We start from the raw sequence: 57,671 nt of genomic DNA, 5'->3' as shown, positions 1-57,671 counted from the left end.
GCGCGCAGTACCTCGACCGGATGGACATCGAGCGCGAGCGCGGCATCACGATCAAGGCGCAGAACGTCCGGCTGCCATGGAAATTGGGGGACCAGGAATACGTCCTGCATCTCATCGACACCCCCGGGCACGTCGACTTCACCTACGAGGTGTCGCGCGCGCTGGAGGCGTGCGAAGGTGCGGTGCTGCTCGTCGACGCCGCCCAGGGCATCGAGGCCCAGACGCTGGCGAACCTCTACCTGGCCCTGGATCGCGACCTGCACATCATCCCGGTGCTCAACAAGATCGACCTGCCTGCGGCCGACCCCGACCGGTACGCCGCCGAACTTGCCCACATCATCGGCTGCGAACCCGAGGACGTGCTGCGGGTCTCCGGGAAGACCGGCGCGGGCGTGGCCGACCTCCTCGACCACGTCGTGCGCGAGGTGCCGCCGCCCGTCGGCGACGCCGACGCACCCGCGCGGGCGATGATCTTCGACTCGGTCTATGACACCTACCGCGGCGTGGTGACCTACGTCCGCGTCGTCGACGGCAAGATCGTTCCGCGCGAACGCATCAAGATGATGTCCACCGGCGCGCATCACGAACTGCTGGAAGTGGGCATCGTCTCGCCCGAGCCCAAGGCCTCCGCGGGTCTCGGCGTCGGCGAGGTCGGATACCTGATCACCGGCGTGAAAGACGTGCGCCAGTCCAAGGTCGGCGACACCGTGACGACCGCCCGCCACGGTGCGGCCGAGCCGCTCACCGGATACCGGGAGCCGCGACCGATGGTGTACTCGGGGCTGTATCCCGTTGACGGGTCGGACTATCCGGTCCTGCGCGACGCGCTGGATAAGCTGCAACTCAACGATGCGGCGCTGACGTATGAACCGGAGACCTCGGTGGCGCTCGGATTCGGTTTCCGCAGCGGCTTTCTGGGCCTTCTGCACATGGAGATCACCCGCGAGCGTCTTGAGCGCGAGTTCAACCTCGACCTGATCTCGACGTCGCCGAACGTCGTGTATCGCGTTGTGCAGGAGGATGGTTCAGAAATCACGGTGACCAATCCGTCGGACTGGCCGGACGGTAAGATCCGCACGGTTTACGAGCCGATCGTCAAGACCACGATCATCGCGCCGAGCGAGTTCATCGGAACCATCATGGAGCTGTGCCAGTCGCGGCGCGGCGAACTCGGCGGCATGGACTACCTGTCCCCGGAGCGGGTGGAGCTGCGCTACACGATGCCGCTGGGCGAGATCATCTTCGACTTCTTCGACGCGCTCAAATCGCGCACCCGCGGATACGCCAGTCTGGACTACGAGGAGGCCGGTGAGCAGGAAGCCGACCTGGTCAAGGTCGACATCCTGCTGCAGGGCGAGCCGGTCGACGCGTTCAGCGCGATCGTGCACAAGGAGTCGGCGTACGCCTACGGCAACAAGATGACCACCAAGCTCAAGGAGCTGATTCCGCGCCAGCAGTTCGAGGTTCCGGTGCAGGCGGCGATCGGTTCGAAGATCATAGCTCGCGAAAACATCCGCGCGATCCGCAAAGACGTGCTATCGAAGTGCTATGGCGGGGACATCACCCGCAAGCGCAAGCTGCTCGAGAAGCAGAAGGAAGGCAAGAAGCGGATGAAGACCATCGGCCGGGTCGAGGTGCCCCAGGAGGCGTTCGTCGCCGCCCTGTCCACCGACTCGTCGGCCGCCGACAAGGCCAAGAAGTAGGACGGCGTGCGCTCGGCGGCGATGACGGCGGCGGCCGTGGGCGCATGCGCGATCCTCGCCGGCTGTTCGGCGCCCGCCGGTGATGCCCCGGCCCCGCAGATCGCCGAGGTGGCCAAACCGTCGCCGAACCGGATGCTGGATCAGGCTTTGCCCACGGCTGAGGAGCTGACCACGATGTTCGGGGCCAGCGGCTTCATGGGTCAGGTCGTCGAAGGTGGCGCCGACATGCTGCTGCAGGGCGTCCGGGGGGCCGAGGCGAGCCCGCCCGACTGTGTGAGCACCGGTTACCGGCTGGAGAAGGTGGTGTATCAAGCCAGCCCGGTGCGGTCGGTGGTCAGCCAGTCGTGGGCCGGAGGTGACGCCAACGGCCCCACCGTCACCGGGTTCTTCGGGGTGGTCGAGTTCATCGACGCCGATGCCGCGCAGGAGTTCTTCGCCTCATCGGCCGACAAGTGGCACCGATGCAACGGCCAGACGCTGGTGTTGAGCCAACCCGACCGCGGCGCACAGGGATCCAGCCGGATCACCGAGGTCGGCGTCGACGACGAGATCGTCTCGGCGGTGGTGATGCAGGACGCCGGATCGACGGTTCAGCGGGCCCTCGGTGTGGCAGGCGATTGCATCGTGGAGGTGGAGATCACCGACGTCGCCGGCCCCAGCCCGACCGGCGCCCGGCACGCGACCGCGGTCGCCGACCTGATGATGGACAAGATCGGCCAGTCCTGAGCATTCGGTCGAGATTGTCGGCTAGGCCGCGAATGTGCCTAAAGTCGGTCACAATAACGCGGTGACCCGAATCGGCACGCCGTCGCGGCTGTACGCCGCGGGTGCCGTCCTGGTGACGTCGGCCGTGCTGGCGGGCTGTGTGAGCACCGTGGCGGGCGTAGCGATACGCGGCGGGGCGGTCGACGTGCCGGAGTTGACCGCGGCGACGCTCGACGACGTGTTGCTCACCATCGGCGAACTGAACGGCATCATGGGCTCGACGACGATGAAAGTCACAAGCGAACTCGAGGAGATGACCGATCATTCCGACGACGTGTCGGATCCCGAGTGCCTCGGCGCCATGTACGGCGCCGAGGGTCCGGTGTACGCGGGCAGCGGGTGGACCGACGTGCGCGACCAGGTGGCGCGCGAACCAGACGACGACAACAACCACTGGGTCGAGCAGACCGCGGTGCTGTACACCTCGGCCGATGAGGCGCAGCGGTTCTTCGACAAGTCCAGGTCGGCGTGGGAGAAGTGCGCCAATTCCACGGTGGTCGTGGGTAATTCGGGAGATGTGTTCCTGTGGGAACTCGGTGAGGTCCGCGCCGACGGCAAGATGATCACTCAGGTCACGACGCAGCAGGATGCCGACGGCTGGGCCTGCCAACATGCGCTCTCGACCGCATCGAACCTGACCGTCGAGGCGTGGGCGTGCAGTTACTCGATCGGCGACGAGGGGGCCACCATCGCACAGGACATGCTCGCCAACGCGGCCAAGTAACGCCGGCCGAGAACGGTGCTTCTGACGAGAATCGGCCGAGATCCGTCACAAACAACAGTCTCGCCGAAAAGGCGACCTACATCGGGGCGTTGGCCGGGACGAAGACTCCGGAGCTGTCGGCTTCCTCCTCGGCCCGGATCACGTGCACGACCGCGTTGATCAACGCCAGGTGGGTGAACGCCTGCGGGAAGTTGCCGAGATGGCGGCCGGTGCGCGGCTCGATCTCCTCGGCATACAGGTGCAGCGGGCTGGCGAACGACAGCAGCCGTTCACACAGGTGTTTGGCGCGGCTGATCTCGCCGATCTCGACCAGCGCCGACACCAGCCAGAACGAGCAGATCGTAAAGGTGCCTTCCTCGCCGGACAGCCCGTCGTCGGTCTCGTCGACCCGGTAGCGCAGCACCAGGCCTTCCTCGGTGAGCTCGTCGGCGATCGCCAGCACGGTCGCACGCACCCGCGGATCGTCGGGCGGCAGGAACCGCGTCAGCACGGCAAGCAGCAGCGACGCGTCGAGCGCGTCGTCGCCGTACCGCTGCGTCAGCACACCGCGGGAGTCGACGCCGTGTTTGAGCACGTCGGCCTTGATCTCCTCGGCGGTCGCGCGCCACTGCTGGGCGTAGGACTTCTCGCCCTGGAACTCGGCGAGTTTCGAGCCGCGGTCCAGCGCGACCCAGCACATGATCTTGCTGCTGGTGAAGTGTTGCGGGTCGCCGCGCACCTCCCAGATCCCGCGGTCGGGCTCTTTCCAGTGCTTGATCGCCTCTTCGACCTGCTGCTTGAGCACCGGCCACAGCGTGTCGGAGATCTGCTCGCGCGACTTGGCGTGCAGATACACCGAATCAAGCATGGTGCCCCAGATGTCGTGCTGCATCTGGTTGTACGCGCCGTTGCCGATGCGCACCGGCCGCGCCCCGTCGTATCCGGACAGGTGGCGCAGTTCCTCCTCGACCAGCGTGCGCTCGCCGCCGACGGCGTACATCACCTGAAGTGGGTGTCGCTCACCGTTGTTGGCGCCGGACACATCGGCGATGAAGGCGAAGAAGTCGTCGGCCTCGCGGTCCAGGCCCAGTGTGTAAAGACCCCACAGCGCGAACGTCGAATCGCGCACCCACGCATAGCGGTAGTCCCAGTTACGTTCGCCCTGAGGCGTTTCCGGTAGCGACGTGGTGGGCGCGGCCAACAACGCACCGGTCGGGGAGTAGGTCAGCCCCTTGAGCGTCAGCGCGCTGCGCTGGAGGTAAGCCCGCCACGGGTGGTCGGGGAAGTCGCCGATGTTGATCCACTGGCGCCAGGCCTCGCTGGTCTGCCACATCTTGTCGGCGGCCTCTTCGTAGGTCTGTGGCGCCGGATGCTTGGACCACGACAGCGCGACGAACGCCTGGTCGCCTTCCTTCATCCGGGTCCGGGCCCGAGCCTCGTGGCCCTCCAGACCGAGCCGCAGGTTCGTGGTGAGCCGAAGTGTGGGGTGCGCGTCGGCGTCGCGGCTGGCGCGAGCGATCGCCTCGCCGTACGCCTGCGCGGAGTACTCCCACGTCGCGGGGATCCGGTGGTAGTCGAACGCCGGCTCGCAGTTCATTACCAGTTCGACGGTGCCGCTCACACATCGCACGGTGCGCAGCAGGATGTGCTCGGCATCCCAGTCCATCGGTGTGCGGCGATGGGTGCGCGAACGGGTCTCGAGGTCATGCCAGGGACCCATCACCAACGCCTCGCGCACGATCAGCCACCCAGTGTGGGTCTGCCACGTCGTCTCCAGGATCAGGCTGCCGGGCAGGTAGCGCCGGGCCGAGGGCACCGTCACCCCGTAGGGCCCCAACCGGAAATGGCCGGCGCCGCGATCGAGGATGGCGCCGAACACACTCGGCGAGTCGGGCCGCGGCACGCACATCCACTCGACCGATCCGGCCGATGAGATCAGGCACGTGTTCTCGCAGTCGGACAGGAAGCCGTAGTCGGCGATGGGCGGAAACGGGTTTCGCAACGCTCCGGTGGGCGCGTACGGCGTCGGTGCGGTCACGGTCAGCGGGGTGTTGTCCGTGACGGCCTGAGCCGGCTTCGCCCCGTTCTCGGTCTCCGTTGACCCGTCCGACGGCCCGGTTTGTTGCAGAACCATGCCGCCATCATCGACTGCCGACGCGCTCGCCGTCTACTTGTTGGCCGTTAACGGCGCGTCAGCGGCGGGCGAAGGCCGGAATGCGTTCCGGTAGGGGACCGATCGCCACACCGTAGGCCGCCACACGGCGCAGCAGCGGCAGCCCGGCGGCCACCCGCACGAACCGGGGCGCTTCGGCCTGGCCGGTCGACGCGACGGCGACCGCGATGACACGGCGGTGGATCAGCCTTTGCACCGACTGGATCAGCGCGGCGGGCAGCCAGCGCCGCGCCTGGACGCGGGCCAGATGCCTGGCCGACAGGCTGCCCGAGCGCAACGGACCCGCCAGGATCCGGCCCGCGGCGACGGCGTCGGCCACCGCGAGGTTGATCCCCACCCCGCCGACCGGCGACATCGCGTGGGCGGCGTCGCCGATGAGCAGCAGGCCGTCGCCGTACCAGCGCCTGAGCCGGTTCAACTGCACGTCGAGCAGCTTCACGTCGTCGAACGACGTCACCGCCCCGATGCGGTCGGCCAGCCACGGCACCAGCGCCACCACACCGCGATGCAGCGACCCGATTCCCTGCGCCCGCAACTCCTGGTCGCGGCCCTTGGGGATGACGTAGGCGCACTGGTAGTAGTCGCCGCGGTCGATGACGATCTGCGCGTGCCCGGCCCCGAGGACACCGGCGAGCCCGTGCGGGTCGTCGGGATCGCGGGGCAGCCGGAACCACCAGACGTCCATCGGCACACCGAAGTCCTTCGGCTTGAGCCCCATCTTGGTACGCAGCGTCGATGACCGCCCATCGCAGGCGACGGTCAACGTCGCGCGCATCTCGCGCTCCTCACCGTCGGCGCCGCGGTAGCGGACACCGACCACCCTGTCACCGTGACGGATCGGGCCGAGCACCTCGGTGCTGCGCAGCAAGGTGAACGACGGCTCTCGTTGAGCGGCAGTGGCCAGCAGCTCCAGGAAGTCCCACTGCGGAACCAGCGCAATGTGTTTGTGCGGACCGGGAATTCGCCGCAGATCCATGGTGACCGGCGTGTCCTGCACCGTCAAAGACAGCGTGTCGATCTCTCGGTGCGGAATCGCCGCGAATTCGTCGGACAGCCCCAACTCGTCGAGCAGCCGCAGCGTGCTGGCATGCACGGTGTCACCGCGGAAATCGCGGAGGAAGTCGGCGTGCTTCTCCATCACCGTGACGTCGACCCCGGCGCGGGCCAGCACCAACGCGAGCATCATGCCCGCCGGACCGCCGCCGGCCACGATGCAGGTGGTGTTCTCGGCACGCAGGGCGGGGTGGGAGTCGGCGGCCACGCGCCCATCTTCGCATCGCCTAGGCTGGCCGCGTGGGTGGCTTTCTGAGTTGGTGGGACGGTGTCGAGCTCTGGCTCACCGGCCTGCCGTTCGTCGCCCAGACCGCGGTCGTGATGCCGGTGGTGCTCGCGTTGGCGTACGGCACCGCGGTTGTGCTCGACGGCGCCCTCGGCAACGGGATCAGGTTGTGGCGCCACGTTCGCCATGACGAGCGGGATGCCGACCGATGAGCGGCGGGATGCCGCGGTCGCGGGTGACGTTGGTGCTCGTCCTCCTGGTGATCCTGGTGATCGTCATGTGGCTGTTCACTCGTTGAGGCCGCCGAATCCCTCACCGAGCGGGTTGCGCGAACTCTGTTAGGCTTCGCGCCATGCAAACAGCGTCCGGCAACAAGAGCGGCCATGTTCTGGCCCTCATTGCCGTGAGTTTCAGCGCTGTTGCCGATGTCTGTTGTTGTTGCTGACTCCTCCGCCCGTCCGCGGTCCGGTGCCGGTAACGGCTGTCAGATGACGCCTCGCGCTGATCCATCGCCTTCCCGTCGGGTCGGGTTCCACCGAAGTCCCCCAACGAAAGGTCCCCGATGGTCAACATCCGCAGAACCTGGCGCACCGCGGCGGCGCTGGCCACCACCGCCACCGTGCTCGCCGCATGCGCAGGCGGCTCGAGCGATGTGGTCGGAGAGGGCGGCGGGAACGGCGCCGACACGACGCTGACGCTGGTCGCCTACGCCGTGCCCGAACCCGGCTGGAGCAAGGTCATTCCCGCGTTCGCCGCGACACCGGAAGGTAAAGGCGTCGGCGTCACGACGTCGTACGGCGCCTCGGGCGACCAGTCGCGCGCCGTCGTCGACGGTAAGCCCGCCGACATCGTGAACTTCTCCGTCGAGCCGGACATCACCCGACTCGTCAAGGCCGACAAGGTTACCGAGGACTGGAACGCCGACGCCACCAAGGGCATCCCGTTCGGATCCGTGGTGACCTTCGCGGTGCGGCCCGGCAACCCCAAGAACATCAGGGACTGGCCCGATCTGCTCAAGCCCGGCGTCGAGGTCATCACGCCGAGCCCGCTGAGCTCCGGGTCGGCCAAGTGGAACCTGTTGGCGCCGTACGCATGGGCCAGCAAGGGCGGTCAGGATTCGCAGGCCGGTCTCGACTACGTCACCGAGTTGGTGACCCAGCACGTCAAGCTGCGCCCGAGTTCGGGTCGGGAGGCCACCGACGTGTTCCGGCAGGGCAGCGGCGACGTGCTGCTCGCCTACGAGAACGAGGCGCTGCACTTCGGGCTGGAGTACGTGAACCCGCCGGAAACCTTCAAGATCGAGAACCCGGTCGCCGTGGTGTCGTCGAGCACGCACCTGGACAAGGCGAACGCGCTGAAGAACTTCATCTACACCCCCGAGGCGCAGAAGCTGTGGGCCGAGGCCGGTTTCCGTCCCGTCGATCCCGCGGTGCTCGAGGAGTTCCGGGAAAAGTTCCCCGCGCCCGCCAAGCTGTGGACCGTTGACGACCTCGGAAGCTGGGCGACACTGGATCCCGAGCTGTTCGACAAGGACAACGGCACTATCACCAAGATCTACACCCAGGCGACCGGATGACCTCTTCCGTGGTGTCCCGGCCCGAGCTCACCGGTAGTGAGCCGGGCCGGGCATCTCGACTCCTCGAGCGTCGTCACGGGACGACGTCGTTGCGGGTGGGAGCCGCGTCGATCTGGCTGAGCATCATCGTGCTGCTGCCCCTGGCCGCGATCCTGTGGCAGTCGGCCGGCGGCGGATGGCAGGCGTTCTGGTTCGCGGTCACCTCGAATGCGGCCGTCGCGTCGTTCAAGGTGACGCTGACCGTGTCGTTCGGAGTGACGGCGGTCAACCTGGTGTTCGGTCTGCTGGTGGCGTGGGTGCTGACCCGCGACGAGTTCGTCGGCAAGCGGCTGGTTGACTCGGTGATCGACCTGCCGTTCGCGTTGCCGACGATCGTCGCCAGCCTGGTCATGCTGGCGCTCTACGGCCCCGCCAGCCCGGTCGGGCTGCATCTGCAGCACACCAAGTGGGGCATCGGGGTGGCGTTGCTGTTCGTCACGCTGCCGTTCGTCGTGCGCTCGGTACAGCCGGTGTTGCTGGAGCTGGACCGCGAAATCGAGGAAGCCGCGGCCTCGTTGGGCGCCAACAACTGGATCATCTTCACCCGCGTGATGTTGCCCGCACTTCTGCCGTCGCTGCTGTCGGGCGCCGGTCTGGCGTTCTCTCGCGCAATCGGCGAGTTCGGTTCGGTGGTGCTGATCGGTGGCGCGGTGCCCGGTGAGACCGAAGTGTCCTCGCAGTGGATCCGCACCCTGATCGAGAACGACGACCGTACCGGCGCCGCGGCGATCTCGATCGTGCTGCTGGCCATCTCGTTCGTCGTTTTGTTTATCCTGCGCGCGATCGGCTCGCGCGCCGCCCGACGGGACGCGTTGGCGCCATGATTCTTTCGCCCCCGGTCAAACACCTGCTGCGCTACCTTGCGCTGGCCTACATCACCATCCTGATCGTCGTGCCGGTGGGGCTGATCCTGTGGCGCACCTTCTCGCCGGGGGTCGGGGCCTTCATCGGGTCGATCAGCACCCCAGCGGCGATCTCGGCGCTGAACCTGTCGCTGCTGGTGGTCGCGATCGTGGTGCCGCTCAACGTGTTGTTCGGGCTGCCGACGGCACTGGTGCTGGCGCGCAACAAGTTTCGGGGAAAAAGTGTCCTGCAGGCCGTCATCGATCTGCCGTTCGCGGTGTCGCCGGTGGTGGTCGGCGTCGCGCTGATCCTGCTGTGGGGATCGGCGGGCTTGTTCGGCTTCGTGGAGAACAACCTCGGATTCAAGATCATCTTCGGGATTCCCGGCATCGTGCTGGCCAGCATCTTCGTCACCGTGCCGTTCGTGATTCGTGAGGTCGAGCCGGTGCTGCACGAGATCGGCACCGATCAGGAAGAGGCCGCAGCAACGCTGGGTTCGCAGTGGTGGCAGACGTTCTGGAGGGTCACGCTGCCGTCGATCCGGTGGGGTCTGACCTACGGCATCGTGCTGACGATCGCGCGCACCCTCGGCGAGTACGGCGCGGTGTTGATGGTGTCGTCCAACCTGCCGGGAAGCTCGCAGACGCTCACACTGTTGGTGTCGGACCGCTACACGCGCGGTGCCGAGTACGGCGCCTATGCGGTGTCGACGCTGCTGATGGCGGTGGCGGTGGTGGTGTTGGTCGCGCAGGTGGTCCTCGACGCGCGGCGGGTCCGGGCGGGCAAGTAGGCGTAGGGAGAAGAGATGACGAACGCGATCGTCGTGCGCGGCGCGAACAAGCATTACGGCGACTTCGCCGCGCTGGACAACGTCGACTTCGAGGTGCCGTCCGGTTCGCTGACCGCACTGCTCGGTCCCAGCGGGTCGGGCAAGTCGACGCTGCTGCGGGCCATCGCCGGGCTGGATCAGCCCGATTCCGGGACCGTGACGATCAACGGCCGCGACGTCACGGACGTGCCGCCGCAGCGCCGCGGCATCGGGTTCGTGTTCCAGCACTATGCCGCGTTCAAGCACCTGACGGTGCGCGACAACGTCGCGTTCGGGCTGAAGATCCGCAAGCGGCCCAAGGCCGAAATCAAGCAGAAGGTCGACAATCTCCTCGAAGTGGTGGGGCTGGCCGGTTTCCAAACCCGCTACCCCAACCAGCTCTCCGGCGGCCAGCGTCAGCGCATGGCGCTGGCCCGCGCGCTCGCGGTCGACCCGCAGGTGCTGTTGCTCGACGAACCGTTCGGGGCGCTGGACGCCAAAGTGCGCGAGGACCTTCGGGCCTGGCTGCGTCGGCTGCATGAGGAGGTGCACGTCACCACGGTGCTGGTGACGCACGACCAGTCCGAGGCGCTCGACGTCGCCGACCGGATCGCAGTGCTGAACAAGGGGCGTATCGAGCAGGTCGGCTCTCCTGCAGAGGTTTACGATTCGCCCGCCAATGCGTTCGTGATGTCGTTCCTCGGTGCGGTGTCCTCGCTGAACGGTTCGCTTGTCCGGCCGCACGACATCCGCGTCGGCCGCAACCCGGACATGGCGATCGCTTCCAGCGACGACTCGGTGCAGTCCACCGGAGTGCTGCGCGCGACGATCGACCGAATCGTCATGCTGGGCTTCGAAGTTCGTGTCGAGTTGCACAGCGCGAGCGATCAGACGCCGTTCACCGCGCAGATCACCCGAGGCGACGCCGAGGCGCTCGGCCTGAAGGAGGGGGACACCGTCTACGTCCGCGCGACCCGGGTGCCACCGTTGCCGGGCGGCACCCACGTCCCGCCGAGCGACAAGGCCGACGACGACGAGGCGTTGACAAAGGCCTGAGTCGGTTGGGCCGAAAATGGGGCAATTGCCCCATTACGCGGGCCTGATTCCCTGGTTGTGTTGCTCGCATGGACACCAGCACCCCGACCCAGGTCGATCCGGACAAACTGATGGAATTCGTCTTCCGCGCGGTCGAGGAGGCCGGCGCGGCACTCAACTGCGCCCTCGTCGTGATGGGCGACCGCCTCGGGTACTACCGGTCGCTTGTCGAGCACGGGCCGAGTACCCCCGCCGAGTTGGCCGAACGCACCGGCACCGACGCGCACTACGCCAGGGAGTGGCTCAACGCGCAAACCGCCGGAGCCTTCGTCGAATACGACCCGGCGACCGGGCGCTATCGGTTGCCGGCCGAGCAGGCCGTGGCGCTCACCGACGAAACAAGCCCGGCCTTCGTCGGCGGTCTCTTCCAGATCGCGCACGGAACCGCATCGGACGCTGAACGCATCTTCGAGGCGGCCCGCGCAGGCGTCGGCGTCGCATGGGGGGATCACAATTCCGACGTCCACGTCGGGTGCGAACGGTTCTTCCGCCCGACCTACGCCGCACATCTGGTCGACGATTGGATCCCGGCGTTGGACGGTGTCGTGGAAAAACTCAGGAGCGGCGCCCGTGTCGCCGATGTCGGTTGTGGACACGGAGCGTCGACGCTGCTGATGGCCGAAGCCTTTCCCGCCTCGACGTTCGTAGGTGTGGACGGACATGCGAAGTCCATCGAGGTGGCCAGTGCGCGGAACGGGATGCCGGGAGCGGTCAGCTTCCAAACCGCGGCCGCGGACGCGTTCGCGGGTGGGCCGTACGACCTGGTCACCATGTTCGACTGCTTGCACGACATGGGTGATCCGATCGGCGCCGCACGCCACGTGCGGGAGGTCATCGCTGAAGACGGCACATGGATGGTGGTCGAGCCGGCCGCCGGTGACCGGGTGGAGGACAACCTCAACCCGATCGGACGCGCGTACTACGGCTTTTCCACGTTGCTGTGCACACCGTCGTCATTGGCTCAACCGGTCGGGATGGCGCTCGGCACTCAGGCGGGCCCGGCCCGCATTCGAGATGTCGTTACAGCGGCCGGGTTCCGACGGTTCCGGCTGGCCGCGCAGACGCCGTTCAACAACGTGTTCGAGGTCCGGCCCTGAGGACTACGCAGCGACGGTCCCGGTCGCGGTGATCGCGTCGTACCGGTCCATCACCGTCGCCGCGACGAGGTTGTGCGACCCGAGCGGTTCGGCCATCGCAATACCTTGAGCCCCAGCGTATTCGGCGACGCGATCGGTGATCCGGCCGTGCGCCAGGAACCACGGAGCGATGACCAGGCGTCGGGCCCCGCGGGCACGCAGGCGCTCGGCGGTTTCGGCGACACTCGCATACGGTCCGGTGGCGAACGCGACTTCGGCTCCCGCCCAGCGCGTTCCAGAGCGCAGGGACTGAGCGACCGTGGCGGTCCTGGCGTTCGCGGCGAGATGTGACGAGCCGACCGCGACGACGAGGACGCCAAGGCCGTCGTCGTCGGGGGAGACCCCGAGCTCGGCCAGCCGCTGCCGCAGCACGCTCAAGAGCGCCGGGTCCTCGCCGAGCACCTCGGCCCGATCGACCACCGCGCCCGACTCCTCGACGATCGAAGGGATGTCGATGCGTGCGTGAAATGCGCTGGCCAACAGGAACGGTACGACCACGGCCGGGGCGTGCAGCCCGCTCAGGGTGTCGAGCAGGCTGGGGCCGTTCTGTTCCAGGAACGCCGGACGCACGTCGAGCCACGGACGCAGACGCCGGATCCGGCCTGCCACCGCATGTGTCACCGCCGCCGAGCGTGGGTCGGCGCTGCCGTGCGCGGTCAGCACGAGGGTCACAGTGACCTCACGATGCGTGCAGCCCGCATTCGATCTTGCCGGTGCCTGCCCAGCGGCCGCTTCGCGGATCGGCGCCTTCGACGGGCTTGGCCGTGCACGGTGCGCAGCCGATCGACGGATAGCCCTCGTAGACGAGCGGATTGACGAGCACACCGTTGGTGTCGATGTAGTTCTGCATGTCCTCGTCGGTCCAGGCCGCCAACGGATTGATCTTCACCAGCCCAAAAGCCTTGTCCCAGCTGATGAACGGCGCGTTGGCGCGCGTGGGCGCCTCGACGCGGCGGATGCCGGTCACCCAGGCCGAGTAGCCGCGCAGCGCCGCCGAGAGCGGCTCGACCTTGCGCATACGGCAGCACTCGTTGGGCTCGCGCGCGAACAGGTCCTTGCCGAACAACTCGTCCTGCTCGGCCACGCTCTTCTCGGCGGTGACGTTGACGATGTTGACGTCGTAGACCGCCTCGACGGCGTCGCGGGTACCGATCGTCTCGACGAAGTGGTACCCCGTGTCGAGGAACAGGATGTCGACTCCTGGTCGGATCTTGGCAGCCAGATCTATCAGCACGGCGTCCTGCATGTTCGAGGCGACCACGTAATTGCCACCGAAGTTCTCGTCGGTCCAGCGCAGCAGGTCATGCGCGCTCGCGCCCTCGAGTTCGGCCGCGCCGCGCTCGGCGAGTCCCTGCAGATCGGTATCCGTGGTCAAATCGGTCACCTCAAGTCCGCCTCGTCCGCTCGTATCGCCCACGTTGCGAAACGCTCGCCCTGCTCCCTTTGTTTCACGAAGTTGCGAACGACCCGGTCGATGTAGTCGCCGAGCTCACTGGACAGCACCTTGTGCTGGCGCAGCTTGCGGCCGAAACCGCTGTCCAGACCGAGGCTGCCGCCCAGGTGCACCTGGAAACCCTCGACCGAGTTGCCGTCACCGTCGTCGACCATCTGGCCCTTGAACCCGATGTCGGCGACCTGGATGCGCGCGCACGAGTTCGGGCAGCCGTTGATATTCACGGTGATCGGCACATCGAGCTGCGCGTTGATGTCCTCGAGCCGCTTCTCCAACTCCGGAACCAGCACCTGCGCGCGGGTCCGCGTCTCGGTGAACGACAACTTGCAGAACTCGATACCCGTGCAGGCCATCAGGTTCTTGCGCCAGTGCGACGGCTCCGGCGGCAGCCCGAGTGCCTCGAGGCCCGCGGTCAGCTCGGCGAGCTTGTCGTCGGGCACATCGAGGATGATCAGCTTCTGGTAAGGGGTGAACCGGATGCGGTCCGACCCCGCCGCCTCGGCGAGATCGGCCACCTTGGTCAGGATGGTGCCGGAGACCCGGCCCGCGATCGGTGCGACGCCGACGGCGTTGCGCCCGTTCTTCAGTTTCTGGACGCCGACATGGTCGATCGGATGCTTGACCGGTTCGGGTGCGGGCCCGTCGATCAGCTTGCGACCCAGGTACTCCTGTTCGAGAATTTCACGGAACTTTTCTATACCCCAGTCCTTGATCAGGAACTTGAGCCGGGCCTTGGACCGCAGCCGCCGATACCCGTAGTCGCGGAAAACCGCAGTGACCGCCTCCCACACGTCGGCCACCTCGTCAAGCGGAACCCACGCCCCGAGCCGCTGCGCCAGCATCGGGTTGGTTGACAGACCGCCACCCACCCACAGATCAAGCCCGGGGCCGTGTTCGGGGTGGTTCACCCCGATGAAGGAGATGTCGTTGACCTCGTGGGCGACGTCCTGCAGACCGGAGATCGCGGTCTTGTACTTGCGCGGCAGGTTGGAGTACTCGGGGTTGCCGATGTAGCGCCGCACGATCTCGTCCAGGGCCGGCGTCGGATCGAGCACTTCCTCCAGCGATTCGCCGGCCAGCGGCGAGCCCAGCATTCCGCGGGGGCAGTCACCGCACGCCTCGGTGGTCTGCAGACCGTGAGCGGCCAGCCGCTCCCAGATCTCGGGCACGTTCTCGACCTCGAGCCAGTGGTACTGCAGGTTCATCCGGTCGGAGATGTCGGCGGTGTCGCGGGCGAAGTCGATGGAGATCTGGCCCAGCGTGCGCAGTGCGGCCGCCGACAGCGCCTTGCCGTCGCAGCGCACCCGCATCATGAAGTACTTGGCCTCGAGCAGGTCGGCGTTCTCGTCACCGGTCCAGGTGCCGTCGTAGCCCTGCTCACGCTGGGTGTACAGGCCCATCCAGCGGAACCGGCCGCGCAGGTCCTGCTTGTCGATCCCGTCGAAACCGGTCTTGGAGTAGATGTCGATGATGCGGGCGCGCACATTGAGTGCGTCATCGTCCTTCTTGAACTGCTCGTTGGCGTTGAGCGGCTCGCGGTAACCGTGGGCCCACTGGCCCTCGGCGCGGGGCTTCTTTGCGGATTTCGGCTTGGATTCCGCTGTGGTCATGGTTTTGGCTCCTTTGGGGAGCCGGATCGCGCGTCATCGCCGGGGCTGTCCGGCGGCGCAGATCCGGCGGCCAGCTGAAGTACGGGTGGGCTGGGTCTAGATCAAGCGCGTCAAGGCAGACAGCAACACGTACACACGCGCTTGAAGTCGACGTGCCGACGCACCACCAGCGATACACGCTTGGGGAAGATGCGGGGGGCAGTCACGTCGGCCATTGTGCCACGAATCGCCGCACCTGCCCTAACCGGGCGAGATTTGCGCTCATGGTGAGCAGAACCTCGTCGAGAATGCATCCACGCATCAGAAGTTCGAGTGCACGCCTGCCTGAGCGCAATCTCGCGGCAGGCGGACAATTGCAGACATGGTCCGAACCGTAGCTGCCGAGAACCGTGCGCGGGTGCTGCCGCCGATGACCCCTGCGCAGGGGCGGCCGTTCGGCATCTACATCCACGTGCCGTTCTGCGCGACCCGCTGCGGCTACTGCGACTTCAACACCTACACGCCCGGCGAGCTGGGCGGCGCCAACCCGGACGGGTGGCTTGCGGCGCTGCGGATCGAGTTGGCGCAGGCGGCGGCGCATCTGGGCCGTATCCCCGAGGTCGACAGCGTGTTCGTCGGCGGGGGCACACCGTCGCTGCTGGGCGGGCCCGGGCTGGCCGCGGTTCTCGACGCCGTGCGCGCGCACTTCCCACTGGCGCCGGGTGCCGAGGTCACCACGGAAGCCAACCCGGAGTCGACGTCTCCGCAGCTGTTCGACCAGCTGTTGGCGGCCGGGTACACCCGGGTCTCGCTGGGCATGCAGTCGGCGGCTGCCCATGTGTTGGCGGCTCTCGACCGGAAACATTCGCCGGGCCGGGCGCTCGCCGCGGCGCGGGAGGCCCGTGCGGCCGGGTTCGGCCACGTCAACCTCGACCTGATCTACGGCACGCCGGGGGAGTCCGACGACGACCTGCTGCGCTCGGTCGACACCGTCGTCGAGGCCGGCGTCGACCATGTCTCGGCCTACGCTCTGGTCATCGAGGACGGCACGGCGATGGCCCGGCGGGTGCGGCGCGGCGAGCTCGTGCCGACCGATGACGACGTGCTGGCCCGCCGCTACGAGCTGCTCGACGCGCGCCTGGCGGAGGCCGGCTTCGCCTGGTACGAGGTCTCGAACTGGAGCAGACCGGGCGGGGAGTGCCAACACAACATCGGCTACTGGAACGGCGGTCAGTGGTGGGGCGCGGGACCGGGTGCGCACGGGTTCGTCGACGCGGTGCGCTGGTGGAACGTAAAGCATCCGAACGCGTACGCCCAAACGTTGACCGATGGTCGCCTGCCGGTGGCCGACTTCGAGCACCTCGACGCCGGCACCCTGCATCTCGAGGACGTGATGCTGCGGGTGCGGTTGCGTGACGGGCTCCCGACGAGCGTGCTGAGTGCGGACGAGCGGGAGCGCGCCGCCGTCGCGATCGCCGACGGGCTGTTGAGCCGGGTTGACGACCGTCTGGTGCTCACCGACCGCGGCAGGCTGCTGGCCGACGCGGTGGTCCGCGACCTGCTGGACTGATCGCCGGGGAACTTCGGCTCCGAAATTCGCCCATAAGCTCACGTTCGCACGCCGAACATTGAACGATTCTCTGGTGGACGTCGTAGTGATCAGCGATGACGACTGCGGTGGATGAGCAATGACTCCCGACCCCGCGCAGGCCGAGTTGCTGCGCGCGGTCCACGACGAGCACAGCCAGGCGCTGCTGCGATACGTGCTGCGGCTGACCCGCGGCGACACGCCGTTCGCCGAGGACGTGGTGCAGGAAGCGCTGCTGAGGCTGTGGCGCAAACCTGAGATCCTGCAACAGCCGGGTGACGCCGCGCGGGCATGGCTGTTCACCGTCGCACGCAACCTCGTCATCGACGACCGGCGCAGCGCGCGGTTCAGCCGGGAACTGCAGACCGACGACCTGCCCGAGCGGCCGTCGCTCGACGCGATCGGTCCCGCGGTCGACAAGTGGGTGCTGGCCGAGGCGCTGAAATCGCTCAGCGCCGACCACCGCACCGCCATAGTGCGCGCCTACTATTTCGGGCAAACTGTCGCCGACATCGCCGCACACGAGCGGATCGCCCCGGGCACCGTCAAGTCCAGGCTCCATTACGGGTTGCGTGCGTTGCGGATGGCGCTGCAGGAAAGGGGGGTGGTCCAATGAGCGACAAGTTCGACCGGACACCCGTCGCCGACCTCGCCGAATGGGATGCGGCCTACGTCCTCGGCGCGCTGAGCCCGCAGGACCGTCGCGCCTACGAGGACTACCTCGCCGCGAACCCGGCGCGTGCCGCCGAGGTGGCCGGCCTGGCCGAGATGCCCGCGATGCTGGCCGCGCTCAGCCGCGAGGAGGCCGCGGCGCTGATCGATGCGGACGAGGGGTCCGCTGTCGAGCAGTCCGCCGATGTCGCCTCGCTGGCGCAGGCCGCGGCCAAGCGTCAGCGGCGGTCACGCCGCACGATGCTCGCGGCGACGGTCGCGGTCGCGGCCGCGCTGGCGGTCCTCGGCGGTTTCGTGGGCGCCACGGTCTTTCCCCGCACGACGTCGGTGCAGACAGTGGCGATGGAGCCGATGCAGCCCGGCCAGCGCCAGGGCCTGACCGCACAGCTGGCGGTCACCGAGAAGAAGTGGGGCACCGAGCTCAACTGGGCCTGCGAGTACACCAAGGACTGGGCCCGCGACGTCGACAGCTACGACATTGTGGTGACCACGCGCGACGGCGTCCAGACGGCCGTGGGCTCGTGGCGTCCGGCCGGAGACGAGGCGACCGGGCTGTCGGCGGCGACCAGCATCCCGACCGCGGAGATCCGCAGCATCGACATCCGGGTGTCGGGCAGCGACGAACCGCTGGCCGTCCGCAACCTGTGACGGCGTGGTGAGCGCGGCGCAGCGGCGTGGTGATCACCCATTTCTGCGGGAGGGTTGTCGATTCGGCGAGAGGGCGACCCTCCCGCAGAACTCGGCGCGGCGGCGTGAATGGACGTCGCGGCAAGCTGATTCGAACGTGATTGGCACCACGTTCGCCAGGCCTGCGTAGGTTCCACAAATGAGCGAGGTTATGCCAGTATTGCGGCCATGGTGTGTGGCTTCTTAGGCAAGGCTATCCAGGCTTCGGGACTCAGCTGACGTGACCGATACCGCACCATCCGAGGATTCCGCACGCCCCGACGCGGTCGCGATCATCGGGATCGGTTGCCGCGTTGCCGGTGCGATCGGCACTCCGAAACAGTTCTGGACCTTCCTGCTCGACGGCGGCAGCGACGTCCGCGAGGTTCCGCCGGAGCGCTGGGAGCCATACCTTCAGCGCGATCCCCGCAACGCGGCGGTGCTCAAGGACGTCACCCGGTGGGGAACGTTCCTCGACGACCTGGCCGGGTTCGACGCCGAGTTCTTCGGGGTCTCACCGCGCGAGGCCGAGCTGATGGACCCCCAGCAGCGGTTGGCGCTCGAGGTGAGCTGGGAGGCCCTCGAGCACGCAGGCGTTCCGCCGAAGTCGTTGGCGGGCAGCGACACCGCGGTGCTGATGGGCGTCAACTCCGACGACTACGGCAAGCTGATCATGGAAGACCTGCCGGGCATCGAAGCCTGGACCGGCATCGGAACGTCGCTGTGCGGCATCGCCAACCGCGTCTCACACCTGCTCGACCTGCGCGGCCCCAGCGTCGCCCTCGACGCGGCGTGCGCCGCTTCGCTGGTCGCGGTGCACCAGGCGTGCCAGATGCTCAATGCCGGTGAGACGTCGCTGGCGCTGGCCGGCGGGGTCAGCGCGTTGATCGGACCGGGTCTGACCCGGGTGCTCGACGTGGCAGGCGCGACCGCGCCCGACGGCAGGTGTAAGACCTTCGATGCCTCGGCCGACGGCTACGGGCGCGGCGAAGGCGCGGGCGTGGTGGTGCTCAAGCGCCTCGCCGACGCGCTGCGCGACGGCGACCACGTGTACGCGGTCGTGCGAGGCGGCGCGGTGGCGCAGGACGGGCGCACCGTCGGCATCATGTCGCCCAACGGCGACGCGCAGGCCGACATGTTCCGGCGCGCATGCCAATTCGCCGGCATCGCGCCCGCGAGCGTCGGCTTCGTCGAGGCGCACGGTACCGGCACCCCCTCCGGTGACCCCACCGAGGTCGGGGCGCTCGCGTCGGTCTACGGGGCGGGCCGCCCCGTCGATGCGCCGTGCCGGATCGGGTCGGTGAAGCCCAACGTCGGCCACCTCGAAGGCGGCGCCGGAGTGGTGGGACTCATCAAGGCCGCGTTGGCGTTGCATCATCGGACCATCCCCCCGACGGCGGGTGTCACCTCACTGACTCCGGCCGTCGACTGGGCCAACAGCGGCCTGCGGGTGCCGACGCGCGTCGAGCCCTGGGACGGCGCCGACGGTGCGCCGCGGCGGGCCGCGGTGTGCAGTTACGGCTACGGCGGAACGATCGCCCACGTGCTCCTCGAGGAGGCGCCTGCCGCCCAACCGTCCGCGCAACGCCTTCCGGCGCAACAGCTTCCGGCGATCATTCCCGTCTCGGCGCGCAACGTCGCCCGATTGCGCACCCAGGCGGGTGCACTCGCCGATCACCTGCGAGACCACCGCGCACCGATCGACGAAGTCGCGGCCACGCTGTGGACGCGGCGTTCGCACGAACCGGCCAGGGCCGCCGTGGTGGCCGACGACACCGACGGTGCGGCGGCCGCGTTGTCCGCACTGGCCGAAGACGTCCCCGACCCGTCCGTGGTGACCGGTACGGTGCTGCCCGCCGCGGTCAACGGCGCGGTCTGGGTGTTCTCGGGTCACGGCTCACATTGGGCCGGTATGGGTGGCGAACTGCTCACGGCGGCACCGGAATTCGCCGCGGTGATCGACGCGATCGATCCGGTGTTCACCGTGGAGCTGGGGTTCTCGGCGCGCCAGGCGCTGACCACGGGGGAGCTCGGCGGCACCGACCAGGTGCAGGCGCTGACGTTCGCGATGCAGGTGGGTCTGGCCGCGATGCTGCGTGCGCGCGGCGTCACCCCGGCGGCGGTCATCGGACACTCGGTCGGCGAGGTCGCGGCCTGTGTCACCGCAGGGGTTTTCGATCTCACCGTCGGTGCCGCGGTGGCGTGCTACCGCGCCCGCGGCTTCCGGTCGGTGATGGGCAAGGGCGCGATGGCGCTCGTGCGGCTCCCGTTCGCCGAATCCGAGCGGCGGTTGGCCGGGCGGACCGACGTGGTGGCGGCGATCAGCGCGTCGCTGGAGTCGACCGTGATATCCGGCACGATCGAGGCGGTCGACGGTGTCTGCCGAGAGTGGACCGAGCAAGGCTTCATGGTGCGCCGCGTCAACACCGACGTCGCGTTTCACAGCCCCGCCATGGATGCGCTGACGGGCGAACTGGGACGACTCACGGCTTCACTCCCGCCGTCACGCGCCCCCGAGATTCCGCTCTACACAACGGCGTTGGCCGATCCCCGCTCGGCGGTGCCACGCGATCAGCATTACTGGGTGGCCAACCTGCGCGACCGGGTGCGGTTCGCGGAAGCCGTTTCGACGGCCATCGAGGACGGGCATCGGCTGTTCCTCGAGGTCTCGGCGCACCCGGTGGTGGCGCACTCGATCGTCGAGACGCTCACGACGGCCGGTACCGACCAGCACGCCGTCGTCCCGCTGTTGCGTCGTGATCGCCCCCAGATGCATTCGGTGGCAACGGCGGTCGCCGCGCTGCACTGCCACGGTGCACCGGTGCAGCACCAGCTGTCGTCGGCACCGTGGGTGGCAGATCTCCCGGTGACGCAGTGGCACCACCGCCACTTCTGGCGCACTCCCACCCCTCCGCCCGGCGGCCGGGGCGTGCACGACGTCGACACCCACACCCTGCTCGGGGGCCGGATCGAGGTGACCGGCGCGGTCGCCTCCAAGATGTGGCAGACCCGCGTGGATCTCGACTCCCGTCCGTATCCGGGCGACCACCCGGTGAAGGGCACCGAAATCGTGCCCGCCGCCGTCATCGTCAACACCTTCCTCGGCGCGGCCAACGAGCTGGACACGCGCTGCGACCGTGCGGGCAGGGACCTCGTCGACGTCCGGCTGCGCACCCCGGTGGCGCCCGGACGCGCCCGCGACGTGCAGGTGGTCCTGCAGGACCACGGGCTGACCTTGGCCACCCGCCTCGTCGACGACGACGAGGACACCGTCGACGGCGGCTGGCTGACCCACAGCAGCGCGGTGGTCGCAGCCGACGACGACATCGAAGACCTCCTCGGGGAGGTGCTCGACGAGTCGTCCGTGCGCGACGGCTGCCGTGATCCACTGCCCTCGAACCACGTCGTGCACACGCTGGCGACGCTGGGTGTCGCCGCGATGGGATTCGACTGGGAGATCCTCGAACTGCACGGCGGCGACGGCGAACTGCTCGCCAAGGTCGCCGCGCGCGGGGACCGTACGACGCCGGACACCTGGGCCCCGCTGCTGGATGCGGCGACCTCGGCGGCCTCCACGGTGTTCGACTGGCCACCGCGACTGCGCATGCCCGCCCACATCGACCGCGTGCAGGTGCACGGCCGACCGCCGGCGGTGGCGCTGCTGCACGTTCGGCGCAGGCCCGGAACCACCACGACCGACGTCTTGCTCGCCGAAGAGTCCGGCAAGGTCCTCGCCTCGCTGACGGGTATGTCGTTCGAGGAGCTCGAAAACCCTTCCGGCAGCGATCTTTCCCGGATGCTGCACCGGCTCTCGTGGCATCCGGTCCCGTGGCAGGCCGACAGCCGGCCCGGGGCGGTCGTGATCGTCGGCGGAGACACCGCCATCCGCGAGTTCGTGACGCGGGACCTCTCGGCTGCCGAGGTGCCGCATGCGCTTTACGGCGATGCGGCCGAGATTTCCTCTGCGGCTGAGTCGTTCGACCGTGACACCGTCGTGTTGGTGCTCCCGAGCACGCACGACACACCGGAACAGTCGGTCGCGGTGGTGACGCAGACGCTGCGCGGACTGCTCGACCACGGCGCCAAGGCGCGGATGTGGGTGCTCACGCAGGGCGTGTACGAGGGCGCGAACGTGGCGCACGCACCGCTGTGGGGGTTGGCAAGGGTCGCCGCCGCCGAACACCCGAAGACCTTCGGCGGCGTGATCGACGTGGCCACAGCCGAACTGCCGGTCGGGGTCCTCTCATCGGTGCAGGGCCATCCGGTCGTGGCCTTCCGCGACGGTGCCGCCCAATCGGCTCGGCTGTCCGCGGCGGGGCGGGGGACCGGAGCGCCGATGCAATGCTCGGCCGGCGGCACCTATGTCATCACCGGCGGCACCGGCGCGCTCGGTTTGCGAATGGCGCAGCGGCTTGCCGACACCGGCGCACGGCGACTGGTGTTGCTCTCCCGCAGCGGCATGCCCGATCGTTCGCAGTGGCAACCGGATTCGGAGCTGGTCCACACGGTAACCGCACTCGAGGAGCGCGGTGTGTCCGTGCGCGTGGTGGCGTTGGACATCGCCGCGGCAGGGGCGGCCGACGCACTGCGCGCCGCCCTGCGCGACCTGCCTCCGGTGCGCGGGGTGATCCACGCCGCCGGTGTCGAAGCGGGTGCGCTGTTGGTCAACACGACGCCCGAGGACTTCACCGCGGCGATGCGTCCCAAGGTCGACGGGACGCTGACCCTTCACGAGGTCTTCCCACCCGAACAGTTGGATTGGCTGGTGCTGTTCTCGTCGTGCGGCTACCTCGCCGGCTTCCCCGGCCAGGGCGCCTACGCATGCGCGAACTCGTTCCTCGACGGGATGGCGCGCCACCGGCGGGCGCTCGGTGACCGCACCGTCAGCGTCGCCTGGACCGCGTGGCGCGGCCTGGGCATGGGCTCGACGTCCGGGTTCGTGGCGGCGCAACTGGACGCGCTGGGCATGGACACCATCGGGGCGGACGAAGCGATGCGGGCACTCGACCTGGCGATGCGCCACGACGATCCGAACGTTGTTGTGCTGCCGCTTCTTCCGTCGGCAGCGTCGGTGCCGATGCTGGCCGATGTGGCACCCACCGAACTCGATGCCCCGGGAGGCGACGACGCACCGGAGGTGAGCCTGGTGGACGCCGACCCCGAACGCGTCGCCCAGGTCGTCACCGCCGCGGTGGCCGCACAGTTGGGCGTGGCCGAGGCCGACGTCGACACCGGTTTGCCGCTGGTGGAGGTCGGCGTGGACTCGATCATGACGGTCGGGCTGCTCAAGCAGCTGGAGAAGCAGACCGGGTTGTCGTTACCGCCGACACTGCTGTGGGAGTACCCGACGGCGGCGGCGGTCTCCGAACGCCTCGTCGAGCTGCTCGGCGCACCGGAGGGTGCGGAGACGGTCGAGGTGTCCTGACCGAGAACCCGCCGAAACTGAAGATTCGCACGAGAAACCGCCAGTATTTGCTGCAGTTCTTCAGTTTCGGCGGCGCGTTCAAGCTCGCGTCACGACGTGAGCGCAGTGACGAGTTTCTTCTTGTCGACCTTGCCGACCGCGGTCTTGGGCAGCGCGGGCAGCGGTGCCAGCACGTCGGGCCTGCAGTGCGCCGACACCCCCCGCTCGTCGAGGAACTGGTTGAGCTCGGCCAGGGTGATCGGGGCGCCCTTGAAGACGACTGCGGCGCAGATCTTTTCGCCGAGAAACTCGTCGGGCAGCGCCACCGCTGCCGCGGTGTAGACCGCCGGGTGGGCGAACAGATGCTCTTCGAGGTCCGACGCCGACACCGTCTCACCGCCGCGGTGGATGACGTCCTTGATGCGGCCGGTCACCTCGACGTAGCCGGCGCGCGGGCCCTCGGCGAAGATCCGCACGCGGTCGCCGCTGCGGTAGAAGCCGTCCGGGGTGAACGAGCGCGCGTTCGCCTCCTCGGCGCGGTAGTAGCCGTTGAGCGTGTAGGGGCCCCGCACCAGCAGCTCGCCCTCTTCACCGGGCGCCACCTGCGCGCCGGACTCGTCGACCACGCGCATCTCGTCGTGCTCAGACATCGGCCTGCCCTGGGTGTTGACCACGACGTCGACCGGATCGCCGGGACGGGTGAAGTTGAGCATGCCCTCGGCCATGCCGAAGATCTGCTGCAGCCCGGACGTGAGCGCGGACAGGATGTACTCGGCCTCCTGCGGTGTCATCCGGGAACCGCCGACCTGGACGAGCCGCAACCCCGTCGGCAGCACCGGCTCCCACTCGCACGCCTGGGTCCACACCTTGGCCAGCGCGTTGACCAGCGCGGTGACCGTGACCCTGTGCCGGTCGATCAGCGCGAACGCGGCCTCTGGACTGGCATCGGTGGTGAAAACCGATGTCGCGCCGACGGTCATCGACCCCAGCAGTCCCGGGCACGCCAGCGGGAAATTGTGCCCGGCGGGTAACACCACGAGGTAGACGTCATCGCCGGTCAGGTGGCACTCCTGGGCGCTCGTCCTGGCGGTGTAGAGGTAGTCGTTGTGGGTGCGGGCGATGAGCTTCGGCAGTCCGGTGGTGCCACCCGACACCAGTAGGAGGGCGGGCGCATCGGGGTCCACCGGCGGCCGCTCGGCGAGGGGACCGTCGAAATCGGCCAGCGCGGACCAGGATTGGAACCGGCCCGGGTCGCCGTGGACGAACACGTGCCGCAGCGCCGGGTTGTCCCTGACGAGTTCCTCGGCCAGCTCGCGGTAGTCGAACCCGCCGACCGAATCGGGCACGATCAGGCCCACCGCACCGCTGACCGCGGCGAAATGGTTCAGCTCCGCCGACCTGTGCCCCGGCAGGCACATCACCGGGACGACGCCGGCCCGCAGCACACCGAACAGCGCAACGGCGAACTCGCAGGTGTTCGGCAACTGCACCAGCATGCGGTCGCCGGGGAGGATGCCGTGGTCGGCCAGCGCCGCCGCGATCCGCTCGGCGCGGGCGTCGAGTTCGGCGAACGTGTAGCTGACGTGGTCGTCGATGACGGCGGTCCGATCGGGCCACGCCGCGACCGCATCTTTGAGGATCGACTCGAGTGGTTCATCGGTCCAGTAGCCCGCGCGCCGGTACTCGTCGGCGCGGTCTGCGGGGAACGGCACGAAACCCGCCATGAGGTCGCCGAGCCCGCCTTTCCGAAGCGGTTGATCTGCTTGTGGGCGCTGCTCGAAACCGGTGCTCATGAAGGATGCGACCCCTTGGGGTAGGTGTGTTCGGTAGGTCGCATATAAGGTAGCGTGCCCCGCGTTAGTTAGGGCAGCCTGTACTAATCCGGAGGACGCGTCGTGGGTGTGGGTGAGACTGGTTCGTCGACAGAGCGAACAACCGATCGCACCGTCCGCGAGGAGGTCGCCGAACTCCTCGGGGTGAGTCCCGACGAGGTCGACCCGCACGCCGACCTGATCGCCTCCGGGCTCGACTCGATCCGCATGATGTCGCTGTCGGGCCGGTGGCGCAAACAGGGCATGGACATCAACTTCGCCGCTCTCGCGGAGAATCCCACTGTGGCGGCGTGGTCGGCACTGGTGGCCGAGCGGTCCGGGGGCGGCGGCGCCGAACCGGCGGCCGAGCCCGCGCAGACCGGCGACGAGGGCCAACCCTTCCCGTTGGCGCCGATGCAGCACGCGATGTGGTTGGGCCGCAACGACGATCAGCAGCTCGGCGGCGTTGCCGCGCACCTGTACGTCGAATTCGACGGTGCCGGCGTCGACCCCGAGCGGTTACAGCACGCGGCGACCAAACTCGTTGCGCGCCACCCGATGTTGCGCGTCGAGATCCTTCCCGACGGCACGCAGCGCATCGGTGACCGCGGACTGCCCGTGACGGTCCACGACCTGCGGGACCTCGACGCCGAGGCCGCCGAGCAACGACTCGAGTCCATCCGGCACGAGAAATCGCACCAGATCCTCGACGGCGACGTGCTCGAGTTGAGCTTGTCGCTGCGGCCCGACGGTCGCACCCGGCTGCACGTCGACATGGACATGAACGCCGCCGACGCGGTGAGCTACCGCAAGTTCATGGCCGACCTCGCGGTGTTCTACCGCGGCGGCGATCTTCCCGATCTGGGTTACACCTACCGGGAGTACCGCGCCGCGCTGGCCGCGTCCGATCCGGGCCCCTCGGACGAAGATGTGCGGTGGTGGGCCGAGCGCATCCCCGACCTTCCCGAATCGCCCGCGCTGCCGCTGATTCCGCCTGCCGAACAGGACGACCCGCGGCGTAGCGTGCGGCTCTGGCACATCTTCGACGTCCCGACCCGCGACGCCTTGTTCGCCGCCGCGCACCGCCGTGGCATCACGCCCGCGATGGCCGTTGCGGCGTCGTATTCCCATGCGCTGGCGCGCTGGTCGAGCGGTTCGCGGTTTCTGCTGAACCTGCCGATGTTCGGCCGTGAGCCGTTCCATCCCGACGTCGAGAAACTCGTCGGCTGCTTCACGTCCTCTCTGATGCTCGACATCGACCTCACCGAAGCCCGCACGCCCGCACAGCGGGCACGCGCCGTGCAGGAGACGTTGCACAACACCGCACGGCACTCGAGGTACTCGGGCCTGTCGGTGTTGCGCGACCTCGGTCGCCACCGCGGCAACCAGGTGCTGGCACCGATCGTCTACACCAGCGCACTGGGTCTCGGCGACCTGTTCGCCGGCGAGGTCACCGACCAGTTCGGGGCACCGGTCTGGACGATCTCGCAAGGCCCGCAGGTGCTCATCGACGCGCAGGCCACCCCGCTCGCCGACGGCCTGATGATCAACTGGGATGTGCGCGTCGACGCGTTCCGGCCCGGCGTGGCCCAGGAGATGTTCGCCTACCACCTCGCCGAGCTGACCCGGCTCGCGACCGACGACGCCGCCTGGGACGCATCCGATCCGCCCGCGGTGCCCGAGGCGCAGCGAGCCGTGCGGCAGGCGGTCAACAGCACCACCGCGCCGCCGAGCGGTGAGGCGATCCACGACGGGTTTTTCAACCGAGCGCTCGCCGCCCCCGACGCCCCGGCGGTCTTCAGCGACGACGGCGAGATGACCTATGGAGAACTTCGTGACCGGGCCCTGAGCGTGTCGGTGACGTTGCGCGACAACGGGGTTCGACCCGGTGATCTCGTCGCGCTGATCGGTCCCAAGTGTGCCGAACAGATTCCCGCGGTGCTCGGTATTCTCGCGGCAGGCGCCGCCTATCTCCCGATCGGTGCGGACCAACCCGCTGAGCGCACCGCCCGGATTCTCGAGTCGAGCACGGTGGCGGCGGTGCTCGTGTGCGGCGGCGCGCGGGTGAACCACACCGGCGTGCCGGTCATCGCCGTCGCCGACGCGCTCACCCGCGACACCGACGCGCAACCCGTCCGGACCGACCCGAATTCGCTTGCCTACGTACTGTTCACCTCGGGTTCGACCGGCGAGCCCAAGGGTGTGGAGCTCACCCACGACGCGGTGATGAACACCATCGAGTTCGTCTCCGAGCACTTCGGATTGCACCGGGGCGATCGCAGCCTGGCGCTGGCCTCGTTGGAGGCCGACATGTCGGTGCTGGAGATTTTCGCGCTTCTGCGCGCGGGCGGCGCGGTCGTGGTGGTCGACGAGGATCAGCGCCGCGATCCGGACACCTGGGCGCGATTGATCCAGCAGCACGGGGTGACGTTCCTGAACTGGATGCCCGGATGGCTAGACATGCTGCTCGAGGTCGGCGGTGACCGGCTGACCGGCTTGCGGGTGGTGCTGCTCGGCGGCGACTGGGTGCGACCGGAACTGATTCGGGCCCTGCGCAACTCGGCTACGGGCGTCCGCGCCGCCGGTTTGGGCGGGGCGACCGAGACCGCGGTGCACGGCACGATCTGCGAGGTCGACGATCCGCCCGCGCACTGGACGTCGGTGCCCTACGGCACCCCGTTCCCGAACAACGCCTGCCGCGTGGTGGCCGCCGACGGGTCGGACTGCCCCGACTGGGTGCCCGGCGAACTGTGGTTCACCGGCCGCGGCATCGCGCGCGGATACCGCGGGCGACCCGACCTGACGGCCGAGAAGTTCGTCGAGCACGACGGCCGAACCTGGTACCGCACCGGCGATCTCGTCCGCTACCTTCCCGACGGGACACTGGAGTTCGTTGGCCGTGTCGACCACCGGGTCAAGATCAGCGGATACCGCATCGAACTCGGTGAGGTCGAGGCCGCGCTGAAGCGGCTCGCCGGAATCGACGTCGCGGTCGCCGCCGTCATTCCCGGCGAACGCGATGTGCTCGCGGCGTTGGTGCGCACCGACGATCCCGCGGTCGACGCGCGGACGGTCACCGAGGCCATGACCGACCTCGTGCCCGCCCACATGATCCCGAAGATCATCGCGGTGTCCGACCGCATCCCGTTCACCGTCAACGGCAAGATTGACCGCAAGGCCGCGGCGCGGCTGCTCGCTGACGTGGAACCGCCTGCGGCCCAGGAGTACCGGGCGCCGGCCACACCGTTGGAGTCGGCGTTGGTGGCGATCGTCGAAGACGTGCTCGATGTCGATGACGACGTGCGCGTGGGTGTGGACGACGACTTCTTCTCCCTCGGTGGGGATTCCGTGCTCGCCACCCAGGTGATCGCCCGGGTGCGCGACTGGCTGGACACCCCGACGGTGTTGGTCACCGACATGTTCGCCGCCCGGTGCGTCGCCAAACTCGCCGAACGACTCCTGGGCCGCGAACCCGACGCCGAGCGGCTCAACGCGGTCGCCGAGGTGTACCTGGAGGTCGCGCAGATGGACAGCGCCGCGGTGCTGTCCGAGCTCGAGTCGTCAGCCTAGGGCCTCAGCGAAGGGCACTGGCCAGTCGCCGCCACTGCTCGCGCGGGAACTCCCGCGGATCGGCGGTCAGCACCTGCACGCACACGTGGTCGGCGCCGGCGTCGTGATGCTGCTTAACGCGCTCCAGCACGGTCTGTTCGTCGCCCCAGGCGATGATCGCATCGAACAACCGATCGCTGACCGTCGCCACGTCATCTTCGGTGAAGCCCGACCGCAACAGGTTGTTGGCATAGTTGGGCAGCGCCAGATACGAACGCAGCCAGTCGGTTCCGAGCGCGCGGGCCTCGTCGGCGTCGGTGGTGAGCAGCACCGTCTGCTCGGGGAGCAGCAGCGGGCCCTCGCCGAGCTGCTCGCGGGCATAGCGCGTGTGATCCGGGGTGACCAGATAGGGGTGCGCGCCGCGCGCCCTGGTCGCGGAGAGTTCGAGCATCTTGGGACCCAGGGCCGCGAGTACCCGGTTGGCGACCGGAACCGGCTGGGGGGTCGCATCGATGTCGTCGAGGTACTTGCGGGTCGCCGCGAGTGGCTTGCGGTAAAGCCCCGGTTCTTTCGAATCGATCAGCGGGGCATGGCTGACCCCGATGCCCAACAGGAAGCGCTCGCCGTGGCTGTCGGTCAGCGACGCGTAGCGAGCGGCCACGTCGGCGGGCTCGTGCATCCAGAGGTTGAGGATTCCGGTGGCGATCACCACCTGCTTGGTCGCCTTCAGCAGGTGCTCCACCGAATCGAGGACCGGCCCGCCGACGTCGGGGATCCACAGGGCCGAGAACCCGAGGTCCTCCAGCTCCGCGGCGGCCTCGGCCGCTTCACCCTGATCGCCGTAGCGCAGCTGCGAACTCCAGATACCGACGCCTGCCAGGTCCATGAACGATCCCTTCGAAAGGTGTGAGCCCGTACTCGACGCCTTCACGTTACGTAGCGGCCGCCGCCTCATCGGCGACCGGTAGGGTTAGGCGACCCTTACCCACCGCTAGACCTGGAGGGTGCATGACCGCTGTGCAACCCGCGCCCGCCATCGAGACGGGTTCCCCCGAAACGCCGGCCGATGCGGCCAAGCGCGCAGCCACCTACGACAAGCTCGCACTGCAGCAGCTGCTCGCGCCCACCCGGGCGCGTTCGTCGCGGGCACAGCGGTACCAGCTGCTGGCCTCGGCGGCGACGATCGTGCCGTTCATCGGCATCGTGGAGATCGGCCGTGAACTGCTCGCCGACGGGCCGCCGGACACCGCCAGGCTCTGGACCGTCGTCGCCATCGTGGTCGTCGCGCTGCTGGTGCGCACGCTCGCCGGCGGCGCCGCGCTCACGATCACCCACTTCGCCGACGTGGATCTGCAGCGGTCGTTGCGGCTGCGGATCGTCGACAAGCTGGGCCGGTTGCCGCTGGGCTGGTTCGGCAGCAAGTCGTCGGGCGAGGTGAACAAGGCCGTCCAGAACGACGTCGGCGAACTGCACTTCCTGGTCGCCCATTCGGCGGTGGAGAACACCGGCGCGCTGGCCACCCCGCTGTTCGGCCTCATCTACTGCTTCTACCTCGACTGGCGGCTGGGCCTGCTGGCAATGGCCACCGTGCCGTTCTACATCGGCATCTACCTCGCGCTGGGGCGCGACTCCCGGACGCAGATGGAACGGCTCGACCAGGGCGTCGAACGGATCAGCGCCACCATCGTCGAGTTCATCGCCGGGGTGTCGGTGGTCAAGACGTTCGGCCAGGCCGGCAAGGCGCACAAGCGTTTCGCTGACGCCGCCGACGAGTTCAACGAGAGCTTCGCGGGATGGATCGGACCGCTGGTTCGGGTCAAGGCGGTGTCGTCGGTGTTCATCGACACCCCGGTGCTGCTGCTGGCCAACCTGGCCGGCGGATACTGGTTCGTCCGCAGCGGCTGGGTCAGCCCGATCGAGGTGCTGGGTTCGACGCTGGTCGCGGTGACCATCCCGGCGGCCGTGCTGACTGTCGGCTACTCCACGCACATCAAACGCCAGGCCGCGGCCGCCGCCGGACGCCTGCAGCGCCTGCTGGACACACCCGTGCTGCCCGTCGCGCGCGAACCGCAGGTACCGCAGGACAATTCGATCCGATTCGAGGATGTTCGGTTCTCCTACGACGGCGAGAACACCGTCCTGCACGACGTGTCGCTCACACTCGGAGCCGGGACCATCACCGCGCTGGTCGGGCCCTCGGGCAGCGGCAAGTCGACGCTGGCCACCCTCGTGCCGCGCTTTCACGACGTCACCGCGGGGGCGGTGCGTGTCGGTGGTGTCGACGTCCGCGACGTCGCGCCCGCCGAGCTGTACCGCCACGTCGGGTTCGTGCTGCAGGACGTGCAACTGCTCGGCATCAGCGTCGCCGACAACATCCGCCTCGGCCGCGCCGACGCCACCGACGAGGACGTCGTCGCCGCGGCCAAGGCCGCCCGCATCCACGACCGGATTCTGCAGCTGCCAAGGGGATATGACTCCGTCATCGACGAGGACGCGCACTTCTCCGGTGGTGAAGCTCAGCGCGTGAGCATCGCGCGCGCCGTGCTGGCCGATACGCCGATCCTGGTGCTCGACGAGGCGACCGCCTTCGCCGATCCCGATTCGGAGGCCCAGATCCAAGAGGCGGTGTCGCGGCTGATCGTCGGGCGCACCGTGCTGGTCATCGCCCACCGGCTCGGCTCGATCGTGTCCGCCGACAACGTGGTCGTGCTGGATCAGGGACGGGTCGCCGAACAAGGCAGCCATGACGAACTGCTCGCCGCGGGCGGGCAGTACGCGCGCATGTGGCAGTCCTACACGGCAGGGCACGCACGGGAATGGGAGGTGGCCCGATGATCCGGGGCTTTCTGCAGATCCTCGGCCCGCAGCGGGGCCGGATGTTCAGTTTCCTGGCGGTGGTGACCGTCTATGGCATCCTGCACGGCCTGGTGATGCTGCTCCTGGTGCCGGTGACGGTGTCGCTGTTCGACGGCGACTACGCCGCCACCGGCCGCTGGCTGGGCCTGATGGCGGTTACCGTGCTGGTCGCGTCGGTGCTCAGCTACGTTCAAGCCAAACTCGCGATCCGCATGGCGCTGACCACGATGCGGCTGCTGCACCACCGGCTCGGTGACCACATGGTGACCCTGCCGCTGGGATGGTTCAGCCGCGAGACGGTCGGCAAGGTGTCCCAGATCGCGGTCAAGGGAACGGTTTTCGTCGGCACCAGCGGCGGAAACCTGGTCACCCCGCTGGTGGTCAACACCGTCAGCGCGGTCACCGTGGTGGCCGGCCTGTTCTACTTCGACTGGCGGATCGGGCTCGTCGCTCTGGTTGGCGGTGTGCTGCTGGTGATGTGCGGGCGGTTCGCCTCCCGGCTGATCGCCGGCGCCGAGGTGCGCACCCACGATGCGGCGATCGAGGTCAACAACCGGGTGATCGAGTTCGCGCGTTACCAACCCGTGCTGCGGGCCTTCGGACGCACCGGGGCCGACTACACGCCGCTTGGCGACGCGCTACAAACCCAGCATCGCGCCGGACGCGCCGCACTGTGGCAGTCGGTGACCGGGCTGCTTCTGAACGGCGTTGCGGTGCAGGCGGTTTTCTCGGCGCTGATCGCGGCGGGTGTGTGGATCGCGGTGCAGGGCGACATCAACCCCGTCACGCTGGTGGCCATCCTCGGGCTCGCCGCCCGGTTCGCCTCACCGCTGTCGCAGCTGGCCGAACTCGGGTCCGCGGTCAGGCTGGCGACCGCGGAGTTGGAGCGCATCACCTCCATCCTGGACACCCCGTCGTTGGCTGAGCCGGCCACCGCGAGCGCGCTTCCGGCGCCCGGGCGCGTCGAGCTCGACCGTGTCGCGTTCGGCTACTCGGATCGCAAGGTGCTCACGGACGTCAGTTTCGTCGCCGAGCCGGGCACGATGACCGCGCTGGTCGGCCCGTCGGGCTCGGGGAAGTCGACGATCACCAAGCTGATCGCGCGCTTCTACGACGTCGACGGCGGCGTGGTCCGGGTCGGGGGCGTCGACGTGCGCGACCAGCTCACCGCGGACCTGATGGCGCAACTGTCTCTGGTCTTCCAGGACGTGTACCTGTTCGACGACACGCTGTGGGAGAACATCCGCATCGGGCGGCCCGACGCCGACGATGCCGCCATCGTGGAGGCGGCTCGCACCGCGGGCCTGTTGTCGGTCGTCGAGCGCCTGCCCGACGGCTGGCAGGCCCGGGTCGGTGAAGGCGGTTCGGCGCTCTCGGGCGGCGAACGGCAGCGGGTGTCGATCGCGCGGGCGCTGGTCAAGAACGCGCCCATCGTGCTGTTCGACGAGGCCACCAGCGCGCTGGACCCGGAGAACGAACATCACGTCGCCGAGTCCATCCGGACGCTGGCCCAACACAGCACCGCCATCGTGATCGCACACAAGCTGTCCACGGTCACCGCCGCCGACAACATCGTGGTGCTCTCGGCCGACGGCACGGTCGAGGACCAGGGCAGCCATGCCGAGCTGATGGCCCGCGGCGGCCAGTACGCGCAGTTCTGGAACCAACGCGTTGCCGCCAGCGGGTGGGTGATGGCCGCCGCGGAAGGATAACTGCGTTAGCGCACCTCAGAGCCGGTACAACCACGCCAAGCAGCGAAGCCGACAGGACCGGGATGCCCCTTACCGGAGGGGCGACGTAGGCGTGCCCGCGGCGCGAAGGATAGGGTAACCTCACTTCCGATTTAGGACAGCCTGCGCTAATCACACGGAGGAATTCATGAGTGTTTTCACCGCGGAATCGCAGGCACGCTCATCGCACCTGTCCGGTCTTCGACGCCACCCCGACGCGACTCCGACGCGATGATCGACGAACGGAGCCAGCTAACCTTCGCGCCCTGGATCAAACGCTCCGCGGGGCAGTCATCAGACGGAGCGACCATCGTCTTCCCGCACGCCGGCGGGGCGGCCGCGGCCTACCGCGCGTTCGCCTCGGCGCTGGCCCGCACCGGTGACGACGCGTACGTGGTCCAGTACCCGCAGCGCGCGGACCGGCTCCGCCATCCCGCACCGGAGACGGTGCAGGATCTGGCCGCAGACCTCTTCGCCGCGGGGGACTGGTCCGAACTGGGACCGCTGCGCTTGTTCGGCCACTGCATGGGTGCGGTGATCGCGTTCGAGTTCGGCCGCGTGGCCGAGCGCAACGGCGTTCCCGTCCGCCAGCTGTGGGTCTCGGCGAGCCAGGCCCCCTCGACCATCGCCGCCTCACCGCGCCTGCCGACGGCCGCGACCGAAGTCGTCGCCAACATGGTCGACCTCGGCGGGACCGACCCTCGCCTGCTGGCCGACGAGGACTTCATCGAACTGCTCGTTCGCGCAGTGCGCGCGGACTACGAGGCGTTCAACCGCTACGCGTGCGAACCCGACATCCGCCTCACCGCCGACATACACACCATCGGTGGCCGCGACGATCACCGAATCAGCCCAGACATGTTGCGCGGATGGGAGACTCACACTCGGGGTGCCTTCACGCTGTCGTTGTTCGACGGTGGACACTTCTACATCAACGACCATCTCGACGTCGTCGCGGAGTTGGTCAATGCCGGTTAGCACGCCCGACGGCGTCAGCGACGATCCGATCGTCATCGTGGGGATGGCGATCGAGGCGCCGGGAGGAATCGACACCGCCGAGGACTACTGGGATCTGTTGGTCAACCGCCGCGAGGGTCTGTGCCCGTTCCCGCGGGACCGCGGCTGGTCGGTCCGCGACATCCTCGACGGCTCGGCGCGCGACGGGTTCAAGCGCATCCACGATCTCGGCGGCTTCCTCGCTCGGGCAGCCGAATTCGATCCGGAGTTTTTCGGGATCTCGCCGCGGGAAGCGGTCGCGATGGACCCGCAGCAGCGGGTCGCACTCCGGGTGGCGTGGCGGGCACTGGAGAACAGCGGCATCAACCCCGACGACCTCGCGGGCCACGACGCCGGCTGCTATGTGGGCGCTTCGGTGATGGGTTACGGCCCCGATCTGGCCGAATACTCCAACCTCACCGGGCATTTGATGTCGGGCACCGCGCTCGGTGTGATCTCGGGGCGCATCGCTTACACCCTCGGTCTGGCCGGGCCCGCGTTGACCATCGACACCTCGTGTTCGTCGACGCTGACCGCGATCCATACCGCTGCACAGTCGCTGCGGTCGGGAGACTGCGACCTGGCGCTGGCCGGCGGTGTCTGCGTGATGGGCTCGGCCGGCTTCTTCGTCGAATTCTCCAAACAACACGCGCTGTCCGACGACGGTCACTGCCGCCCTTACAGCGCGCAGGCCAGCGGAACCGTATGGGCCGAGGGCGCGGCCATGTTCGTCCTGCAGCGCCGGTCGCGCGCGCTGCGCGACGGACACCACGTTCTCGCCGAGTTGCGGGTGACCTGCCTCAACCAGGACGGCCGCTCCGTCGGGCTGACCGCACCGAGCGGCCCGGCGCAGGCGCGGTTGTTCGCTCGGGCCCTCGAACAGAGTGGTCTGCGTCCGCGCGACATCGGGATGGTCGAGGGGCACGGTACCGGCACCCGGCTCGGGGACCGCACCGAACTGATCTCGCTCGCCGGAACCTACGGCGCCACCGAACCCGGCCGAGGCCCGCTGCTCGGCTCGGTGAAGTCCAACCTCGGCCACACCCAGGCTGCCGCGGGGGGTCTCGGTCTGGCCAAAGCCCTGATCGCCGCCGAACAGGGCGCCATCCCCGCCACCTTGCACACCGACGAGGCCAGCCGCGAAATCGACTGGGACAGCCAAGGATTGCGCCTGGCATCGGAGCTGACACCCTGGCCCGCCACCAACGGTGAGCGGTTCGCGGCGGTGACCGCGTTCGGCATGAGCGGCACCAACGCCCATGTGATCGTGTCGGTCCCGTCGAGCCGCCCCGAGGCGGCGTGATGGCCACCGGTTTCCCCGACGGCCGGGTGCCGGTCGTGTTGAGCGCGCACGCCGAGGAACTCCTGGCCGCCGACGCCGAGGCGATACTGCGCTACCTCGATCGCGGGCCCGACGTGGCGGCGGTGGCCGCAACCTTGCTGCGCACCCGGCGCATACGCAGGCACCGCGCGGTCGTGCGCGCCGCCGGCACCGCCGAACTGGCCGAAGGGCTCCGAGCGATCGCCGACGGCGGTACGCACCCGCTGATGGCCCGCTCGTCGCAATCAAGGGCGGCGCGAACGGCTTTCGTCTTCCCCGGACAGGGCAACCAATGGCCGTCCATGGGGGCGGACGCCTACCGGCGGTCTGCGGTGTATCGCACGCAAGTCGACCGGTGCGCGGAGGCGTTCGTCGCCGCAGGCGAGCCGTCACCGCTGCCGTACCTGACCGCGGAGACCAACGGCGGGTCCTGGACGCAGACGCAGATCCAGTCGGCGCAGTTCACCCATGCCGTCGCGCTGGCCCAGATCTGGCGCTCATGCGGAATCACACCCGACCTGGTGGTCGGGCACAGCCTCGGTGAGGTCGCGGCCGCCCACGTCGCCGGGTCCATCACGCTGCCCGACGCGGCCGCTGTGGTCGCCGCCCGAGCCAGGGCAGTCGAGCGGCTCTCCGGCGACTACGGCATGGCCGCGCTGGGGGTTTCACTGGCCGACGCCGAGCGGTTGATCGGATCGACGCCGGGATGGCTCGAGGTGTCGGCGGTCAACGCCGGCGCGTCGGTGGCGGTGTCGGGGGAGCGCGCGGCGATCAGCGCGCTCGTCGCGACCGCAACCGAGCACGGTCTGTTCGCCCGCGAACTGGACGTGAACTATCCCGGACACACCAGTGCGCTGGAGCGGCTGCGCGAAGACCTGCTCGCGATGCTCCCAGACACCGAGTTCGCCGATGCCCCAGTAGAGTTCATCGGCTCCACCACTGCCGACGTGGTGCCCGGGGGCACCGGGTTCACCTCATACTGGTACCAAAACCTGCGCAACACCGTGCGATTCGACAGGGCCGTCGCGGCCGCGGGTCGCCGCGGCGCCGCGGCGTACATCGAGATGTCGGCGCATCCGGCCCTGCTGTTCGCGCTGGGCGACCTGCTGGCCGACGAGGACCCACTGATCATCGGATCGGGGCATCGCGACCTTGCCGCCATCGACGCGCTGTCGGCCAGTATCGCCACCGTCGCGGTGGCCAACCCCGAATTTCGTTGGGCCGACCTGGTCGACGTCGCTGCGCAACCGCCGTTGCGCGGCTTCCCGAACGCGCCGATGCGGTCGGTGCGGCTGTGGGCACAACCGCAGCCGCTGGCTCCGGTCTACGGCCTCACCGTCGCCCGTGAGAAATGGGACGCCACCGCTGCGCGATCGAACGAGACCGCCCAGCGCGTCGCCGTCGTCGAGCTTGCCGGCCCGCGCGGGTCGCTCGGTGCACAGCTGCGGAAGGCGCTGCGGGACAACGGATCCGACGTGGTCGAACCGGCCGACGCCGAACTCGTCGTCGCCGTCGCACCCCTGCTCGACCATCCCGACGCCGAACGCGCGGCCCACGACATCTCCCAGCTCGTCGGAGAGGGCCTGCTTGATTACGTCGACGCGTCGGGACCGCACTGCCGCGCGGTCTGCCTCGTGACGGTCGGCGGTGAGCACGTCCAGCCGGGGGAGCCGGTCGCCTTGCCCGCGCAGACCGCCCTGGCGGCGATGCACCGCAGTCTCGGCTTCGAGCGACCCGAGCAGGCGTTTCGGCATCTCGACCTGCCTTCCTGGGAACCCGACGACACCCTGGCCGCCGCGGCGGTCAGCGCACTTCTGTCCGGCGGCGACGAGGTTGCCGTGCGCGACGATGGTTCGGGTCCAACGGTTTTCCTCCGCTCCGTCGGGGAGGCGATGGAGCCCGCACCCTCGTGGCTCTCGGTGTCCGGCGCGTTCGACGACGTCGTGATCACCGGCGGTAACGGCGCGGTGGCATTGCATTTCGCCCGGTATCTGGCCGCTCACGGGGCACGCCGCATCGTGCTGCTCAGCCGCCGCGGTGTCGACGCCGCCACCAAGGCCGAACTCGCCGCGATCGCGCCGGGCCTCGACGTGGTCGCGCCGCGGTGTGACATCACCTCTACCGAGGAGATGGCCGCGGCGGCCGAGGAGTTCGGCGCCGACGGTGCGTCCCTGCTCATCCATGCCGCGGGCGCGGCGGCCTTCGCCGATCGGGACGAGCTCACGCCGGAGACGTTCACTGAGGCGGCCGCCGCGAAGATCGGCGGGCTGGCCAGGGCGGCCGAGCTCTGGCCGATGCGCCGGGACGGTCGAATCCTGGTGTGCTCCTCGGTGTCCGGAGTGTGGGGTGGACGCGGACACGCCGCATACTCGGCCGCCAACCGGATACTCGACGTGATGGCGGGCCAGCTGCGGGCCAAGGGCCAACACTGTGTGGCCGCCAGGTACGGACTGTGGCGCGGCAGCGGTATCGCCGACGCAGACGAGGTGACCAAGATCGAGCGGTCCGGGCTGCTGGCGATGTCCCCGGACGCCGCCGTCGAGGCCAGCGTGCGCGACCACGGGGAGGATCCGCTGCTGTTCAGCGCCGACCAGGCCCGCTTGCGGGTGTTCTTGGGGGGCCGGACGGCCGAGTATGCCGAGACAACCGCGGCCACAACCGAACCGGCGGGCGACACCACGGCGGTGGTGACGTCGGAGCTGGGTGCGGTGCTCAACATCGAGGCGAGCTCGATCGACCTCGAGACATCGCTGCTCGACCTGGGGGTCGACTCGCTCCTGGCTTTGGATCTGCGTAAACGGCTGCAACGGGCGACCGGACACAGGGTGTCGCTGGCGGTCCTGCTCGGCGGCGTCACCGGCGGCGAACTCATCGCCGACCTCGACAGCAAAGAACGATCAGAGAAGGTGGACAACGCGTGACTGACACGGTCGATATCCGCGAGCAGGTAGAGGACCGCCGGCTGGAGCTGTTGCGCCGCAAGCTCGCCGAGCGGGGTCTGCGCGGTGAGAACACCTCGACCGGCGAACAAGACGGACTGTCCGACGGCCAGCGCCGCATGTGGTTCGTCCAAGCCGCCGACCCGACCGGGGCGATCCTCAACATCTGCCTGTCCTACCGGCTCACCGGCGACCTCGATGTCGCCCGGTTGCACGACGCCGTCAACGCGGTCGCCGCGCGTCACGCCGCGCTGCGCACCACCTACGGCGTCGACGAAGACGGCGAACCACAACCGAGCGTCCACGACGACCTGACCCCGGGCTGGACCGTGCACGACCTGACCGAGCTGTCCGAGCATGCCCGCCGGCTGCGCTTGGAGGTGCTGGCCCAGCGCGAGTTCTGCGCCCCCTTCGATCTGAGCACCGACTCGCCGCTGCGGCTCACCGTTGTGCGCACCGCGCCCGACGAACACGTCATGTTGCTCGTGGCGCACCACATCGCCTGGGACGACGGCTGCTGGCCGGTCTTCTTCGGCGATCTCACGCGCGCGTACGCCGGTGAGGCCTTGGCGCCCGCGGTCACACCACCGTCGCACGCGCTGGGCCCGGTCGACGAGGACCTGGACTACTGGCGCAAGACGCTCGCCGACCCGCCGGAGCCGCTGGAGCTGCCCGGACCGAACGGCTCTGCGGTGCCGACGAACTGGCGTTCGCAGCGGCTGACACTGCAATTGCCGGACGCAACGGTCGAGCGGATCGCCGCGCTGGCCAAAGAGGCGGGCGCGACACCGTACATGGTGCTGCTGGCCGCCTTCGGGGTACTGCTGCAGCGCTACACCCATTCCGACGACTTCCTGGTCGCCGCACCGGTGCTCAACCGCACCGCCGAAGTCGAGGACGTGATCGGGTACTACGGCAACACGGTGGCGCTGCGCCTGCGCCCAGGCGCTCACGAGAGCTTCCGTGACGTCCTCGCACACGCCCGCGACACCGCGGTCGGCGCGTTCGCCCACCAGCGCGTGAACCTGGACAGGGTGGTGCGCGAACTGAACCCCGACCGCCGCCACGGTGTGGAGCGGATGACGCGGGTGACCTTCGGCGCGCGCGGCGCCGACTCGCAGGGGTTCAACCCGCCCGGAATCACCTGCCGCCGAGCCGAATTACGCGGCCATCTCACCCAGCTGCCCTTGGGCTTCATGGTGGAGTTCGACGCACCCGGGATCGTGGTGGAGGCCGAGTACCTCGTCGAGATCCTCGACGCGCCGCTGGTGCGCCAGCTGCTCGAGCACTACGCGGTGCTGCTCGACGACGCGCTGCAGCGCCCCGACCTCCCCGTCAACGAACTCGAACTGATGGCGCCCGAGGACGTCGAATGGTTGCGCCGGGTCTCGGCGGGAGAAGAATTCGACACCGCCCCGTCGACCATGACGGCTCTGGTCGAGGCGCAGGCGGCGCGCACACCCGACGCCGTCGCCGTGGTCTACGAGGGACGCAACTACACCTACCGCGAGCTCAACGAGTCGGCGAACCGGTTGGCGCACTGGCTGATCGAGCGTGGCATCGGCACCGAGGATCGTGTGGCGGTGCTGCTGGACCGCTCACCGGAGCTGGTGATCACCGCGCTCGGCGTGATCAAGGCGGGCGCGGTGTATCAGCCTGTCGACCCGACCTACCCCGAGGACCGACTGACGTTCATCCTGTCGGACTCCGATCCGAAAATGACCATCCGCGAACCGATCACCGACCTCGACCGGTTCCCGACCACCAACCCCACCGACGCCGAGCGCGTCCGCCCGCTGTACCCGGAGAGCACCGCCTACCTGATCTACACCTCGGGTTCGACCGGTCTGCCCAAGGGCGTCCCGGTGGCCCACAAGCCCGTCGCCGAGTATTTCGTGTGGTTCAAGGGCGACTACGGGATCGACGACAGCGAGCGGCTGCTGCAGGTCGCCTCGCCGAGCTTCGACGTCTCGATCGCCGAGATCTTCGGCATGCTCGCGTGCGGCGGTCGGCTGGTCATTCCGCGCCCGGACGGGCTTCGCGACGTCGGCTACCTCACCGACTTGCTGCACGACGAGGGCATCACCTCAATGCATTTCGTGCCCTCGCTGCTGGGCCTGTTCCTGTCGCTGCCCGGCGTCAACCAGTGGCGGACCCTGCAACGGGTGCCCATCGGCGGCGAGGCGCTGCCCGGTGAGCTGGCCGACAAGTTCCACGCCACATTCGACGCGCTGCTGCACAATTTCTACGGCCCGACCGAGACCGTCATCAACGCGAGCCGGTACAAGGTCGAGGGTAAGCAGGGCACCCGCATCGTGCCCATCGGCAAGCCCAAGATCAACACCCAGATCCACCTGCTCGACGACGCCCTGCGGCCTGTCCCGGTCGGGGTGATCGGCGAGATCTACATCGGCGGAACCCATGTCGCGCACGGTTATCACGGCCGGCCCAAGCTGACCGCGGAGCGGTTCGTCGCCGACCCGTTCAACCCCGGAGGCCGGCTCTACCGATCGGGTGACCTGGCCCGCCGCAACGCAGACGGCGACATCGAGTTCGTCGGTCGCGCCGATGAGCAGGTCAAGATCCGCGGGTTCCGCATCGAACTCGGCGAGGTGGCCGCGGCGATCTCCGTCGACCCGAGCGTCGGCCAGGCGGTCGTGGTGGTCAGCGACCTGCCCGGGGTGGGCAAGAGTCTCGTCGGCTACGTCACGCCGGCCGAGGACATCGAATCGGTGGATGTCGAGCGGATCCGCAACCGGGTCGCCGCCGCCCTGCCGGAGTACATGACCCCGGCGGCCTACGTCGTGCTCGACGAGATCCCGATCACCGCCCACGGCAAGATCGACCGGGCGGCGCTACCCGAACCTGACATCGACTCCGGCGCGGCGTTCCGCGAGCCGGCCGACGGTACCGAACGCCGGATCGCCGACCTGTTCGCCGAACTGCTGGAACGCGACCGCATCGGCGCCGACGACTCGTTCTTCGACCTCGGCGGCCACTCGCTGCTGGCCACCAAACTCGTTGCCGGGGTGCGCAGTGCGTTCAACGTCGACATCGGTGTGCGCGAGGTTTTCGAACTGGGCACCGTGGCCGCCCTGGCGCAACGGATCGACTCGTCATCGACCGCCGGCGGCCCCACCCGCCCCAGGCTGGTCCCCGTCCCGCACGACGGGCCGCTGCTCATGTCGGCCTCGCAGCTGCGGATGTGGTTCCAGTACCGCATCGACGGACCGAGCCCGGTCAACAACATCCCGTTCGCGGCCCGCATCAACGGGCCCTGCGATGCCGACGCGTTCGTGCGCGCGGTGCGCGACGTGGTGGCCCGGCACGAGGTGCTGCGCACGACCTACCGCGAAATCGACGGTGCGCCATATCAGATCGTCAACGACGAACTGGAGGTCGCGGTGCGCCGCGCCCACGGCGCTGACGACGACTGGCTGGACGCCGAGCTCGGCAAGGAGCGCAGGCACGTCTTCGACCTGGAAGCCGACCCACCCGTTCGCGCGGCCGTGCTCGCAACGCCGGAGGCGCACGTGGTCTCGCTGGTGGTGCATCACATCGCCGCCGACCACTGGTCGGCGATGGTGTTGTTCACCGACCTGCTGACGGCCTACCGGGCCAGGCGCGCCGGTGAGGCACCGGGTTTCGCGCCGCTGCCGGTGCAGTACGCGGACTACGCGGCGTGGCAGGCGGCCCTGCTCGGCGAAACCGACGGGCCCGTCGCCGCGCAGCGCGACTACTGGCGCGCGCAGTTGGCCGGTCTGCACGAGGATCCGGGCCTGACCCCGGATGTCCCGCGCCCGCCGGTGCTCAGCGGGGAGGGGGACGCCGTCAAGTTCGGTATCGACGCCGCCACCCGCGGCAAGCTCGCCGAACTGAGCCAGGAGCTCGGCGTCACCGAGTTCATGCTGCTGCAGGCGGCCGTGGCAGTCGCGCTGCACAAAGCCGGTGAGCGCCCGGACATTCCGCTGGGCACCCCGGTCGCGGGCCGCACCGAGGCCGAACTCGACCAGCTCGTCGGCTTCTTCATCAACATCGTGGTGCTGCGCAACGATCTGACCGACAACCCGACGCTGCGCGAGGTGCTGCGCCGGGCCCGCGACACCGCGCTTGAGGCCTACGCCCACCAGGACCTGCCGTTCGACCAGGTGGTCGATGCGGTCAGCCCGGCGCGGTCGCTGTCGCGCAACCCCTTGTTCGGTGTCGTCGTGCACGTGCGGGAGGCGCTGCCCGCCGACCAGGTGATCGAATCACGGCCCGACGGCGATACCACGTTCACCGCGCTCGAGCCGCCGTTCGACGTCGCGCACGCCGACCTGTCGGTGAACTTCTTCGGCGCCGACGACGGCTACCGCGGCCACGTCATCTACCGCACCGACCTGTATCGGCGCAGCACCGCCGAACGGTTCGTCGGGTGGCTGAATCGTGTGCTGGCCGCCTTCGCCGACGATCCCGGTCAACGGGTGCGCGACGTGCAGATCGCCGACGGCCAAGAGCGCCGGCTGGTGCAGCGGTTCAGCGCGGCGGCATCGGCCAGCGTGCTCGACGGCTGGCGCGACCCGGTCGCGATCGGCGTAGTCGGCGACGTCTACGAGCACGTCGTCGACGAGACGGGCGCCGACTTGCGTGCGACCGGCAGGCGTGGGCGCTGGACCGCCGACGGTGAACTGGAGTACATCGAGGCCGTCGCGGCGCGTCGCCCGGCGACGCCTGCCGGGCCGGCCGAACCCGTGCGCACCGAAACCGAACGCGTGCTGGCATCGCTGCTCGCCGAGGTCGTCAACGTGCCCGAGGTGAACCGCACCGACGACTTCTTCGAGCTCGGTGGCGATTCCATCCTCGCGGTTCAGCTCGCCGCCCGGGCGCGCGACGTCGGGCTGGCGGTCACTGCGCGAATGGTGTTCGAGCACCCCACGATCCACGAATTGGCTGCCAAGGTGGACGGTGGCGCGGAGACGGAGACGCCCGACGTCCATCACGAGCCGATGGCGGCCTCGGGCCTGTCGGCCGACGAACTGGCGGCGGTCACGTCGATGTGGTCGGCGTCCCAAGAGGGCGCACCGTGACCTCGACGCAGGCCGAACCGAAGGTCGCCATCGAGGACGTGATGGCGCTCAGCCCGCTGCAGCAGGGGCTGTTCTCGCTGGCGCAGCTGAGCAGCGCCGAAGACGGCGGCGAGGACCCGTATGTCATCACCATGGCGGCCGATGTCACCGGATCGCTCGACGCGGGCCTACTGCGCGAGTGCGCGGCCACGATGCTCGCCCGCCACCCCAACCTGCGGGCGAGTTTCGTTCGGGGGCAGAGCAAACCGGTCCAGATTGTGCCGAACCGCGTCGACGTACCGTGGCGTCACATCACCGCGGCGGCCGACGAGGTCGAGGCACTCGAGACCGATGAATATCGCAGGCCGTTCAACCTCGCGCGCGGACCGGCGATCCGGTTCCTGTTGATCGAGGTGCCCGAATCGCACTGGCGGTTCGTCGTCGTGGCCCACCACATCATCATCGACGGGTGGTCGCTGCCGCTGTTCGTCGGCGAGCTGATCTCGCTGTACCGCTCGGGCGGCGATCCGTCCGTACTACCACCGCCGCCGCGCCCCTACCGCGACTACATCGGTTGGCTGGCCGGCCGCGATCAGGAGACCAGCCGCGCGCTGTGGCGTGAGCACCTCGCCGGCCTCGACGGCCCGACGCTCGTCACACCCGCCCTCACCTCCGGGGAGCCGCCCACCGGTGAACCGCACCGTACCGAGCTGCGCCTGGATCGGGACGCTACGCAGCAGTTGGCCGAGGCCGCCCGGTCCCGCGGTGTCACGGTCAACACCCTGGTCCAGATGGCTTGGGCCGCGGTGCTCTCGGCGTTCACCGACCGCTCCGATGTGGTGTTCGGCGTGACGGTGTCCGGACGCCCCGGCGAGTTGGCGGGCGTGGAGACCATGGTCGGGCTTTTCATCAACACGGTGCCGCTGCGGGTCCGGTTGGACCCGACGGCCCGAGTGGGCGCCCAATGCGTTGCGCTGCAACGCGAAGCGGCCAAGCTGCGCGACCACGGATACCTGCCCCACAACGAACTGCGGGCCGTGGGTGGCATCGGCGAGATGTACGACACCCTTCTCGTGTACGAGAACTTCCCGCCCGGCGGCCTGGTCGGTGGCGGCGACTTCGAGGCCAATGGTGCGATATTCCGGCCTGCTGCGTTGGAGAGCGTGTCGCACTTCCCGGTCACCATCGCCGCGCACATGATCGACGACCAGCTCACTGTCCTGGTCGAAGTCGTCGAAGGGGCGCTGGGCCAGATGACTCCCGAGTCGCTCGGGCATCGGTTGCTCACCACCACACAGCGACTGATCACCGGCTGGGATCGGCCGCTGCGCGACGTCAATGTCCTGCTCGACGGCGAGGGCGCGATCGCAACCGCCGAACCCGCGCCGGCGAGCGAACATCTCGGCGTGCACACCGCGTTCGCCGAAGCCGCGAGCGCGCGGTTGGGTTCACCGGCGCTGAGTTGGTCCGGCGGTGAGCTGACCTACCGACAGCTCGACGAGGCCGCCGATCAGCTCGCCACCGTGCTGGTGGCCAAGGGCGTAATCGCCGAAACGCCTGTTGCGATCCGCCTTTCGCGAGGACCGCAGTATGTCGTCGCGATGCTGTCGGTGCTCAAGGCAGGCGGTGTGATCGTGCCGCTGGACCCCGGGATGCCCGCCGAGCGGATCGCCGACATCCTCGACCAGTGCGCTGCGACCGTCGTCGTCGACGATGCGATGCTCGCAGAGGTGCCGTCCGAGACCGCCCAGGACTTCCGGCTGGTGACCGCGCTGCCGGGTCAGGCCGCGTACATGGTGTTCACCTCCGGCACCACCGGCAGGCCCAAAGGTGTCATCGGAACCCATCAGGCGCTGCTGGCCTACGCCGAGGACCACGCCCGAAATGTGCTGCGCCCCGCGGCGGCTCGGTTGCGTCATCCGCTGCGGGTGGCGCACGCCTGGTCGTTCACGTTCGACGCCGCATGGCAGCCGCTGGCCGCCCTGCTCGACGGGCATGCGGTGCACATCGTCGACGATCACATCCAGCGTGACGCCGAGGCGCTGGTCGAGACGATCGGCCGGTACGGGATCGACCTGATCGACACCACCCCGTCGATGTTCGCCCAGCTGCACGCGGTCGGACTGCTGACGACGGTGCCGCTCGGGGTGCTCGCACTCGGCGGCGAGGCCGTCGGCATCCCGGCGTGGAACCTGATCCGCGACGAGTGCGCGCGTACCGGCATGGCGGCCTACAACTGTTACGGCCCAACCGAAACCACCGTCGAAGCAGTCGTCGCCACGATCGCCGAACACGACCAACCGACCATCGGGCATCCCACGTCGCCCAGCAGGGCCTACGTGCTGGACTCGTGGCTGCGGCCGGTACCCGACGGTGTTCCGGGCGAGTTGTACCTATCGGGCGGCCAACTGACCCGCGGCTATCTGGCCCGGTTCGGCGAGACCGCCTGCCGGTTCGTCGCCGACCCGTTCGGGCACGGCGAGCGCATGTACCGGACCGGCGACGTGGTGCGGCGCCAACCCGACGGCGCGCTGGAGTTCCTCGGGCGCTCCGACGCACAGGTGAAGATCCGCGGCTTCCGGGTGGAGCCGAGCGAGATCTCGGCGGTCCTGCACACCCACCCCGCGGTGCGCCACGCCCACGTGGTGGTGCGCCAGCAACGGTGGGGCGCACAACTGGTGGCGTTCGTCGCCGCCGAACCCGCGCCCGCGGCCTCCGAGTTGCGCGCCATGGTGTCAAAACGCCTGCCGCGCTACATGGTTCCGCACTCGATCGTGGTCATCGACCAGATGCCGCTGACCACGCATGGCAAGGTCGACGAGGCCGCACTGAACGCGATCGCCGTCGCCGAGGGGCCCTCGACCGCGCCGGAGACCGAGACCGAGAAGGCGCTGGCCGCCGTGCTCTGCCAGTTGCTTGAAAGCCCCGACGCCACCACCATCGATGTCAACGCGGACCTTCTGGCCCTCGGCCTGGACAGCATCGTCGCGCTGTCGGTGGTGCAGGCCGCCCGCAGGCGCGGAATCCCGTTGCGCGCCAGGCTGATGCTGGAGTGCGCGACATTGCGTGAGCTCGCCGAGGCCATCGAGAACGAATCGGCGCTGGCCGAGCACGACGACGACCCCGACGGTCCGACGCCCGTGCTGCCCAGCGCACACTGGCTCTACCAACACGGCGAACCGCGCCGGTTGGCGCAGACCGAGGCGGTCCGGTTGCCCGACGGCGTCACCCGAGAAACACTCGAGCAGCTTCTGCGCGTCGTGGTCGGCGGACATCCGATACTGCGAAGCCGGATCGACCGGCAGACGATGACGCTCGTCGAGCACGAGCCACAAGATCTGCTGACCGAGGTGCCCGTAGACGACGACACGGACGAAGCCCTCGTCGCAGCCGTAGCCGAACACGCCCATCGGTCGGTGGAACGCCTTGACCCCGAACAGGGTTCGCTGCTCGCCGCGGTGTGGCTGCACCCGCCCAGCGGGCCCGGCATCCTGCTGCTGACCGCCCATGTGCTGGCCGCGGACCCGGCGTCCTGGCGGATCCTGTTGGCCGAACTCGACGCGGCCTGGCACACCATCGCATCGGGCCGCGAACCGGCGCCCATCCGCGAGCACACCACCTACCGGCGCTGGTCGAGGCTGCTGCGCGAGCGGGCGTACACGCTTGACACGGCCGACTTCTGGGCGGCTCAACTCGACGGCGAGGACCCACCGCTCGGCGCCCGCAGGCTGCGCCCGCAGACCGATCGGGTCGGCGACGTCGTCGTCTCGATGGCGGTGACCGACACAGACCTCACCCTGCGGTTGCTCAACGCGTCCGAACCCGCGCCCCACCTGCTGGCTGCCGCGGCGGCGCGCACCGTCACCCGCTGGCGGCTGCACCGCGGCCAGGACACCCCGCCGCCGCTGTTGGCCCTGGAGACCCACGGCCGCGCCGACAACCTGATCGACACCGTCGACACCTCCGACACCGTCGGCCTGCTCACCGCGATCTACCCGCTGCGTGTGCAGACCGCCCGCGATGTCGGCGAGATTCCCGGTGACGGCATCGATTACGGGCTGCTGCGCTATCTGCGGCCCGACACCGCCGAACGCCTGGCGGCGCTGCCCGAACCGCAGGTGTTGCTCAACTTCCTGGGCCGGGTGCACGCGGGGTTCGACGGCGGTGCGCTGCGTCCGGACCGGACACTGCTGGCGGGGGTGTCGCCGCTGCCCGAACCGCGGCTGGCGGTCCGGCACGAATTGACCGTGCTCGCCGCCGTGCTCGGCGACAGCGACGCGCCGGTGCTGGGCACGCAATGGCGCACGCTTCCCGAAATTCTGTCCGCCGACGATGTCGCCGCACTGCAGACGATGTGGCTGGAATCGCTACGAGAGGTCGTTTCATGAGCCGGACGCTTGCGGTGGTGGGTGCGGGCGCCAAGGCCGTCGCCGTCGCCGCCAAGGCCGCCGAACTTCGCGACATGGGCATCGACGTGCCCGAGGTCGTCGCCGTCGAGAAGACCGGCGTGGCCGCCAACTGGCAGGCCGACGGCGGTTGGACCGACGGGCAGCACCGGTTGGGCACGAGCCCGGAGAAGGACGTCGGCTTCCCGTACCGCTCGGCCCTGGTGCCGCGGCGCAACGCCGAACTCGACGAGCGCATGACGCGGCACAGCTGGCAGCAGTACCTGATCTCGACGGGCCAGTTCGCCGAGTGGGTCGACCGCGGACGGCCCGCCCCCACCCATCGCAGGTGGAGCCAGTACCTGCGCTGGGTCGCGGGCAACGTCGAGATGAACGTGGTCCGCGGCGAGGTGCGCGGCATCTCGGTCGACACCGAATCCGGCGAGCCGCGGTGGGCGCTGCAGACGCCCGACCGCACCGTGACGGCCGATGGCCTGATGATCACGGGCCCCGGTCAGCCGGAGCGCTCGATCCTGCCGGGCAATCCGCGGGTGCTGTCGATCGCGCAGTTCTGGCATCGCGCGGCGCAGTACGAGCTGATCCGCGCCGAACGCGTGGCGGTCATCGGCGGGGGAGAGACCGCGGCGTCGATGCTCAACGAGCTGTTCCGGCATCGTGTTTCGACGATCACGGTGATCTCGCCGCAGGTGACCCTGTTCACCCGAGGCGAAGGATTCTTCGAGAACACGCTGTTCTCCGACCCCACCGGCTGGACCAGCCTGACCATGACGGAGCGCCGCGACGCGCTGTTGCGGACCGACCGCGGGGTGTTCTCCGCCCGCGTGCAGGAGGCGCTGCTCGCCGACGACCGGATCCGCCACCTGCGGGGGCGGGTCGCGCACGCGGTCGCGCGCGAAGGCCGTATCCGGTTGACGCTGAGCACAACTCAGGGCGGCGAATCGCTCGAGACAGTGCACGGTTTCGACCTGGTCATCGACGGCTCGGGCGCTGACGCGATGTGGTTCGTGCCACTGCTCGGCCAGGACGCATTGGATCTGCTGGAACTCGGCCTCGGCGCGCCGCTGACCCCGGACGTGCTGCAGGAGGCCATCGGCGACGACCTCGCCGTCTCCGGGTTGCGGCCCAAGCTCTTCCTGCCGGGTCTGTCGGGACTCACGCAGGGGCCGGGCTTTCCCAACCTGTCGTGCCTGGGCCTGTTGTCGGACCGCATCCTCGGCGCCGACCTGGGCGAGGCCACCGGCGCGTCACCGAAAGGACATGAGCGTCAATCGGTTCGGTGACGCGGTTCTAGACCTGTCGCGTCTGGGCCCAGGCGTCAGCCGGGGACGGAACGTCCATGTCGAACACGCGCGCGTGCAGCACCGTGCGGTTGCGCAACGCGGCCCGCACCGCGCGGTGCAACCCGTCTTCGAGGTAGATGATGCCCTTCCACCGCACCGCATGCGGGAACAGGTCGCCGTAGAACGTCGAATCCTCGGAGAGCAGTCGATCGAGCGCGAGCACCGTGGTGGTGGTGACCAACTCGTCGAGGCGTATCTGGCGCGGGGGGATCTGCGCCCATTGGCGGTGAGACAACCCGTGCTCGGGGTAGGGCCTACCCTCCCTGACTCCCTTGAAGATCATCGGGCCAGCGTCCTTCGAGTCGTCCCCCGAGTCCTCCCCGGACTGTGACAACAAGAAGCAAGGCTAGTGCACCGCGATCGCGCCTGTTGCACGTGTCGAAGAGCCGCGCACGCGCTATCGGCGCTGTTGGTGCCCCTAAAATGGGTGACAACTCGATTCGAGGGGTAGGTGAGCAGACATGGGTAGTGCCGACGACCGCCGGTTCGAGGTGCTGCGCGCGATCGTCGCCGACTTCGTGGCGACCAAGGAGCCGATCGGGTCGAAGACGCTCGTCGAGCGGCACAACCTCGGGGTGTCCAGTGCGACCGTGCGCAACGACATGGCGGTGCTGGAGGCCGAGGGCTACATCGCCCAGCCCCACACCAGCTCCGGGCGCGTGCCCACCGAGAAGGGCTACCGCGAGTTCGTCGACAGGATCGACGACATCAAACCGCTGTCGTCGTCGGAGCGCCGCGCGATCCTGTCGTTCCTCGAATCCGGCGTCGATCTCGATGATGTGTTGCGCCGCGCCGTGCGCCTGCTCGCGCAGCTGACGCGCCAGGTCGCGATCGTGCAGTACCCGACGCTGTCCACCTCCACGGTGCGCCACCTCGAAGTGGTCGCGCTCACCCCGGCCAAGCTGCTGCTGGTGGTGATCACCGACACCGGCCGGGTGGACCAGCGCATGGTCGAGCTGGGCGACACGCTCGATGAGCAGGACGTGAGCAAGCTGCGTGACCTGCTCGGTCAGGCCCTGGAGGGCAAACCGCTGGCGGCCGCATCGGTGGCCGTCGCAGACCTGGCCTCCCAGCTGCACGGGCACGGCGGGCTCGCCGACGCGGTCGGCCGGTCGGCCACCGTGCTGGTCGAGACGCTCGTCGAGCACCGCGAGGAGCGGCTGCTGCTGGGCGGCACCGCCAACCTCACCCGCAACACCGCCGACTTCGGCGGCTCCCTGCGATCGGTGCTCGAGGCGCTCGAGGAGCAGGTGGTGGTGCTGCGGCTGCTGGCGGCGCAGCAGGAGGCCGGCAAGGTGACCGTGCGCATCGGCCACGAAACCGAGGCCGAGGAGATGGCCGGTACGTCGGTGGTGACGACCGCGTACGGCAGTTCGGGCAAGGTGTACGGCGGCATGGGTGTGTTAGGGCCCACCCGAATGGACTATCCGGGAACTATCGCTAATGTCGCTGCGGTTGCTCTCTATATCGGGGAAGTCTTAGGCAGCCGGTAGACCCGGCACAGGTGGAAGGTCAGGCAAGTCAGCGTGGCACGCGACTATTACGGGTTGCTCGGCGTGAGCAAGGGCGCGTCGGATGCGGAGATCAAGCGCGCCTATCGCAGGTTGGCGCGTGAACTGCATCCCGACGTCAATCCGGACGAGGCCGCTCAGGCCCGGTTCAAGGACATCAGCGCCGCCTACGAGGTGCTCAGCGATCCGGAGAAGCGCCGCATTGTCGATCTCGGCGGCGACCCGCTGGAGTCGGCGGCGAACGGAGCCGGTTTCTCCGGTGGCTTCGGGGGCCTGGGCGACGTGTTCGAGGCGTTCTTCGGCGGCGGCGCGACCACCCGCGGGCCGATCGGCCGGGTGCGGCCCGGGTCGGATTCGCTGCTGCGGATGCGGTTGGACCTGTCGGAGTGTGCGACCGGCGTGACCAAGCAGGTCACTGTCGACACCGCGGTGCTGTGCGACCTGTGCCACGGCAAGGGCACACACGGCAACTCCGCCCCGATGGCCTGCGATACCTGCGGCGGTCGCGGCGAGATCCAGACGGTGCAGCGCTCCCTGCTGGGCCAGGTCATGACGTCGCGGCCCTGCCCGGTGTGCGGCGGCGTCGGCGAGGTCATCCCGGACCCCTGCCACCGTTGCGGCGGCGACGGCCGCGTGCGCGCCCGCCGGGAGATCAGCGTGAAGATCCCGGCAGGCGTCGGCGACGGCATGCGGGTGCGGTTGGCGGCACAGGGCGAGGTCGGACCGGGCGGGGGACCCGCGGGCGACCTGTACGTCGAGGTGCACGAGCAGCCGCACGCCACTTTCCTGCGCGACGGCGACGATCTGCACTGCACCGTCTCGGTGCCGATGGTCGACGCGGCGCTGGGCACCTCCGTCACCGTCGACGCGATCCTCGACGGGCCGACCGAGATCGCGATCCCGTCCGGCACACAGCCCGGCGCCATCGTGACGCTGCGCGGTCACGGCATGCCCCATCTGCGCTCCGGGGTCCGCGGTGACCTGCACGCCCACATCGATGTCGTGGTGCCGTCGCGGCTGGACAACGAGGACGCCGAACTGCTGCGCAAGCTCAAGGCCAAGCGCGCCCGCGACGTCGCCGAGGTGCGCTCGGCGCAGCCGACGGCCGCCAGCGGCGGCGGGCTGTTCAACCGGCTGCGTGAGACGTTCAGCGGCCGCTGACGGTCGCGATCCCGCTCGGATGACGACCCGGCCACAGATTTCGACCCGGACGCCTCGGTAACGCCGATGTCCGCGGCGCTGTTCTACGTCGACGCCCTGCCTGGGGTCGGTGAGCTCGCGGTCGTCGAGGGCGACGAGGGCTTCCACGCCGCCAATGTGCGCCGCATCCGGCCCGGTGAGCGCCTGCAGCTCAGCGACGGCGTCGGAGAGCTGGCGCACTGCGAGGTCGACGAGGTGGCGAAGGGCAGGCTGACGGCGCGGGTGCTGGACCGGCGCTTCGTGCCGCCCCCGTCACCGACCGTGACCGTCGTGCAGGCGCTGCCCAAGTCGGATCGCTCGGAGTTGGCGATCGAATTGGCCACCGAGGCGGGCGCGGACGCGTTCGTGGCCTGGCAGGCCGCCCGATGCGTGGCCCGGTGGGACTCGGGGGCCAAGGCCGAAAAAGGTCTGCGCCGCTGGAGTGCGGTGGCCCGCTCGGCGGCCCGACAGTCGCGGCGGGCCCGCATCCCCGAGGTCAGCGGCCCGGTCTCGACGACCCAGTTGGTCGACCGACTCGGAGACCGGGACGCCGTCGTGCTCGCGCTGCACGAATCGGCGACCCAGCGACTCGCCGATGTGCCCGTCACCGCGGCCGATGCGGTCGTCGTGGTCGTGGGACCGGAAGGCGGCATCGCCGACGACGAACTGGCCGCGCTGTGTGATGCAGGTGCGACGGCCGTGCGGCTGGGGCCCACGGTGCTGCGGACCTCCACCGCCGCGGCGGTCGCGCTGGGGGCGCTGGGCGTGCTGACCGATCGGTGGTCGTGATGGGCGGGCGCCTTATCCATTGGGTCGTGTCGCTGACCAGCGGTAAACTGTGAACAGACATCAGCAACGGCCAGGCCAGAACCAGAAAGCAGGCACTGAACCCTCTTGACGCCCCGCGAGACGACCGCTGACTCTGATCAGTCTTCTGAGTCGGTACGCAGCAGCATCAACATTCCGCCCGACCTCGTCGTGGGCCTATTGGGTTCCGCCGACGAGAATCTGCGCGCGCTCGAGCGCATCCTGGCGGCCGACATCCATGTGCGCGGCAACGCGCTGACCCTGTCCGGTGAACCCGCCGACGTCGCGCTCGCCGAACGGGTGATCTCCGAGCTGATCGCGATCGTGTCCAACGGCCAGGCGCTGAACCCCGACGTCGTGCGGCACAGCGTCGGGATGCTCACCGGCACCGGCAACGAGTCGCCCGCCGAGGTGCTCACCCTCGACATCCTGTCGCGGCGCGGTAAGACCATCCGGCCCAAGACGCTGAACCAGAAGCGCTACGTCGACGCCATCGACGCGCACACCATCGTGTTCGGCATCGGTCCCGCGGGCACCGGCAAGACGTATCTGGCGATGGCCAAGGCCGTCAACGCTTTACAGTCCAAGCAGGTGTCGAGGATCATCCTCACCCGGCCGGCCGTCGAGGCCGGTGAGCGGCTCGGCTTCCTGCCCGGCACGCTGAGCGAGAAGATCGACCCGTATCTGCGCCCGCTCTACGACGCGCTGCACGACATGATGGACCCCGAGCTGATCCCGAAGTTGATGAGCGCCGGGGTGATCGAGGTCGCGCCGCTGGCGTACATGAGGGGCCGCACGATTAGCGATGCCTTCATCATCCTCGACGAGGCGCAGAACACCACCGCCGAGCAGATGAAGATGTTTTTGACCCGGCTGGGCTTCAACTCGAAAATCGTTGTGACGGGCGATATCACGCAGGTCGACCTGCCCGGCGGGGCCGCTTCGGGCCTGCACGCGGCGATGCGGATCCTCGACGGCATCGACGACATCCACTTCGCCGAGCTCACCAGCGCCGACGTCGTGCGGCACCGGCTGGTGTCGGAGATCGTCGACGCGTACGCGCGACACGACGAGCCCACGCAGCTGAACCGGGCCCAGCGCCGCGCCTCCGGCGGCCGAGCCCGACGGTAGCGGCCGATATGAGCATCGAGGTGTCCAACGAGTCGGGCATCGACGTCTCCGAAGAGGAACTGATCAGCGTCGCCCGCTTCGTCATCCGCAAAATGAAGGTCAACCCCGCGGCCGAACTGTCGATGGTGCTGCTCGACACCGCGGCGATGGCCGATCTGCACATGCGGTGGATGGACCTGCCGGGCCCCACCGACGTCATGAGCTTCCCGATGGACGAGCTGGAGCCGGGCGGACGGCCCGACGCACCCGAGCCCGGCCCGGCCATGTTGGGTGACATCGCGCTGTGCCCGCAGTTCGCCGCAGATCAGGCCGCTGCGGCCGGGCATTCGCTGGGCCAGGAGCTCGCGTTGCTCACCGTGCACGGGGTTTTGCACCTGCTGGGCTACGACCACGCCGAGCCCGCCGAGGAAAAAGAGATGTTCACCCTGCAGCGTCAACTGCTCGAGGAGTGGGTCGCCGACCAGGTCGAGGCCTACCACCACGACCGCCAGTCGGAGAAGGAACGCAGGCTTCTCGACAACTCCCGATACTTCGACGAACTGTGACCGGCGTCGGACAGCTGATCTTCGCGATCGTCCTCGTCTTCTTCGGCGGGCTGTTCGCGGCGATCGACGCGGCCCTGAGCACGGTCTCGATGGCGCGCGTCGAGGAACTCGTCCGCGACGAGCGACCGGGAGCGGTGCGGCTGGCCAGGGTGATGGCCGAACGGCCTCGCTACATCAACCTGATCGTGCTGCTGCGCATCGCCTGCGAGGTCGGGCCGACGGTGCTGCTGGCCGCCTACCTCGACGGGCATCTCGGCGTCACCTGGGGGCTGTTCGTCGCCGCCGCCATCATGGTGGTGGTCAGCTTCGTCGTGATCGGCGTCGGCCCGCGCACGCTCGGCAGACAACACGCCTACACGATCGCCTTGCTCGCGGCCCTTCCGCTGCAAGCGCTTTCGGTGCTGCTGACACCGATCAGCCGGTTGCTGGTGCTGCTCGGTAACGCGCTGACGCCGGGCCGAGGTTTCCGCAACGGCCCGTTCGCCTCCGAGATCGAACTGCGCGAGGTGGTCGACCTGGCGCAGCAGCGCGGTGTGGTGGCCGACGACGAGCGGCGCATGATCCAGTCGGTGTTCGAACTCGGTGACACCCCGGCACGCGAGGTGATGGTGCCGCGCACCGAGATGGTGTGGATCGAAAGCGACAAGACCGCAGGGCAGGCGACCTCACTTGCGGTGCGCAGCGGCCACTCCCGGATCCCGGTGATCGGGGAGAACGTCGACGACATCGTCGGTGTCGTCTACCTCAAAGACCTCGTGCAGCGGACGTACTACTCAACCGACGGCGGTCGCGGCACCAAGGTCTCCGATGTCATGCGGCCCACGGTGTTCGTACCGGATTCCAAGCCGCTCGACGAGTTGCTGCGCGAGATGCAGCGCGACCGCGTCCACATGGTTCTGCTGGTCGACGAGTACGGCGCGATCGCCGGCCTGGTCACCATCGAGGACGTCCTCGAGGAGATCGTCGGCGAGATCGTCGACGAGTACGACGCCGGCGAAGTGGTGCCCGTAGAAGACTTGGGCGACAACCGCTATCGCGTCTCGGCCCGATTGCCGATCGAGGACCTCGGCGAGCTCTACGACATCGAGTTCGACGACGACCTCGATGTCGACACCGTCGGCGGTCTCGTCGCGCTGGAACTCGGCCGCGTCCCGCTTCCGGGCGCCGAGGTGACGTGGGACGGGCTGCGGCTGCAGGCCGAAGGCGGGCCGGACCCTCGCGGGCGGGTGCGCATCGGCACGGTTCTGGTCAGCCGCACCGAGCCTCCGCAAAGAGAAGACGACGGTGATGATGACGATGAGCGCTTGCGCGAAGAGCGGTGAGGCACGATGACCGACCTGGACAGTGAGGACGCCAAGCTCGTGACGCTGGCGCGCGGGGCGATGGCGCGGGCGGAGGCCGGCAACGGAGCCGCTGTCCGCGACCGCGACGGCCGCACCTACGCGGCGGCTCCGGTGGCGCTGACGGCGTTGGAGCTGACCGCATTACAGGCCGCCGTGGCCGCAGCGGTGTCGAGCGGCGCGACCGGGCTGGAGGCCGCAGTGGTGCTCGGCGGCCCGGCCGACGACGCGGGCGTGGCCGCGGTGCACGAGCTGTCCGCGGACGCGATAGTGATCGTCACAGACCGATCCGGGCACCCGGTGCGAAACCTATGAGCGACGAATTCCGTTCGGGCTTCGTCTGTTTCGTCGGCCGGCCCAACACCGGAAAGTCGACGCTGACCAACGCGCTGGTCGGGGCCAAGGTAGCGATCACGTCGAACCGCCCGCAGACCACCCGGCACACCATTCGCGGAATCTTGCACCGCGAGAACTTTCAGATCGTGCTCGTCGATACCCCGGGGCTGCACCGCCCGCGCACGCTGCTCGGGCAGCGGCTCAACGACCTGGTCAAGGACACCTACTCCGAGGTCGACGTCATCGGATGGTGCATCCCCGCCGACGAGAGGATCGGTCCCGGCGACCGCTGGATCCACGACCAGATCCGCGCGGTCGCACCCAAGACCACACTGGTCGCGATCGTCACCAAGATCGACAAGGTGCCCAAGGACCGCATCGCCGCGCAACTGGTGGCGGTCAGCGAGCTGGTCGGACCCGACGCGGAGATCGTTCCGGTGTCGGCGACCGCGGGGGACAACCTCGACGTGCTCGTCGACGTGCTCGCCTCCGAACTGCCGCCGGGACCGGCCTTCTACCCCGACGGCGAGCTCACCGACGAGCCGGAGGAGACTCTGATGGCCGAGCTGATCCGCGAGGCCGCGCTCGAAGGCGTCCGCGACGAACTACCGCACTCGCTTGCCGTCGTCATCGATGAGGTCACCCCGCGCGAGGGCCGCACACCCGAGCAGGGCGAGCTGATCGACGTCCACGCGATCCTGTTCGTCGAACGCGAGAGCCAGAAGGGCATCGTCATCGGCAAGGGCGGCGCCAGGCTGCGCGAGGTCGGCACCGCCGCGCGCCAGCAGATCGAAAAGCTGCTGGGCACCAAGGTCTATCTCGACCTGAGGGTCAAGATCGCCAAGAACTGGCAACGCGACCCGAAACAATTGGGCCGCCTGGGCTTCTAGCGCGTCAGCTCTGGGCGCCCGAGCCGGGCTCCCCGAACGGCCGTCCCGGGCCGTGTGCCGGTGGGGCGCCGTCGCCCTTGCCGTAGACCGCCACCACCACCGTGCGATCGAGTGCGTTGGCCGACCACACGCCGATGTCGACGTTCGAACAGTCGGCCATGATGGCCTTGTAGTCCGGCCGGTGATACCACTGGTTGAGCAACTCGATGCCGCTCATCGCCAGCGCGGGGTTGATGGCCACCGTCTCCGTCACCGGGCCCGCGTAGCCGGCGTTGCGCGCACGGTCGGCGACCGTGCTGCCGTCCGAGCCGATGTCGCCGCCCAGCGCGCGGTTGTTGAGCACGTCGTTGGTGTGCCATTCGGCGGCCAGGCGCAGCTTCGGGTTGATCTTGATGTCGGTGTCGCAGCCGGCCTGCTTCTGGATGGTGTAGACGTTGGCCACCACAC

Annotated in this window: 40 protein-coding genes (2 of these 40 cut by a window edge); 31 read left to right on the top strand and 9 right to left on the bottom strand. The window is 68.9% G+C overall.

The window, feature by feature from the left end:
• The 3 genes from lepA to A5759_RS20330 all read left to right on the top strand — a co-directional run.
• Positions 1 to 1,703 carry the 3' portion of a translation elongation factor 4 gene (gene lepA, locus A5759_RS20340; protein ID WP_231984716.1) on the top strand. 211 nt of this gene lie to the left of the window's left edge, so only the last 1,703 of its 1,914 coding nucleotides appear in the window; its start codon lies off the left edge, out of view; it ends in the stop codon at positions 1,701 to 1,703.
• Between the two features lie 6 nt (positions 1,704 to 1,709).
• Positions 1,710 to 2,429 (top strand): sensor domain-containing protein, encoded by a 720-nt coding sequence (locus tag A5759_RS20335; RefSeq protein WP_068200794.1) that lies wholly within the window; start codon positions 1,710 to 1,712, stop codon positions 2,427 to 2,429.
• Between the two features lie 61 nt (positions 2,430 to 2,490).
• The gene (locus A5759_RS20330; RefSeq protein ID WP_231984705.1) at positions 2,491 to 3,192 is read left to right on the top strand and encodes a sensor domain-containing protein; all 702 of its coding nucleotides are present in this window, start codon (positions 2,491 to 2,493) and stop codon (positions 3,190 to 3,192) included.
• Positions 3,193 to 3,268: 76 nt separating this feature from the next.
• Here the strand turns inward: A5759_RS20330 and A5759_RS20325 are convergent, their stop codons facing one another.
• Together A5759_RS20325 and A5759_RS20320 are read right to left on the bottom strand one after the other, a co-directional pair.
• The gene (locus A5759_RS20325; RefSeq protein WP_064396771.1) at positions 3,269 to 5,305 is read right to left on the bottom strand and encodes a glycoside hydrolase family 15 protein; all 2,037 of its coding nucleotides are present in this window, start codon (positions 5,303 to 5,305) and stop codon (positions 3,269 to 3,271) included.
• Between the two features lie 58 nt (positions 5,306 to 5,363).
• Positions 5,364 to 6,605 carry an FAD-dependent oxidoreductase gene (locus tag A5759_RS20320; RefSeq protein WP_255392537.1) on the bottom strand — a complete coding sequence of 414 codons (1,242 nt, stop codon included), beginning with the start codon at positions 6,603 to 6,605 and terminating at the stop codon, positions 5,364 to 5,366.
• Positions 6,606 to 6,637: 32 nt separating this feature from the next.
• On the opposite strand from A5759_RS20320, the gene A5759_RS20315 reads away from it, so the two are divergent.
• From A5759_RS20315 to A5759_RS20290, 7 genes are all read left to right on the top strand, one after another.
• The gene (locus tag A5759_RS20315; RefSeq protein WP_064396769.1) at positions 6,638 to 6,835 is read left to right on the top strand and encodes a hypothetical protein; all 198 of its coding nucleotides are present in this window, start codon (positions 6,638 to 6,640) and stop codon (positions 6,833 to 6,835) included.
• A gap of 140 nt (positions 6,836 to 6,975) precedes the next feature.
• A complete protein-coding gene (locus A5759_RS26600) occupies positions 6,976 to 7,068 on the top strand; it encodes an Ms4533A family Cys-rich leader peptide (protein WP_353612094.1) in 93 nt (30 codons plus the stop codon).
• 117 nt (positions 7,069 to 7,185) lie between these two features.
• A complete protein-coding gene (locus A5759_RS20310) occupies positions 7,186 to 8,199 on the top strand; it encodes a sulfate ABC transporter substrate-binding protein (protein ID WP_068200792.1) in 1,014 nt (337 codons plus the stop codon).
• The gene (gene cysT, locus A5759_RS20305; protein ID WP_068200790.1) at positions 8,196 to 9,062 is read left to right on the top strand and encodes a sulfate ABC transporter permease subunit CysT; all 867 of its coding nucleotides are present in this window, start codon (positions 8,196 to 8,198) and stop codon (positions 9,060 to 9,062) included. Before A5759_RS20310 ends, cysT begins: the two co-directional genes overlap by 4 nt.
• Positions 9,059 to 9,871 (top strand): sulfate ABC transporter permease subunit CysW, encoded by an 813-nt coding sequence (cysW, locus tag A5759_RS20300; protein WP_068200788.1) that lies wholly within the window; start codon positions 9,059 to 9,061, stop codon positions 9,869 to 9,871. Before cysT ends, cysW begins: the two co-directional genes overlap by 4 nt.
• A gap of 15 nt (positions 9,872 to 9,886) precedes the next feature.
• The gene (locus tag A5759_RS20295; RefSeq protein ID WP_068200785.1) at positions 9,887 to 10,945 is read left to right on the top strand and encodes a sulfate/molybdate ABC transporter ATP-binding protein; all 1,059 of its coding nucleotides are present in this window, start codon (positions 9,887 to 9,889) and stop codon (positions 10,943 to 10,945) included.
• A 68-nt stretch (positions 10,946 to 11,013) separates the two neighbouring features.
• A complete protein-coding gene (locus A5759_RS20290) occupies positions 11,014 to 12,081 on the top strand; it encodes a trans-aconitate 2-methyltransferase (protein WP_068200783.1) in 1,068 nt (355 codons plus the stop codon).
• Between the two features lie 3 nt (positions 12,082 to 12,084).
• On the opposite strand, the gene A5759_RS20285 is transcribed toward A5759_RS20290, so the two are convergent.
• Genes A5759_RS20285 through A5759_RS20275 form a run of 3 tightly spaced genes read right to left on the bottom strand, consistent with a single transcriptional unit; the run spans position 12,085 to position 15,183 of the window.
• Positions 12,085 to 12,792, bottom strand: coding sequence for a sirohydrochlorin chelatase (locus A5759_RS20285; protein ID WP_068200781.1), 708 nt, complete (start codon positions 12,790 to 12,792; stop codon positions 12,085 to 12,087).
• A 7-nt stretch (positions 12,793 to 12,799) separates the two neighbouring features.
• Positions 12,800 to 13,504, bottom strand: coding sequence for a phosphoadenylyl-sulfate reductase (locus A5759_RS20280; protein WP_068200778.1), 705 nt, complete (start codon positions 13,502 to 13,504; stop codon positions 12,800 to 12,802).
• Entirely contained in the window at positions 13,501 to 15,183 is a 1,683-nt protein-coding gene (locus A5759_RS20275) for a nitrite/sulfite reductase (protein WP_068200777.1), read from the bottom strand. The genes A5759_RS20280 and A5759_RS20275 overlap by 4 nt, the downstream gene beginning before the upstream one ends.
• 361 nt (positions 15,184 to 15,544) lie before the next feature.
• On the opposite strand from A5759_RS20275, the gene hemW reads away from it, so the two are divergent.
• The 4 genes from hemW to A5759_RS20255 all read left to right on the top strand — a co-directional run bounded on the left by hemW (position 15,545) and on the right by A5759_RS20255 (position 23,513).
• A complete protein-coding gene (gene hemW / locus A5759_RS20270; protein ID WP_068200775.1) occupies positions 15,545 to 16,732 on the top strand; it encodes a radical SAM family heme chaperone HemW in 1,188 nt (395 codons plus the stop codon).
• A 118-nt stretch (positions 16,733 to 16,850) separates the two neighbouring features.
• A complete protein-coding gene (locus tag A5759_RS20265; protein WP_068200773.1) occupies positions 16,851 to 17,366 on the top strand; it encodes a sigma-70 family RNA polymerase sigma factor in 516 nt (171 codons plus the stop codon).
• A complete protein-coding gene (locus A5759_RS20260; protein ID WP_068200771.1) occupies positions 17,363 to 18,070 on the top strand; it encodes an anti-sigma factor in 708 nt (235 codons plus the stop codon). Before A5759_RS20265 ends, A5759_RS20260 begins: the two co-directional genes overlap by 4 nt.
• A gap of 259 nt (positions 18,071 to 18,329) precedes the next feature.
• Entirely contained in the window at positions 18,330 to 23,513 is a 5,184-nt protein-coding gene (locus A5759_RS20255; protein WP_068200769.1) for a type I polyketide synthase, read from the top strand.
• Between the two features lie 89 nt (positions 23,514 to 23,602).
• Here the strand turns inward: A5759_RS20255 and A5759_RS20250 are convergent, their stop codons facing one another.
• Positions 23,603 to 25,285: a (2,3-dihydroxybenzoyl)adenylate synthase gene (locus A5759_RS20250; RefSeq protein ID WP_068200766.1), complete on the bottom strand. Its 1,683-nt coding sequence runs from the start codon at positions 25,283 to 25,285 to the stop codon at positions 23,603 to 23,605.
• A gap of 102 nt (positions 25,286 to 25,387) precedes the next feature.
• Here A5759_RS20250 and A5759_RS20245 point away from each other — a divergent pair, with 102 nt between their 5' ends.
• Complete coding sequence (locus A5759_RS20245) at positions 25,388 to 28,873, top strand: non-ribosomal peptide synthetase (RefSeq protein WP_068200765.1); 3,486 nt, start codon at positions 25,388 to 25,390, stop codon at positions 28,871 to 28,873.
• Between the two features lie 4 nt (positions 28,874 to 28,877).
• Here A5759_RS20245 and A5759_RS20240 read toward each other — a convergent pair whose 3' ends face one another.
• A complete protein-coding gene (locus A5759_RS20240) occupies positions 28,878 to 29,738 on the bottom strand; it encodes an LLM class F420-dependent oxidoreductase (protein ID WP_068200763.1) in 861 nt (286 codons plus the stop codon).
• 122 nt (positions 29,739 to 29,860) lie between these two features.
• Here A5759_RS20240 and A5759_RS20235 point away from each other — a divergent pair, with 122 nt between their 5' ends.
• From A5759_RS20235 to mbtG, 8 genes are all read left to right on the top strand, one after another.
• Positions 29,861 to 31,687, top strand: a complete 1,827-nt coding sequence (locus tag A5759_RS20235; protein ID WP_068200761.1) for an ABC transporter ATP-binding protein — start codon at positions 29,861 to 29,863, stop codon at positions 31,685 to 31,687.
• The gene (locus A5759_RS20230) at positions 31,684 to 33,420 is read left to right on the top strand and encodes an ABC transporter ATP-binding protein (RefSeq protein WP_068201214.1); all 1,737 of its coding nucleotides are present in this window, start codon (positions 31,684 to 31,686) and stop codon (positions 33,418 to 33,420) included. Before A5759_RS20235 ends, A5759_RS20230 begins: the two co-directional genes overlap by 4 nt.
• A gap of 249 nt (positions 33,421 to 33,669) precedes the next feature.
• Positions 33,670 to 34,416, top strand: a complete 747-nt coding sequence (locus tag A5759_RS20225; protein ID WP_068200759.1) for a thioesterase II family protein — start codon at positions 33,670 to 33,672, stop codon at positions 34,414 to 34,416.
• Positions 34,406 to 35,737: a polyketide synthase gene (locus tag A5759_RS20220; RefSeq protein WP_068200757.1), complete on the top strand. Its 1,332-nt coding sequence runs from the start codon at positions 34,406 to 34,408 to the stop codon at positions 35,735 to 35,737. Before A5759_RS20225 ends, A5759_RS20220 begins: the two co-directional genes overlap by 11 nt.
• The gene (gene mbtD / locus A5759_RS20215; protein WP_068200754.1) at positions 35,737 to 38,676 is read left to right on the top strand and encodes a mycobactin polyketide synthase MbtD; all 2,940 of its coding nucleotides are present in this window, start codon (positions 35,737 to 35,739) and stop codon (positions 38,674 to 38,676) included. Before A5759_RS20220 ends, mbtD begins: the two co-directional genes overlap by 1 nt.
• A complete protein-coding gene (locus A5759_RS20210; RefSeq protein WP_068200752.1) occupies positions 38,673 to 43,760 on the top strand; it encodes a non-ribosomal peptide synthetase in 5,088 nt (1,695 codons plus the stop codon). Before mbtD ends, A5759_RS20210 begins: the two co-directional genes overlap by 4 nt.
• Before the next feature lie 41 nt (positions 43,761 to 43,801).
• On the top strand, positions 43,802 to 48,127 hold the full coding sequence (locus A5759_RS20205) for a non-ribosomal peptide synthetase (RefSeq protein WP_068201212.1): 4,326 nt from the start codon (positions 43,802 to 43,804) through the stop codon (positions 48,125 to 48,127).
• Positions 48,124 to 49,425, top strand: a complete 1,302-nt coding sequence (mbtG, locus tag A5759_RS20200; RefSeq protein WP_064398937.1) for an NADPH-dependent L-lysine N(6)-monooxygenase MbtG — start codon at positions 48,124 to 48,126, stop codon at positions 49,423 to 49,425. Before A5759_RS20205 ends, mbtG begins: the two co-directional genes overlap by 4 nt.
• Positions 49,426 to 49,432: 7 nt before the next feature.
• Here mbtG and A5759_RS20195 read toward each other — a convergent pair whose 3' ends face one another.
• A complete protein-coding gene (locus A5759_RS20195; RefSeq protein ID WP_068200750.1) occupies positions 49,433 to 49,768 on the bottom strand; it encodes a type II toxin-antitoxin system VapB family antitoxin in 336 nt (111 codons plus the stop codon).
• 178 nt (positions 49,769 to 49,946) lie between these two features.
• Here A5759_RS20195 and hrcA point away from each other — a divergent pair, with 178 nt between their 5' ends.
• The 8 genes from hrcA to era all read left to right on the top strand — a co-directional run bounded on the left by hrcA (position 49,947) and on the right by era (position 57,224).
• The gene (gene hrcA, locus A5759_RS20190; RefSeq protein WP_068200748.1) at positions 49,947 to 50,978 is read left to right on the top strand and encodes a heat-inducible transcriptional repressor HrcA; all 1,032 of its coding nucleotides are present in this window, start codon (positions 49,947 to 49,949) and stop codon (positions 50,976 to 50,978) included.
• Between the two features lie 33 nt (positions 50,979 to 51,011).
• The gene (gene dnaJ, locus A5759_RS20185) at positions 51,012 to 52,157 is read left to right on the top strand and encodes a molecular chaperone DnaJ (protein ID WP_066841695.1); all 1,146 of its coding nucleotides are present in this window, start codon (positions 51,012 to 51,014) and stop codon (positions 52,155 to 52,157) included.
• Positions 52,158 to 52,223: 66 nt separating this feature from the next.
• A complete protein-coding gene (locus A5759_RS20180) occupies positions 52,224 to 52,964 on the top strand; it encodes a 16S rRNA (uracil(1498)-N(3))-methyltransferase (RefSeq protein WP_066841696.1) in 741 nt (246 codons plus the stop codon).
• A 105-nt stretch (positions 52,965 to 53,069) separates the two neighbouring features.
• Positions 53,070 to 54,113, top strand: coding sequence for a PhoH family protein (locus A5759_RS20175; protein ID WP_064419604.1), 1,044 nt, complete (start codon positions 53,070 to 53,072; stop codon positions 54,111 to 54,113).
• Between the two features lie 8 nt (positions 54,114 to 54,121).
• A complete protein-coding gene (gene ybeY / locus A5759_RS20170) occupies positions 54,122 to 54,658 on the top strand; it encodes an rRNA maturation RNase YbeY (RefSeq protein ID WP_064398947.1) in 537 nt (178 codons plus the stop codon).
• A complete protein-coding gene (locus A5759_RS20165) occupies positions 54,655 to 55,980 on the top strand; it encodes a hemolysin family protein (RefSeq protein ID WP_064419603.1) in 1,326 nt (441 codons plus the stop codon). Before ybeY ends, A5759_RS20165 begins: the two co-directional genes overlap by 4 nt.
• Before the next feature lie 6 nt (positions 55,981 to 55,986).
• Positions 55,987 to 56,313: a cytidine deaminase gene (locus A5759_RS20160; protein ID WP_068200746.1), complete on the top strand. Its 327-nt coding sequence runs from the start codon at positions 55,987 to 55,989 to the stop codon at positions 56,311 to 56,313.
• Positions 56,310 to 57,224 (top strand): GTPase Era, encoded by a 915-nt coding sequence (gene era / locus A5759_RS20155; RefSeq protein WP_068200744.1) that lies wholly within the window; start codon positions 56,310 to 56,312, stop codon positions 57,222 to 57,224. Before A5759_RS20160 ends, era begins: the two co-directional genes overlap by 4 nt.
• Positions 57,225 to 57,228: 4 nt before the next feature.
• Here the strand turns inward: era and A5759_RS20150 are convergent, their stop codons facing one another.
• Positions 57,229 to 57,671: the 3' portion of a CAP domain-containing protein gene (locus A5759_RS20150; RefSeq protein WP_064398955.1), read on the bottom strand. It continues 106 nt past the right edge of the window; the window shows 443 of its 549 coding nt (coding positions 107–549); its start codon lies off the right edge, out of view; the stop codon is at positions 57,229 to 57,231.

The sequence above is a fragment of the Mycobacterium sp. 852014-52144_SCH5372336 genome, from assembly GCF_001665615.1.
In the GTDB taxonomy this organism is placed as follows: Bacteria; Actinomycetota; Actinomycetes; order Mycobacteriales; family Mycobacteriaceae; genus Mycobacterium; species Mycobacterium neumannii_A.
The sequence above is the reverse complement of the archived record's forward strand: the minus strand, read 5'-3'. Positions and strand labels throughout refer to the sequence as shown.

Excerpts from the sequence above, each read along its gene's own strand:
- A5759_RS20325 (WP_064396771.1), bottom strand. The coding sequence starts at position 5,305 with ATGGTTCTGCAACAAACCGGGCCGTCGGACGGGTCAACGGAGACCGAG.
- A5759_RS26600 (WP_353612094.1), top strand. The coding sequence starts at position 6,976 with ATGCAAACAGCGTCCGGCAACAAGAGCGGCCATGTTCTGGCCCTCATT.
- A5759_RS20310 (WP_068200792.1), top strand. The coding sequence starts at position 7,186 with ATGGTCAACATCCGCAGAACCTGGCGCACCGCGGCGGCGCTGGCCACC.
- cysT (WP_068200790.1), top strand. The coding sequence starts at position 8,196 with ATGACCTCTTCCGTGGTGTCCCGGCCCGAGCTCACCGGTAGTGAGCCG.
- cysW (WP_068200788.1), top strand. The coding sequence starts at position 9,059 with ATGATTCTTTCGCCCCCGGTCAAACACCTGCTGCGCTACCTTGCGCTG.
- A5759_RS20295 (WP_068200785.1), top strand. The coding sequence starts at position 9,887 with ATGACGAACGCGATCGTCGTGCGCGGCGCGAACAAGCATTACGGCGAC.
- A5759_RS20290 (WP_068200783.1), top strand. The coding sequence starts at position 11,014 with ATGGACACCAGCACCCCGACCCAGGTCGATCCGGACAAACTGATGGAA.
- A5759_RS20275 (WP_068200777.1), bottom strand. The coding sequence starts at position 15,183 with ATGACCACAGCGGAATCCAAGCCGAAATCCGCAAAGAAGCCCCGCGCC.
- hemW (WP_068200775.1), top strand. The coding sequence starts at position 15,545 with ATGGTCCGAACCGTAGCTGCCGAGAACCGTGCGCGGGTGCTGCCGCCG.
- A5759_RS20265 (WP_068200773.1), top strand. The coding sequence starts at position 16,851 with ATGACTCCCGACCCCGCGCAGGCCGAGTTGCTGCGCGCGGTCCACGAC.
- A5759_RS20260 (WP_068200771.1), top strand. The coding sequence starts at position 17,363 with ATGAGCGACAAGTTCGACCGGACACCCGTCGCCGACCTCGCCGAATGG.
- A5759_RS20250 (WP_068200766.1), bottom strand. The coding sequence starts at position 25,285 with ATGAGCACCGGTTTCGAGCAGCGCCCACAAGCAGATCAACCGCTTCGG.
- A5759_RS20240 (WP_068200763.1), bottom strand. The coding sequence starts at position 29,738 with ATGGACCTGGCAGGCGTCGGTATCTGGAGTTCGCAGCTGCGCTACGGC.
- A5759_RS20235 (WP_068200761.1), top strand. The coding sequence starts at position 29,861 with ATGACCGCTGTGCAACCCGCGCCCGCCATCGAGACGGGTTCCCCCGAA.
- A5759_RS20230 (WP_068201214.1), top strand. The coding sequence starts at position 31,684 with ATGATCCGGGGCTTTCTGCAGATCCTCGGCCCGCAGCGGGGCCGGATG.
- A5759_RS20225 (WP_068200759.1), top strand. The coding sequence starts at position 33,670 with ATGATCGACGAACGGAGCCAGCTAACCTTCGCGCCCTGGATCAAACGC.
- A5759_RS20220 (WP_068200757.1), top strand. The coding sequence starts at position 34,406 with ATGCCGGTTAGCACGCCCGACGGCGTCAGCGACGATCCGATCGTCATC.
- mbtD (WP_068200754.1), top strand. The coding sequence starts at position 35,737 with ATGGCCACCGGTTTCCCCGACGGCCGGGTGCCGGTCGTGTTGAGCGCG.
- A5759_RS20205 (WP_068201212.1), top strand. The coding sequence starts at position 43,802 with ATGGCGCTCAGCCCGCTGCAGCAGGGGCTGTTCTCGCTGGCGCAGCTG.
- mbtG (WP_064398937.1), top strand. The coding sequence starts at position 48,124 with ATGAGCCGGACGCTTGCGGTGGTGGGTGCGGGCGCCAAGGCCGTCGCC.
- A5759_RS20195 (WP_068200750.1), bottom strand. The coding sequence starts at position 49,768 with ATGATCTTCAAGGGAGTCAGGGAGGGTAGGCCCTACCCCGAGCACGGG.
- hrcA (WP_068200748.1), top strand. The coding sequence starts at position 49,947 with ATGGGTAGTGCCGACGACCGCCGGTTCGAGGTGCTGCGCGCGATCGTC.
- A5759_RS20180 (WP_066841696.1), top strand. The coding sequence starts at position 52,224 with ATGTCCGCGGCGCTGTTCTACGTCGACGCCCTGCCTGGGGTCGGTGAG.
- ybeY (WP_064398947.1), top strand. The coding sequence starts at position 54,122 with ATGAGCATCGAGGTGTCCAACGAGTCGGGCATCGACGTCTCCGAAGAG.
- A5759_RS20160 (WP_068200746.1), top strand. The coding sequence starts at position 55,987 with ATGACCGACCTGGACAGTGAGGACGCCAAGCTCGTGACGCTGGCGCGC.
- era (WP_068200744.1), top strand. The coding sequence starts at position 56,310 with ATGAGCGACGAATTCCGTTCGGGCTTCGTCTGTTTCGTCGGCCGGCCC.